The sequence below is a fragment of the Ruegeria sp. AH12 genome, assembly GCF_056541465.1.
The window spans coordinates 110,768-164,859 of the sequence record NZ_JBQFYL010000007.1 but is presented as its reverse complement, the minus strand read 5'-3'; the positions used below and the strand labels follow the sequence as shown (position 1 = coordinate 164,859).

Below are 54,092 nucleotides of genomic sequence, written 5' to 3'. Positions count from 1 at the left end.
CAACCTTCGATGGCGACTACGGTGTAGTTGCTGAGCTCAAAGCAACCTTCCGGTTTTGAACTCATCGGCGCCCGCACAGAAGGGCGCCGAACTAGTAGTTTTGAAAGTTGGGCGCGACCCTAACAGGGCTTTGTCTATTTAGGGTCGCAATGCAAATTTGAGAACTGCTTTATATTAAGCCCACAAGTTGCCTCAGCTGGCTAGACTGCAGTGGGCATAGCTGGAATCCTCGGCACCACCTGCGCAATCGATGTTTTCGGAGCTTGATTTTCATTTGAGCAGATAAAGAGGATTGATTTTGAGAAACAGGTTAATCTTGCTGACAGGCTGCTCCTGCGGGGGGAAATCCACGCTTCTGGATGCCCTCGGTGAACGTGGATTTGAAGTTGTCCCAGAACCGGGTCGGCGCATCGTCGAGGAAGAAATCACTAGTGGTGGCAAAGCCTTGCCCTGGATTAATATGAACGCATTCGCAATACGCGCCGTCGAAATCGCTCGTTCGGACTTAGATACGGCTCAGGCCCGTAATGGACCTGTGGTTTTTGATAGAGGTCTAATCGACGCGGCGGTTGCGTTGGAATACTCGGGCGGGCCGTCGCTGGGTGAAACGCTTGGTGATGAACGTATTTACGCCGAACCAGTATTTTTGTTTCCACCTTGGGAAGAACTGTTCGCAAGCGACGCTGTACGAAGACACGATTTCGATGCTGCAGTTCAAGAGTATCATCGCATCAGGCGCGCATTGAATGACCTTGGCTACAGTGTTTTGGTTTTGCCAAGAGTATCAGTGCGCGAGCGCGTTGAATTCGTACTGAATGAGCACGGATTGTAGCAGCTTGTCTCACTACAACGCACGTGAGATCGAATCTACTGATCGCCTACCGATAGATCTCTGATTTATCAACACCGCGAATTTGTGAAGATGGGATCTTTGTTGGTTTTGAATAGTTGCTTTGGTGCGACTAGAGCGACTCTTGTTGACCGCAACAATCAAACAAAGGTTTGATCATGATCTCCTACAAAAGCGTACACAGCCCGTGCCATCATATCCTAGTCGCAATGCTCTTCTGTATTCGTCAGGCACTATTCTAATGCGCTTGCAGAAGTGACCAGCTATCATCAGTTCCACTCGGTTGCGGGGTTAAGTTTGAGGTTGCTTTCAATCCCTGGGTTCGGTTTGGAAACGTCAATCGTGGAACGGGCGCGGTTCCGCTACTACCCCAATTCTGCATACCCGTTGATGGGGCCGGGTGTTGGATTTGGTTTAATTAGTAGGGCAGATCAGGAATTGTAGGGTTTTAGTAGGGCGGCAGAGTGCAATCGCTGGCCACTATATCAAAGACCGTGCTACGAATCGGTGAGTGAAAGTCCTTTATTGCTAAGCTCTTATGAGACTGAGAGCGACATGTTCAAGCTCCATCCAACTGCCTAGCACGAACTCGGAAAACAATTCGTAATGATGGGGTCGGGGGTTCGAGTCCCTTCAGCGGCACCAAAACTGGCTTTAAAGCACTTACCGAAGCGATCGAACGAATGTGACGCAACGTCCAAATCTAATACCGCTTGGTCAGAAAGTTGACGTAAACGTAAGCTTGCCAACGAAAATTTTGACTGACCGGTCAATAAACGCAAAAACTGGCGGAATTCCATACCTTTCACGGTCAAGTAAAACTCGTAAATGCGCCGTGTCGCTGCGGGTTCCGCTCACTCACAAAATTTCCTTGAGCCAGTTCCCCCTCACGGTTCGGAAACGGCCCGCAGCGACCTCATTGATTGAGAAATACACGCGCTGGAGTTTAACAATGTCGATTAAGTCGCTTCTAAACCAATGGTTGGAAAACAAAACAGTCCGTATTTCCATACCGGGAAATCTTGCTCCTGACTCATCTGATGACGAGCGTTTCGATGGGGGCCTAGACCAATCGGAAACCAAAGCTCTTTTTCATAGCGTGCTCCATGAGAAGCAAAACGATGGCATTGGCGGTCGCAGATAAGCCTGCGAGCGTTGCACCCAAGCTCAGCTTAGCGCTTACGCGCGCTTTTCTCCGATCGATGCGACGCCCAGAACATCCAGGACTTTCGCCTCGATATGTTCGGCATTCATACCTGCCACGGCATACATATCTGCCGGGCTGGCCTGATCGACAAAGATGTCGGGCAAAACCATTGACCGGTATTTCAGGCCCCGATCAAACACCCCTTCATCCGCCAACAATTGCGCGACGTGGCTGCCGAACCCGCCCACAGCGCCTTCTTCAATAGTGATCAGCGCCTCGTGCGTTTCCGCCAGACCCAGAATCAGATCGCGATCCAGTGGCTTAGCGAAACGGGCATCTGCGATGGTGGGCGTGATTCCCCGTGCGGCCAGCGACTCGGCGGCTTTCTGCACCTCGGCGAGGCGTGTGCCAAAGGAGAGCAATGCCACGCGCGCGCCTTCCTGGATCATGCGGCCCTTGCCGATCTCCAGCACCTCTCCGCGTTCGGGCAGGTCAACGCCCACACCTTCGCCACGTGGATAGCGAAACGCGATGGGGCCTTCGTCATGTGCGACTGCGGTGGCCACCATATGCATCAGTTCCGCCTCATCTGCGGCGGCCATGACAACCATACCTGGCAGGTTTGACAGGTAGGCAATGTCAAAGGACCCTGCATGGGTCGCGCCATCGGCACCGACCAGCCCGGCGCGGTCGATAGCAAAGCGGACAGGTAGGCGCTGGATCGCCACATCATGCACCACCTGATCGTATCCGCGCTGTAAGAAAGTCGAATAGATCGCGCAGAAGGGTTTCATCCCGCCTGCCGCCAGCGCGGCCGAGAAGGTCACCCCGTGCTGTTCCGCAATCGCCACATCAAAACAGCGCGACGGGTAGCGTTCCGCAAACAGGTTCAGCCCGGTCCCATCCGGCATTGCCGCCGTGACAGCCACGATCTTGTCATCGCGCGCGGCCTCTTCCACCAGCGTCTTGCCAAAGACCGACGTATAAGATGGTGCGTTCGATGGCGCCTTTTTCTGCTCGCCCGTCACCACATCGAACTTGGCGGTGGCGTGGCCCTTGTCGCGGGCTTGCTCGGCGGGGGCGTAGCCTTTGCCCTTCTTGGTCAGAACGTGAATCAGGATCGGACCCGTCGCACGCGCTTTGACCGTGCGGAGCACCGGCAGCAATTGGTCAAGATCATGCCCGTCGATTGGACCGAGATAGGAAAAGCCAAGCTCTTCAAACAAAGTGCCGCCAACGGCCATGCCTTTCAGCATCTCCTTGGCGCGCTTGGCCCCCTCGCGGAACGGCTCAGGCAGCAGCGACACCGCACCCTTAGCAGCGGCTTTCAGATCGTGAAACGGTTCCTCGGCATAGATGCGCGATAGGTAATTGGACAGCGCACCCACCGGAGGGGCAATGCTCATCTCATTGTCGTTCAGAATCACGATCAGGCGCTTTTTGAGGTGGCCCGCATTGTTCATCGCCTCAAAGGCCATACCCGCCGACATCGACCCATCGCCGATCACCGCAATCGCGTCACCCAGCCCCTCAGGCGTCACGCCACCCAGATCGCGCGCAACCGCAAAGCCGAGCGCTGCGCTAATAGACGTACTTGAATGGGCCGCGCCAAACGGATCATAGGGGCTTTCGCTGCGTTTGGTGAAGCCGCTGAGGCCATCTTTCATCCGCAGGGTGCGGATACGATCCCGACGTTCTGTCAGGATCTTATGCGGATAGCACTGGTGCCCTACATCCCAGACAATCTTGTCGCGCGGCGTGTCGAAGACTGCGTGCAGCGCCGTCGTCAGTTCCACAACGCCCAGTCCCGCACCCAGATGGCCGCCGGTGACGGACACGGCGGAAATCGTCTCGGTCCGCAACTCCAGCGCCACCTGATGCAACTGCGCGTCCGAAAACTGCTTGAGGTCAGCAGGACGATTCACAAGGTCCAGCAGAGGCGTGTTCGGACGATCAGACATTTAGCGCGTTCCTGACTTAGCTGTCCCGGGCAATAACGAAGCGGGCGGCATCCTTCAAGGTTTCGGCCCTCGGTCCATATCCATCCAGCGCGGCGCAAGCCTGATCCACCAGTTCTGCCGCACGGGTTTTGGCCGGTCCCAACCCCAGCAGCGACACAAACGTGGCTTTGCCCGCATCCGCATCTTTCTGCAGCCGTTTCCCGGCGCGCTCCGCATCACCTTCTACATCCAAGATGTCATCTGCAATTTGAAAAGCAAGGCCAAGGGCTTGGGCATATTGGCGCAAGGCGGACGGATCAGCTTGTGCCAGACGCGCGCCGGCGCAGGCAGACCATTCGATCAAAGCACCAGTTTTGCCTGCTTGCAAATGGGTGATCTCCTCAAGCGACAAAGGCTTGGCCGCCGATTCAGCAGCGATGTCCAGAGCCTGACCCATAACCATGCCCTGCGCACCGCTGGCTTTGGCCAGCGACAAGGCCAGATCCGCGCGAATTTCGGCATTGCCCACCTCTGGGCGTGTGCACAGCTCAAAGGCCAGGGTCTGCAGCGCGTCCCCGGCCAGAACCGCCGTTCCCTCATCCCATTTTACATGGGTCGTGGGGCGCCCGCGCCGCAGGTCATCATCATCCATGCAGGGCAGATCGTCGTGGACCAAAGAGTAGGCATGCAATGCCTCAATCGCTGTGGCGGGCCAAATGGCGTGGGCCTCGTCCACGTCATGCAGGCGGGCGCTTTCCAGCACCAAAAACCCACGCAACCGCTTGCCGCCCCGGGTGGCATAGCCCATGGCCCGCGTCACGTCGAAATCATCGAAGCCCTTCAGCACATGGTCAAACTGCGCCTGAATCTGCGCGGCGTCCTGTGCCAGCCTTCCCCGAAACATTTACTGACCGTCGACAGGTGTCGTCCCGGTTGGCTGGCCGCCCGCGTCCAAAGTGATCGCGGCAACCTTCTCTTCGGCCCGCTTCAACTCATCTTCACAGCGTTTCTTCAAGGCAGCCCCGCGTTCATAAAGCGCAATTGACTGATCCAGAGCCACGTCGCCGCGTTCCAACTGGCCGACCACAGCTTCAAGCTCTTTCATCGCCTGTTCAAACGTCATCTGTTCAACGGGAGTATCAGTCATTGTGCTGCCTTCATCAGTTCTTCCACATGGGCGCGTGTCGCCTCGGCCAGTGCGTTCAGATCATACCCGCCTTCCAGAGTCGAGACGATACGGCCCTCACAAACCTCACCCGCGATCTTGCACAGCTCAGCCGTGACCCATGCAAAATCGCCCATCGACCAGTTCAAATTGGCCAGCGGATCGTCCTGATGGGCGTCAAACCCGGCTGAGATGATGATCAACTCAGGTTTGAACGCCCGCAGACGCGAAAACGCCTGCGCCTCATAAGCTGCCCGCATCTCAGACCCACCCGTGCCGGGGGCCAGGGGAATGTTCACAATGGTTTCATATGCGCCGGTCTCATCCGGTCGTCCCGATCCGGGCCACAAGGGCATCTGCTGGCTGGTTATTACCAGCGCGCGCTTCTCGTCCCACAGCAGCTCCTGCGTGCCATTGCCGTGGTGCACATCGAAATCGACGACCGCGACGCGGCTTAGCCCGTGATGATCCAGCGCATTTTTCGCTGCCAGCGCCGCATTGCCGAACAGGCAAAACCCCATGGCCTTGTCGGTTTCCGCATGATGGCCCGGTGGCCGGATCGCGCAAAAAGCGTTCGAAACCTCTCCCCCAAGTACAAGATCGACCGCCCGCACGACGGCGCCCGCCGCGCGATAGGCCGCATCGACCGAGCCCGGAGACATAAAAGTATCCCCATCAATTTGCGTATAGCCGTCAGCTGGACGCGCTGCGCGAATATCCCGGATGTAGTTCTCCGGATGAATCCGCAACAAATCATCATCCGCCGCCATCGGCGCTGTTCTGCGATCCAGATCCAAAGGCTCCAGCGCATGAAGAATATGCTCCAAGCGCGCCACCCGCTCAGGATGTCCATCCGGCGTCACATGTCCCAGACAATCGGCATGGGTCAGCAAGGCAGTCTTCATCGGGATCCCCTGTTCATATGGCTAAAAATATCCTCGCCGAAGGCATAAAATCGCCGCGCAGCGGCCAAATCAATCCGGGGCCAGCATGTATCCGGCCCCCCGGACCGTCTGCAGGTACCGAGGCTGCTTCGGATCCTGCTCGATCTTCCGACGTAGACGGGTGATCTGCACATCCACCGCGCGTTCCTGCGCCTGTCCTTTGTCGCGGCCCAGATCCTCAACCAGTTTCGCCCGACTGATCGGCTCACCCGGCTGTGCCGAGAATATCTTCATCAACTGGCTCTCGGTCGCGGTCAGGCGCACCGGGTCTTCACCCTGCCACATCTCGCCGCGTTCAATGTCATAGCGGATCGGCCCCAATGTCAGGATCTTAGCTGCTGCATCCTGCGCAGGCGTTTCGGGCATGCGTCTTAGAATGGCGTTGATGCGCAGCAGCAACTCTTTCGGCTCGAACGGTTTGGCCAGATAGTCATCGGCCCCGGCTTCCAATCCCGCAATCCGATGCTCGGTTTCCCCCCGGGCGGTCAACAAGAGGATCGGTGTGCTGTGCGTTTCGCGCAGTGATTTGGTTAGGCTTACGCCATCTTCGCCGGGCATCATCACATCCAGCACGATCATGTCGAAATCCAGCCCCGACAGCACCCGGCGCGCATGGGCTGCGTCGCGGGCTGCGGTCACCAGAAACCCATTCCGCATCAGAAACTTCTTCAGCAGATCGCGAATGCGCTCGTCATCGTCGACGATCAGCAGATGGGCGTCCATATCGCTCATGAGGTCGTATCCCGCAACTTCGTGTAAGCATGACGCATATCAGCATCCATCATCGCTTCAAGAACTTTACGAAATCCGGCGACGGCTTCGGGCCCGGCATCCTTGTAGGCGGCCCGCATCCGCGCGCGCTGAGCGTCGGACAGAGTTGCCTCGAGCGCGTGGCCTTTTTCCGTCAGGAACAGATGCCGTTCGCGCTTGTCCACGGTTCCAACCCGGCTTTCGACCATACCATCCTCAATCAATGTCCGTAGCACACGGTTCAGGGATTGCTTTGTCACACCCAGAATGGCCAGCAGGTTGTTGACCGTCGTACCCGGTGCGCGATTGACGAAATGGATCGCCCGATGGTGGGCGCGGCCATAAGACATCTCGGACAGGATGCGATCGGGATCAGCAGTAAAGCCGCGATAGGCAAAGAACATGGCCTCGATCCCCTGCCGCAACTGCTCATCAGTAAGAAACAACAGGCTTTCGCCCCCAAACTTTGGGGCGGGGCGGATTTCGGACATATCATGCCTCATGCGTTACACGGCTTCGAGTTTATGTCAGCGTTATTGACATTCCAAGGGCAGACAGGTATCGAATCGCAGTTTTTGCGCAAGATTGTGTCCGCATCGGACCTAAATAGCGCAACAATCGGAAATTCAACCCAAGGCTGGAGGTTTCGCATGGCGGGGTATGATGATCGTGATGGCACCATCTGGCTGGATGGCAAGCTGGTTCCATGGCGTGAGGCGAACGTACATATTCTAACCCACGCAATGCACTATGCGTCCTCTGTGTTCGAGGGTGAGCGTGCCTATAACGGCAAGATCTTCAAAAGCCGCGAACATTCCGAGCGTCTGATTGCCTCGGCTGAGGCTTTGGACATGCCGATGCCCTATTCGGTCGATGATATCGAAACCGCCAAGGAAGAAACCCTGAAAGCCAGCGGTCTGACGGACGCTTATGTGCGGGCGCTCGTCTGGCGCGGATCGGGTCAGGATATGGGTGTCGCCTCGGCCAAGAACCCGGTGCGTATGGCCATCGCGGTCTGGCCTTGGGGTGCCTATTATGGCGATGCCAAGATGCAGGGTGCCAAGCTGGATATCGCAGAATGGAAGCGCCCCAGCCCTGAAACCATCCCGGTGCACGCCAAAGCGGCAGGCCTGTACATGATCTGCACGATCTCAAAGCACAAGGCCGAAGCCAAGGGGTGTTCCGACGCGCTGTTCATGGACTGGCGCGGCTATGTGGCCGAAGCAACCGGTGCGAACGTGTTCTTCGTCAAGGACGGAGAGGTGCACACCCCGCTGGCCGATTGCTTCTTGAATGGCATTACACGTCAGACCGTGATTCAGATGCTGAAAGACAAGGGCCTCACGGTCCATGAACGCCGCATCAAGCCCGAAGAAATGGCGGATTTCGAACAGTGTTGGCTGACCGGCACAGCGGCCGAGGTCACGCCTGTAGGCCAAATCGGTGACTACACGTTTGAGGTGGGCGACATCACGCGTGAGATCGCCGAAGACTATGAGAAACTGGTGCGCACCTAAGCGACGTTGACGCATCAGCCCTGAACCCTCGCGTAAGGCGGGGGTTTTTCTTTGCGCATCGTTCAAGTTCTTGTGCAGATCGCTCAGACAGCTGGACGAATGTATGGGCCGCTGTAGGTTACACCCATGCTAGACCTGCTGAGCGATATCCTGACACGTCTGTCCCTAAGGGGAACGTTCTACTTCCGAACCTCTTTCACGCCACCCTTCGGTGTCCAGGTGCCGTCCTATCAGAATGTGGCGCGCTTCCACTTTGTGCAACGGGGTGAGTTGAAAATATTTGTCTCTAACACGGGCGAAACTGTGCGTCTTAAGCAAGGCGACCTAATCCTGATCCCCCACGGTTCTGCCCATGCACTGTTGTGCAACGAGGTCCAGCCGGTGGATGCGTTGCCGCTTGAACAGGTGCTGGAGGAGTCGGGTTATCAGGGGGATGGTGTGCTGGTTTATGGCGGTGAAGAGACCGGGCGTGACACTCAGCTGATCTGTGGTCACTTCTCATTCACGGGTCCGCCGGGGCGCCAAGGTACCGGCCATATGCTGATCGACCGCCTGCCACCTTACATCCTGATCGAGAACTATGGCGAAGAGGCCGGGGCCTGGATCGAAGCCACCCTTCGCATGATCGGGTCTGAGGTTAGCGGTGCGCGGATTGGCGGTGACTTGATCGCACTGAAACTCTCGGAAGTGCTGTTTGCGCAGGCAATCCGCGCCCATCTTGAACATCAAAGCCCTACCGATTCGGCCCTTGCGGGGTTTGCTGACCCTCGTATCTCGCGCGCTTTGACTGCATTTCATCAAGCGCCCGCGCAGGAGTGGAGCGTTGAGTCTCTGGCGCGTGAGGCGGGGATGTCACGCACTGCCTTCGCACAGCTTTTTGCTGAGAAGATGGCAACCACGCCAATGCAATATCTGACCGATTGGCGCATGCAAATCGCCTGCCATGGCCTGACCGAGGCGCGCTGGAATGTGGCTGATGCGGCGGCAGAGGTTGGATATGCTTCCGAAGCCGCCTTTTCCCGAGTGTTCAAGAAACAGATCGGCCTATCCCCGGCAGCCTATCGATCGATGCACTGATCGATCAGGTTTCTGAACGATCTGCACCATTTCGCGTACGATCCGGAATTCTGCGACCAACTACCTGCACCTAACTTGGGGCCATACCAACCCAGGAAAGGAAATCGCAATGTCTGTTCGCTTTGTCACTCGCTCCGTCCACGCGTATCTGGACTATCCTGTCGCTATCGCCCTGATGGTGCTGCCCTTCGTGCTTGGACTGGGTCAATCAAATCCGCTGGCTTTGTGGCTGTCTGTCGTCACCGGGGCGGCAGCCTTCGTGCTGACTGTCCTGACGGATCACCACCTCGGCATCTGGCGCGTGTTGCCCTACAAATTTCATCTGGCTGTCGATCTGCTGGTCGGCATTACATTCCTGTTTGCACCCAGCATGTTTGGGTTTTCGGGTCTGGACGCAGCATTCTACTGGCTGAACGGGGCTGCAGTCGTCGCGGTTATCTCGCTCAGCGCACCCGAGCAACGCGTAGCTGCCTGAGCAGTTATCCACAGGGCTTCATAATATCATCGTGATAGTTTCAAGAAACTGAGCCGTCCGTTTTACAAATGGGCGGTTCACTGCGGCTTACCAATCGCGCGCCTTCGAACAGGTGTCCAGACAGGAGAGCCCCCATGACCAAATTCCTTCGCCCCAACCGCCGCATGTTTCTGGCTGGCAGCACCGCTGCCGCAGCCTCGCTGTCGATGCCAGCGATCAGCCGCGCCGCTTCGCGCCCGGTGTTTACCCACGGCGTTCAGTCGGGCGATGTGGACACAAGCTCTGGCATGATCTGGACCCGTACAGATCGCCCGGCGCGCGTGATGATGGAGGTTTCGACCACCGAGAGCTTTGCCGATGCCCGCAAATTACCGCCAATGGATGCCATCCCAAACAGCGATTTTGCGGTTAAGCGTCTTATCGATGGGCTGCCCTCGGATCAGGATATCTTCTATCGTTTTGTGGCCGCTGATCTGAGCGATATCAACACCATATCAGAGCCTATTATTGGCCAATTCCGCACCGCGCCGACCGCACGTCGCAATATTCGGTTTGCTTGGTCAGGGGATACCGCCGGTCAGGGCTGGGGCATCGACGACGATGGAATGCGCACCTATGCGACCATGAGCCAGCACCGGCCCGATTTCTTCATCCATTCTGGCGATACGGTCTACGCCGATGGCCCGATGCAGGACGAGGTTGAAAAAGATGGGCAGGTGATCTGGAGGAACGCCACCTTGATTGACGAGAAACGCAAGGTTGCGGAAACACTGGATGAATTCCGCGCCCAGTGGAAATACAACATGATGGACGAACATGTGCGGGCGATGAATGCGGTCTGCCCGACCTTTTTCCAGTGGGATGACCATGAGGTGGTGAACAACTGGTCGGATGCCAAAGACCTGATTTCCGATGACCGGTATTCAGAGAAATCGGTGCATGTTCTGCAAGCCCGCGCGGGTCGTGCCTTTCATGAGATGACGCCGCTGCGGATCACACCGGCTGAACCCGGTCGGGTTTATCGAAAGATATCATACGGTCCTATGCTGGACGTGTTCTTCCTGGATCTTCGGAGCTATCGCGGCCCGAACGGTCCGGCGATGGAAGATGAGATCACGGACCAGTCCCGCATTCTGGGTGCGGCACAGTTGGATTGGCTAAAGCGCGAGCTTGCAGCATCACAAGCGACCTGGAAAGTCATCGCCTCGGACATGCCGATTGGCTTGATTGTCTGGGACAACTGGAAGGAACAGGCCGGGGCAGAGGCGATCTCGAACGGTGATAGTGGACCAGCCAAGGGGCGCGAGTTAGAGATTGCCGATCTGCTGCGGTTCATCAAAACTGCAGGCGTCACCAACACTGTCTGGTTCACCGCGGACGTGCACTATACCGCGGCGCACTACTATGACCCTAACAAAGCTCAATTCCAAGATTTTGAACCGTTTTGGGAGTTTGTGTCTGGTCCTCTCCACGCGGGAACCTTTGGCCCGAATGCGCTGGATAGCACGTTCGGTCCCGAGGTAAAATTTGTCAAAGCCCCCGCCGAAGGGCAGGGCGTCAACCTTCCCCCAAGCGCTGGTTTGCAGTTCTTTGGTCTGGTCGACATTGATGGCGGCACACAACAGATGACGGTGCGCCTGATGGATCGTGCCGATACCGAGCTTTGGTCGGTGACTTTGGATCCGCAAGGTCAGTCCATCTGAGACTTGTTTCCCTGTGACTTGCGCCCTCGTTGTTTTTCGAGGGCGTTTTTTCCTTGAAATAATCGACAAAAACAGTCAGATAAAAACCAACGCCGGATTGTACCTCGTCCGGCCATAGGTTTCGGGGTGGTTTGCAGGCTTAGCGCGCAACTTGGTGATGGCGTGCCGCCGCTCCGAAAACGACCGCGTAGGGTTCTGGTATGGGCGATCCGCTTGAAGAGATCATTGCACGGCATGACGCTGCAACCGCTTGTGGCTGCAGCTGCTGCGACACTGACTTTGCCGCCTATTTCGACTGCACGAAACGCGAGAGCGCGATTTCTGAACGGCCCGAAGACGTAACATTGTCTGAAAGCGCCACCAGTCGCACGGATTCGATACGCTATATCTTTGAAAATGTACTTCTAAGGCGCTTTGAATAAGGCAGGTGTGGCCCTTGCATCCTGCCCGCTACAAAACCCCTTAGTAATCAACGCCACGCTGTGCCTTGATGCCCGATTGGAAAGGGTGTTTTTCTTCGGTCATTTCAGTGACCAGATCGGCATAGTCACGCAGTGCTTGCGGCGCGTCGCGGCCCGTCAGGAAAACGCTAGTCTTATCCGACCGCGCCTTGAGACCGTCTAGTACACCTTCGACCGACAGGTATTCATACCGCAGCGCGATATTAATCTCGTCCAGCACGACCAGATCATAATCCCCGCCAGCCATCAGATCGCATGCCTTGTCAAAGGCGGCGGTAGCGGCGGCAATATCGCGTTCGCGATCTTGTGTGTCCCAGGTAAAACCTTCGCCCATCGTGTGCCACGTCACCAGATCGCGGTCTTGAAAGAACCGGCGCTCGCCCGTTTTCCATTTGCCTTTGATGAACTGAACAACGGCAACCTTTTGCCCCCAGCCCAGCGCACGGATCACAACACCAAAGGCTGCCGAGGACTTCCCCTTGCCCTTGCCAGTATTGATCAGAACCAGGCCGCGCCCCGGATCGACCGCCTCGGACACTTTCTTGCGGTGCTTGGCCTGCACCTTCTGCATTTTTTCCTTGTGATCCTGCGCGTCGCTCATGGGGCACCCTTATTGATTGTTCCGCCCAACCTAGGCGAAGTTTGCGAAAGGTAAAGATCAGGCTTTGGGGTCCGTGACCGAACGGGCCTTGCCGCGTTCCAGCCCAAGCTGATGCTCGCGCCAGATCACGACCACATTGCCCGCGATCACGAGAGTAGCCCCCAGCAGAATGGCCAGTGTTGGCAGTTCATCAAACCAGACATAGCCAATGAAGATGGCAAAAAGCATTGTGGTGTAGTCATACGGCGCCAGCATTGAGGCTTGCCCGAACCGATAGGATGAGGTCACCAGAATTTGCGCCACCCCGCCGACAAGGCCCATTGCAATCAGTATTAGAGCCTGATTCAGGGTCGGCATCGTCCATCCCCAGAACGCAGTCAACGAGGAGAGTAGCGTCGCGGTCATCGAAAAATAGAACACGATGGCGGCGGGATGATCGACCTTAACCAGTTGGCGGATATGGATTTGAACAAAGGCGCGGGCCAGCGTTGCGCCTAGGACGCATAGCGCGCCTATGGTTGCGGCCATTTCCATTTGGGTGCTGCCCAGCCGGGGCCAGATCATGATCAAAACCCCCAACAACCCCAGTGCCACAGCGCCGATGCGGATCATGCGAATACGCTCGCCCAGCATGACGGCGGCCAGAATCAGGGTGAAGATCGGGGTGGCATAGCCGATAGCGGTGACCTCGGGCAGCGGCAGCAGGCTGAGGCCGGTAAAGGTCAGGCCCATGGCGCTGGTGCCCAGCACGCCGCGCCAGAAATGACCCATGGGTTTTTTGACCACAAAGCCTTGCGCCAATTCCCCTCGCCAGATCAGCCAGGCAATGATCACCGGAACGGCAAAGAGCGAGCGGAAAAAGACCAGCTCACCGGGAGGGAAATCCTCGGACAGGGCTTTGACCAATGCCGACATCGAGGTGAACAGCATCAGCGCGGCCAGTTTCAGACCCACGGCAAGCATGGGTCGATGCGATGTTAAGGATTGTGCCATGTGCCGCGAACCTGCGCCTTTGGTGCGGAAAGATCAACGACGGGATTGTACCAATTATGCAGATTTCCAATGATCGGGAACAGGGTGGCCGATTTCCTCTGCCAGGGCCTCAAGATATCGCAGCATCACTGACACACGCGCGGTCGCCAGATCCCGCCCGCTCTGTGTAAGCATACCGGACGGTAGGTCGAGCAGTTTGATCTTCCAATGGTCGATCGCGAATGTCAGATCGTCCAGATTGCGGTTTTCTGCAAATGGGTCATCAAGATCGTAAAGCGTCCGGTCCAGAGCACCGGCCACAGTGAAACACCGGGCAATCCCAATTGCCCCAAGCGCATCGAGGCGATCCGCATCGCGCAGGATGCGGGCCTCGGACGAGCGAGGCGGGATATTGGCCGAGTAGCTATGAGCTTCGATGGCATGTTGCGTGGCATGGATCGAGGGGTCGTCAAAGCCCAAATCGTCCAATATAGACCCTGATATTTGTGCCGATTTACGAGATGCGAGATGCCGGTTCGGATCGTTTTTCGGCAGGTTGACCAGATCGTGCAGATAGCACGCGGCCATGAGAACCTGCATATTGGCCTGATCATCTGCGATAGCCTGTGCGTTGCGCCAGACGCGGTCCAGATGCGCCAGATCATGGGCCGGATCAGCCTGCATGCGCTGCGCGACGATGCCGCGCAGCCGGGTGCGGAGATTAGCCAATGTGGCCACGGTTCTCGCCGATCTGACCGCGATGCAGCAGCAGGTGATCCAGGATCACACAGGCCATCATCGCCTCGCCTACCGGCACGGCTCGGATTCCGACACATGGGTCGTGGCGGCCTTTGGTGATGATCTCGGTTTCCTCGCCAGATTTTGTAATCGTCTTGCGCGTGGTCAGGATCGATGAGGTCGGTTTGACCGCAAAGCGCACCACGATGTCCTGTCCGGTCGAGATGCCGCCCAGAATGCCGCCCGCATGGTTCGAGCTGTATTGGGGGCCGTTCTGGCCCATGAAAATCTCATCTGCATTGGCCTCGCCGGTCAGTTCAGCGGCGGCCATGCCTTCTCCAATTTCAACGCCTTTGACCGCATTGATCGACATCATCGCCGCGGCCAGATCAGTGTCTAACTTGGCGTATATTGGCGCGCCCAATCCGGCGGGGACGCCGCGCGCGACGACTTCGACAATCGCGCCGACCGAGTTGCCGGACTTGCGCAGGTCGTCCAGATAGGCGGCCCAGTCCTCGGCGGCTTGGGCGTCAGGTGTCCAGAAGGGGTTCTGTTCTATCTGCGACCAGTCGAAATTGGCGCGGTCGATCCTGTGTGGGCCGATCTGGGTCATGTAGCCGGTGATCTGCACATTGGGCGCGATCTGTTTGATCGCTTCACGCGCCAGCCCTCCGGCCGCGACGCGCGAGGCGGTTTCGCGCGCCGAACTGCGCCCGCCGCCGCGATAGTCGCGGATGCCGTATTTTTGCCAGTAGGTGATATCGGCGTGACCCGGGCGGAACTTGTCCATGATATCGCCGTAGTCCTTCGAGCGCTGGTCCGTGTTCTCGATCATCAGCTGAACTGGCGTGCCGGTGGTCCGACCTTCGAAAACGCCGGACAGGATTTTCACCTGATCGGGCTCGCGCCGCTGGGTGGTGAATTTGTTCTGCCCCGGTTTGCGCTTGTCCAGCCACTGTTGGATCGTCGTCGCGTCGATTGTCACACCCGGAGGGCAGCCATCAACGGTGGCACCTAATGCGGGCCCATGGCTTTCACCCCAGGTGGTGACGCGGAAGAGGTGTCCAAAGCTGTTCATCGACATGGGGCATGCTCCTTTGAGGGATGTGATTAGCGGGCACAGGGCTTGGCCTCAAGCGGATTTCGGATAAGGGGGAGGGGGCCAGCCCCCTCTTGAGCCGCTGGCTCAATTCACCCCCGGGATATTTTTGGCCAGATGAAGTGGATCAGGCTTGCGCTTTCAAGGACTGGCGGGCTTTGGAGATCGCAAGCGCAGCGTGTGCAGCCTCGCGGCCTTTTTGCACGAAGTGGTCGCGATAGATGGCATTGTGGTGGTCGGTTTCCTGATACTGATGTGGGGTCAGTGAGACCGACAGGACGGGGATGCCGCTGTCCAGGCCGGCCCGCATTAGCCCATCAACTACGGCTTGGGCCACAAAATCGTGCCGGTAGATCCCGCCATCCACCACAAACGCCGCGCAGGCGATTGCGGCGTAGCGTCCGGTTTGGGCCAGATCACGGGCCAGTAGGGGCATTTCGAACGCGCCGGGGGCGTCGAAGACATCAACCTGATCGCTGGGGATGAGTTGCAGAAATCCATCGAGTGCACGGTCGACAATATCGGAGTGCCAGTTGGCTTTGATGAAGGCATAGCGGGTGTGTGTCATTCGGACCTCCTGAGTTACAGACACGTCACCCAAGGCGATCACGAGCAGGCGCGCCGCTGGGCGGCACGATGCACGTTCTCTTCCATCCGGACTGTAACCGTCGGCTCTGGCTTCTCACCAGATCTGCTGACACCCCGTTAACCGCGGCCGCTCGCGGGCTTACGGATCATTGCCCGCATACCGCCGGTGGGGAATTTCGCCCCGCCCTGAGAACAGGCAGGACCTTGCATAGAACTCACCTGATCTGCAAGAGATTTGACAGGAGGATTTTCATGCACCCCAATCCCGCATTTCGCGCCGAAGAGCGCGCCCGGCATATAACCTTTGCCCGTGACCGTGGCTTTGGCGTTTTGGCTGTGTCAGGCGATGCCGCGCCGATCATGAGTCACGTCCCGTTTTTGCTGGACGAGACGGGTGAGCTGGCCGAGTTGCATCTGGTAAGGTCAAACCCGATTGTCAGGCTGCTCAAGGAACCGCGCACTGTGCGGATCGCGGTGACGGGGCCGGATGCGTATATCTCGCCCGACTGGTACGACGTGGATGATCAAGTGCCGACCTGGAACTATGTTGCGGTTCATCTGATCGGCCGTCTTGAGCTGCGCCCGCAGGAGGAATTGTTGGATCTGCTGAACCGGCAATCTGCTTTTTATGAACAGAAACTGCTGCCGAAACCCCCTTGGGTCACAGGTAAGATGTCAGAGGATGCTCTGACCCGGATGATGCGGATGATCGTGCCGTGTAGAATGCAGGTTGAGGATATTCAGGGCACCTGGAAACTGGGTCAGAACAAGCCCGATGAGGTGCGACGCGCTGCAGCGGATCAGGTGGAGACCGGGTTTGGCGCTGAAATCAATGAACTCGCCGGATTGATGCGGGAGGTGAAATAGCCCTTATTTAGAGCCTATTTCTTCTCAAAGAACAGGATTACCTCGCCGATGCGGACCCCAAAACGCGAGACATAGGCGCGGTTCAGCAGGCGGTCATCCTCCAGCAGCCACATCCAGTCATCGAACTTCACACGCATGGTGCCATCTTTGATCGGCAGGTCGATCTTGTATTTCCAGTTGAACGTATCGCCCCGCTCGATCCCTTCGGCAGTGCCAAGCACACCGGGGGCAGTGCCGGTCCAGGTGTCCTCACCTGTTTTGGTCAGGGTCCAGATACGCTGTTCGGTTGCGCCGTCGTCATAGACGAAATCCTCGACCAAAGTCAGCGTTTCTCCGTCCCAAGTTCCATCGATATCCACGGTGAAACGACGCGGGACGTTGCCGAGGATGTCCTGAAACTGACCATACGCGACGGTTTTGCCTTCGAAAAACTCCTCAAGGTTCAGCTCGCGATCTGACAGGAAGGTCTTTGGCACCCGGGGCTTGGCTGAGCAGGCAGCCAGAACCAAAACGCAAGCTATGGCGGCAAAGGTGATGACAAAGCGGGCGCGGATCATTGCAGGGTCCTGGTCTTTGCCTCGGAATCATAGCCATTTGCACCGTTCAGATGCGCGGTCTTGACCTCGGGTGCGGGGCGCATCGTGGCGACCAACTCGGCCACTTTGATGCCGAATTTGCGCATTTCCGAGCGGTTCATGATCGCGCCATTTTCCGTCAGGTACATCCAGTCGGTCACATCCAGCGTGTGCCCGCCTGCATCTTCGGGCAGGATGATCCTGTAGGTCAGTTTGACGGTCGAGCCTGAGATTTCGCCTTTGCCTTCGCCGACAATGTCATCCGCCGTGGCGATGAACGTGTTGCCGGTGCCCAGCGTCAGGTACCATTTGCGGGTCATCTGTTTGCCGTTGGAATAGGTGAACCATTCCGCCAGTGTACCCGAATTGCCATTCCATTCGCCGACCATGCGGGCGACAAAGCTGTTCGACATCTTACCATTCGGGCCATAAATCAGGCCTTCGGACAGGATTTCGCCATTCAAGTGCTCTTTCAGCGAGAAGTTGGGGCCCGTGCCCGCATAATCGGCTGGCGATTGTGAGCGAAAGCTGAGGAATCGCCCCTTGGCCGCCAGAACAGCGAGGATGGCGAGTAGAAACACGATAAGTGTATTCATTTGGCTGTAACCTCCGTGGGCAGTGTCAAAACCATCCCGAATGCGCCAAGCTTGAGGATGCAGGGCAGGACGGCATAGGCGAGGTTGAGTGTTTTCAAAGCCTCGGCACTATTGGTTTGACCGGGTGTAAAGCCGCTGCGCTCTAGCAGTGGCAGAGTGAAAAAGGCAGCGAGCGCGAGGCCCAGCTTGCCGGCAAACGACCAGATGCCAAACGCGGCCGAGGCGTTCAGCCCTGCGCGCGTCAGCACAACGGAAAACATAGCGGGCAGGACAACCATGTCCGCCCCAAGCGCCGCGCCAGATGCGATGCAGATGATGGCGAAGCCAACCAAGGCTCCGGCGTCCAGACTGGCTGCGCCGATGAAGCCCGCGATGGACAAGGGCATGGCAATAATCAGAGTCTTTTTCGGGCCGATCCGGTTGCTGAGCTTGGCCCAAAGCGGAACGCTTGCACCGGCGCTCAGGAAGAACAGGATCAGCAGCGGCCCAGCCTTGCCGGGCAGTTGCAGGCGATCTTCGACAAAGAACAGGAACAGGGTGGATGTGATGGCGACCGGCAGGCTATTGACCAGTGCCAATGCCAGCAGGCGCAGCGCTCCGGCCTGACCGAGGCCTGCGAAGGACAGGCCCTGACCGGTGATCGGGGTACGTCGCCAGATTGGGATCGTCACGATCAGGGTCAGCAACGCCAGCAAGCCCAGAAACAGGCCAAAGGCGGGGTATCCTTGTGCGGAAGCGCCCAAGGCCACGAACAAGGCCGGGGCGCTGGCGGCGATCACGACGCCTGTCAATTGCCCGCCTTCGCGGTAGGCGGCGAGTGTCATCAGCTCTTTGGCATGGGCCTTTTTCGCAAGCGTCGCGCTGCGACCATATAAAAGGATCGTACCGAGGCTGTAGGCCGAGAACAGCAGGATCAGGACCACGATCAGGGCCGTGACACTTGCGCCTTCCGGCAGGCCAAACAGCAAGGGAAAGCCGATGGCCAATCCCAACGCGGCCAAAGCTGCGAACAGAAGCTGCCCTCCCGGCCAGCGGTCGATGGCCCAGCCGATCAGCGGGTCCTGAACCAGATCGACCAGTCGGATCACCAGAAGGACCGTGCCAATCACCCCAAGACCAATGCCCAAGTTCACCGCCGCAAAGCGTGGCAGGTGAATGTAAAGCGGGATACCCGCCGCAGCGAGCATCAGCGCGTACAGGCTGACACGGGGGTACAGCATCACTGGCCCTTCAAGCTTTGCGTAAAGCTGGCCGAGCGGGTGTTGTCGCCCAAAAAGATCGACATGAAGGACTTCTTGATGTCGTTGCTCGCCAATGTGCAGGTCTGGGTACCATTCCGCCAGAAGCCGACCTTGTTTGGCCCTTCCGAGATCGCCAGATAGCTGTCGCCCTTGCTGACAGCCTGAAAGCACTTTTCAAGCTGTGCCTGCGTGGGCTGCGGATTGCCCTGACGGGCCATTTCTTCCAGCGTCGATTCTACCAGCGCCTTTTGTTTCAGGTTTTTGCGGTAAGTCAGTTTCAGGCCAAAATCTTCGCTCCAGTTGAACGCGGCCCCGCCTGGTGTGTAGAGTTTTGCGTCATACAGCGGCAGGCCGAGAAACCGAAAGGTCCCGCTGCCGATCTGTTTGGGGTCTTGCAATTCGCTCGACAGCGGATCAGCCGCCAGCCCACCGGGGGCCAGCAGCGTCAAGGACAGAAGCCCCGCGCGCCACAGGCGCTTATTCAGCCGCGACAGCAGGGATGGCCGGGTCTTGTTCCAAAGTGCCATGGTCAGCTCCGATCGTTTGCGAGGTGCCCTTGATGCGATCCACAACGTGCATCGCACTGGCAATCCCGTCTTCGTGAAACCCGTGCCGGTTATACGCTCCGGCAAACCAGGTCCGGTTCTGTCCCTGCATCTCGCGGATTTGCCCTTGCGCTTTCAGGGCGGCCTTGTCGAACACCGGATGGGCGAACTCGACCTGATCATAGATTTTATCCGCGGGAATTTCCGACGACGCGTTCAGCGTCACGAACAGCGGATCACTGTCCGGTATATTTTGCAGCCGGTTCATCCAATAGGTGACACCAACGTTTCCGGCTTGTGAGCGATAGGTCCAGCTGGACCAGCAGGCACGACGCTTGGGCATTTGGCTGGGATCGCAATGTAGAATGGCGCTGTTGGGCTGATAGCGGATCGCTTCCAATGCTGCAGCTTCGGCGGTCGTGGCATTGTCGCCCAGAATGGCGCGAGACTGGTCGGAATGAGTGGCTAGAATGATCTCATCAAACTGGTCGGTGTGGCCCTGACTGGTCACCGAAACGCCCATGTCGTCGCGCTGAACGTGATCGACCGGGGCAGCCAGTCGAATATCGCAGCCCCGTTCGCGCAGGGCGGCGTCGATGCGGCGAACATACTCGATGCTGCCGCCTTTGACCGTATACCACTGATGCTGATTGGCCCGGCCACTGGCCAGCAACGCATGATTGCGGAAGAATTGTACCAGCGAGCGCGCCGGGAACTGATCCACGAACTCCACCGGGGTTGACCAGATCGCGCCGCACATCGGCATCAGATAGTTGTGACGGAACCAATGGCCCAGACGCATCTGATCCACCAACTCTCCGATTGTAGTGTCATCATCTTTGGCGGCCTCGGGCGCTTCTTTGCTGAACCGCAGGATGTCGGCGATCATCTTGTAGTAGGACGGCCGCGCCAGATTGCGTTTCTGCGCGGTCAAGGTGCGCAGGTTGTTCAGCCCATACTCGATCCGACCGTTGTCGATGGTTGCGCCAAAGCTCATCTCGGATTTGATGACCGGCACGTTCAACTCGTCAAACAGCTTGGTCAGATAGGGGTAGGTCGCATAGTTGAAGACGATAAACCCGGTATCGACAGGTTGATCGCCATTCTTGCCGGCCATGACGGTACGTGCATGTCCCCCCAACCGAGGTTCGGCCTCGTAAATAGTGATGTCGTGATCTTCTGACAGATAATAGGCTGCGGATAGACCGGAAATGCCTGCACCTACGATTGCGATTTTCTTGCGTTCGCCTCGCGTTTCGTCGAACATGTGATCCCCTTAGTACGACATTTTACAAGGGGATACGCAGCAGGTTTGATGTCGGATCAATGAGACTTCGATTATTTTCCATGCTGCTCTATGTTGTGAGGTCTGCGCTGAATTTCCTGTATGGCGGCGTGATCCAGCATCCGTGCCCATCCGTAAAATAAGCATCAGAACACAATACGGCCCAGACATGAGCAGCTTTGATGGAAAAACCTATTGGATCGTTGGCGCCAGCGAGGGCCTGGGCCGCGCTTTGGCCGAGGGGCTCAGCCGCAGGGGGGCAAATCTGATCCTGTCGGCGCGCAATGCGGATCGGCTGGCCGATATCTGCGCGAGCCTGCCGAATGCCCGCGCGGTTCCTTTTGACGTCACCGATCTGGATGCCGTGCGCCGTGCTGTGGCAGATGCCGGTGCGGTCGACGGGCTGGTTTACAATGCCGGGGCCTACGAGCCGATGCGCAGCGCCGATTGGGATACCGAGGCGGTACTGGCCATGACGGATGTGAATTACACCGGAGCATTGCGGGTACTGGGTGAAACGGTTCCGTCTTTCGTGCGCGCCGGTCACGGCGATATCACCCTGATCGGGTCTCTGTCTGGCTATCATGGTTTGCCCGCGGCTGTGGGCTATGCGGCCAGCAAGGCGGCTTTGGTGTCGCTGGCGGAAACCATGCGCTTTGATCTTGCGGGTACCGGGGTCACGGTGCGCATCGTCAACCCGGGCTTCATCAAGACCCGCCTGACCGAGAAGAACAATTTCAAGATGCCTATGTTGATGACGGCTGAGGATGCGGCAGATCGTGTGATCAAAGCGATGTCGCGCCGTCGTTTCCGTACCGATTTCCCGGCCCCGTTTTCATGGGTCATCCGGTTGCTGGACTACCTTCCGGATTGGCTGATCTATCGCGGGAAATAGAGTTGATCCAGGATCAGCCGCAGGTCAGGCGTTGGATCACGCCGGTATCATCCACAAACACATTCAGTCGGTCGATCCGATAATCCTGGGTTGCAATGTCGTTTGGTCCCAGCACGCGACTGCGTTCGGGCAAATCAGCCTGAATGGTTGAAACCGGCTGGCCAATGGTCTCGGCAAATGGATCGCCCTGACAAAAGGCCAGATCGACCGGCGCGGCCTCTGGCTCAATCGGAATATCTTCGGGTGGGGGTGGTTCGGAACAGGCCGCCAGAAGGACCAGGATCGGAAAAAATCGTTGCATTGGCGTTCCTCATGCGGGCAATGTCGCTTCTTCAATATCAATTGTTTAGCCAGTCTGTCATGAATGCATAGTTGAAAGAACCCCGTTTTTGACGCAGGGTTTGGACAAACAAGACTGGGAGACAAGCACTATGCGCACCCGTGCAGCCGTCGCCGTTCAGGCTGGCAAGCCTTTGGAAATTATGGATGTGAACCTCGAAGGCCCTCAAGCGGGCGAGGTTCTGGTTGAGATCAAGGCCACCGGCATTTGCCACACAGATGAGTTCACCTTGTCGGGGGCAGACCCTGAAGGCCTGTTCCCCGCTATTCTGGGCCATGAAGGCGCAGGTGTGGTGGTCGAGGTCGGGCCGGGCGTGACCAGCCTGAAACCCGGCGATCATGTAATCCCGCTATATACCCCCGAATGTCGTGAGTGCGAATACTGCCTGCATCCTAAAACGAACCTGTGTCAGGCGATCCGTGAGACCCAAGGCAAGGGCCTGATGCCCGATGGCACGTCGCGGTTCTCGACTTTGGATGGCGATCCAATCCTGCACTACATGGGCTGCTCGACCTTTTCGAACCACACGGTTCTGCCGGAAATCGCGCTGGCCAAAGTGCGCCCGGACGCGCCGTTTGACAAGATTTGCTATATCGGTTGCGGCGTCACCACCGGCATCGGTGCGGTGATCAACACCGCAAAGGTGGAAATCGGCAGTCGTGCCATCGTGTTCGGCCTGGGCGGTATCGGCCTGAACGTTATTCAAGGCCTGCGTCTGGCCGGGGCTGATCAGATCGTTGGCGTCGACTTGAACCCCTCGAAGGTCGAGATGGCTACCAAGTTCGGCATGACCGATTTCGTGAACCCCAAAGAGGTCGAAGGCGATCTGGTTCCCTATCTGGTCAACTTGACCAAGGGCGGAGCGGATTACACGTTCGATGCCACCGGCAATGTCGGCGTGATGCGCGACGCGCTGGAATCGGCGCATAAGGGCTGGGGTGAATCTATCATCATCGGCGTGGCCCCTGCGGGTGCCGAGATTTCGACGCGCCCGTTCCAGCTGGTCACCGGCCGCTCGTGGCGCGGCACGGCCTTTGGCGGCGCGCGGGGCCGCACAGATGTGCCCAAGATCGTTGACTGGTACATGGACGGCAAGATCGAGATCGATCCGATGATCACCCACACCATGGGTCTGGACGACATCAACCACGGCTTCGACCTGATGCATAAGGGTGAAAGCATCCGGTCAGTGGTGGTTTACTGACAAGATAAAAATACTTTCCAAGGGCGGGCTTTTGCTCGCCCTTTTTGCTCCTTACATTCCTCACCATGAATTAAATTTAAGGTTGAGGAATTCAGGTGACGACAGGACGAACAGACCGCCTTGCGGTTCTGATTGATGCGGACAATGTCTCTGCAAAACATGCAGCAGAAATTTTTGAAGAAATCGCTACGTTGGGAGAGGCTGGCCTACGACGGATATACGGCGACTTCTCCAATGGGCCGCCGCAGGGATGGGAGGCCAAGTCTCTGGCCGAATACGCTATCGTTCCCCATCAACAGTTTGCCAATACGTCCAAAAAGAACTCCAGCGATATTGCCTTGGTCATTGATGCCATGGATATCCTGCATTCCGGCAGGTTCAGCGGGTTTGTTCTAGTGTCCTCAGACAGCGATTTCACACGTCTCGCCAGCCGCATTCGCGAACAGGGGCTGGACGTCTATGGTATCGGAGAGCGCAAGGCACCCAAGGCGTTTGTGGCGGCGTGCAATCGGTTTATTTATATCGAGAATATTGAGAAACAGCCCGAGGACACCCCGCAGGCAAAGAAAACCGAAAGCGCAAAGCCAAGGCAAGAATTGAACCATGCCTATCAGCTTATTCGCAATGTTGTTCAAAACGCTGATGAGCCAGATGGGTGGGTTAAGCTAGGGCAAGTAGGAAGTCAGCTAAGCAAGATCTACCCGGATTTTGATGCTCGTTCCTACGGATACGCGAAGCTGAGCGATTTGGTGCGCGCGACGGGAAAATTCGAAGAAGACGGAATAAATGGCGGTTACAGGATTAGACTCAAAGCCAGCTGACCACGTAAATTTGTCGTTCTGATGAATTCCACTTTTTGTCTTAAGCTACTCCCCTGGCCGTGTCGCCCCGGTATCCGCGCGTGGCGACCGTACCCGCAAAACCGGAGTGTTCACGGATGTGGTGTTCGACCGGCTCTCGCGCCAGACCACAAAAACACCAGACGCGATGATGATACTTGCCCCGACGGCGACCCAGCCATCTGGGCGCTCGCCAAAGAAGATCATGCCGAACAAAGTGGCCCAGATGATCTGACTGTATTGGCTGGGCGCGACGACCCCGGCGGGCGCGGCGCGGTAGGCGAGTATGATCAGATGTTGCGCGATGACCGAAAACACACCAACCAGCGCCATCATTGCCAGATGCAGCAGCGAGGGTGGCTGATAGACGGCGGGTTGCATCAGGCTCATGACCAGAATGGCCAACAGCATGGGGTACAGGATCAGAACGGCGGACCGCTCCTCGTTCCCGATCTTGCGCACCAGAACCGACCCAAACGCGCTGCAGAACGCGGCGGTCAGGGCGGCCAGGTGGCCTAGTGTGATGTCAGTTGAGCCGGGTCTTAGAACGATCAAAACACCGATCAAGCCAACGCCGACCGCGGCCCAGCGCTGGGCCCTCACTACCTCTCCTAGTATCGGGATCGACAGGACGGTGACGATCAAAGGGAAGGAAAACAGCAGCGAGTAGACCTCGGCCAGTGGCAGCACCGAAAACGCGTAGAAGGCGCAGACCATGGATGTGACCATCAGGGCTGAGCGCAGCAGCACCAGCCAGGGATGGTGCGGCAGAAAGTTGCCCGTTGTCCGGTCTGTCAGGATTGTCACTGCCATGGGTACAAAGGAAAACAGGGTGGCGAAAAAGATGATCTGCATCACCGAATAAGTCCCGCCCAGCACTTTGATCAATGCGTCATGGCTGGCAAAAACCGCGAATCCAAGAAACGCGTAACCAAGTCCCCGAAGGGTGGTGTTCTGAGTGCTCATCGCTGTGGCCTCGGGTGATGTCGGTGTGGTGGCACAATGCCGCTCAGCGCAAAAAGGGCTGTCTTGGCCCTGAGTAAACCCAATTGACCAGCCCGCATAGCCCCTATTTTACCGCTAACAGTGCAAAGCTGCCATGTCTTGAGATCAACGCAGGATCGGTGGCGCGTCCTTGGGCTGACGCGCCGATTGCACGCCAGCCTTCATCCCCACCCCGATGCGTCGCGCCAGGGCGGCCCAGGGCGTCGCGGTTTCGGCTGGCAGCGTCTGGGCTGCTACCTCTTCGAACAGGTCCAGCCAACGGGCGAACATGTCGGGCTGAACTGAAGGCCGTTCAATATGAACCCGCTGCGGATTGCCGTCATACCCGCGCTCATACAGGATCGCATTGCGCCAGAATGAGGCGATCTTTTCCTCATGCGCGGGCCAGTCATCGACATGTTGCGCAAAAACGGGCCCCAGTACCGGGTCGGTCCGGACACGGGCGTAAAAGGCGCACACTTGCGCATTGATCTGATCAGACGTGGCCGGAAATCGCGGCGGCAGGACGGGTCGGGTCATAGTGTTTTGGTCCTAACCAGAATCCTGGCGGTTCTACAGGCGTGGTTTTGTCGCGCTTATCCTAGGGCGAACGGTGACGGGCGATTTGCGCAGGAATCGGGTCGCGCGACGTGGTCACGATTGGGCATGGTCCGGATAACCGGAGGATTGATATGTTCAAAATCACTGCATTGCCCACTGAAGAAGTCCGCACCCTGCAACAGGGTGGTCCGGATGACTATGGAGCCACGCCAGAGCACGCTGTTTCAACCGGCGCAGGCAATCCCTGCCGTCATTGTCTGCAAAACATACCCGAAGGGGCGCCGATGCTGGTTCTGGCGCACAGGCCCTTTGCCGCAACGCATCCTTATGCGGAAACCGGGCCGATATTTTTGTGTGCCGAACCTTGCGAGCGCTATGAAGGGGATAAATTGCCTGAGATTCTGACCAGCTCTCCTGACTATTTAATCAAGGGATACGGGCAGGATGATCGGATCGTTTATGGCACCGGAGCGATCACCCCCACGGATCAGATTGGTGCAAAGGTCAAAGATATCTTTGACCGCCCCGATGTGGCCTATATCCACGTCCGATCTGCGCGCAACAACTGCTATCAAGCGCGGATCGACCGAGGCTAAGGCTGGTTCTAAGCAGCGCTTACGACGCCCGAGCTTGAGACGAGGTCAGCGCAAGGAACACATCCTCAAGATCTGCTTCCTCGGTGCGCACATCGCGGATGCGGATACCCGCAGCGCGAACGGATTCCAGTACCTGCTCGGCGCTGGTCTGGGCGCTGCGATATTGCAGTAGCAGGCTGCCATCGTCGCGCAATGCGGCCTCGACCCCGTCAGCCGAGGGAAGGTTTGCAACCGGGCTATCTGGCATGATCACCATGGTGCGCCGGTCCATGCGGCCCAGCAAATTGGCGGTGCTGTCCTGAGTGATCTTCTCACCGTGGTTGATGATTGCGATTTGATCACACATTTCCTGCGCTTCTTCCAGGTAATGCGTGGTCAGGATGATCGTCATACCCTGTTCGTTCAGTTTGCGTACATTGGTCCAGAGCATCTGGCGCAACTCGATATCGACACCCGCAGTCGGTTCATCCAGAACCAAAATCCTGGGGTGATGCACCAACGCCTTGGCCAACAACAACCGCCGCCGCATCCCGCCTGATAGCGTACGAGCATAGGCCTCGGCCTTATCGCTAAGCCCGACGAGTTCCAGAATCTCATCGCTGCGGCGCTGGGCCTTGGGCACGCCATATAGGCCAGCCTGAACCTCCAGCGCGCCACGGGGCGTAAAGAACGGGTCCAGGTTCAGCTCTTGTGGCATTACTCCAATGGCCGCGCGCGACTGGCGTGGGTTCTGATCCTGATCGAAGCCCCAGATCGATACCTTTCCGGACGTTTTGATCACCAGCCCGGCAAGAATGTTGATCAGGGTCGATTTACCCGCGCCGTTCGGCCCCAAAAGCCCAAAAACCGAGCCGCTGGGAATGGTCAGGTCAATCCCTTTCAGTGCGTGCTTCTCGGGTTGACCCTTGCTTGCCCGATAGGTCTTGCGCAGACCTTCGATCCTGATTGCCGCATCGCTCATGTGGCTCTTGCCCCCGGATTGCTCATCGCTCATAAACGCACCTAATGCATGCCCGCGAGGCCGACAACCAGTGAAGGATCGCCAGCCGTGACCATCGAAGCGCCGGAAACCAAGATCGTCGAAACCACCCGCGTCGCTTGTGACGGCGGCGAAGGTGCGCTGGGCCATCCGCGCGTCTGGCTGCAAATCCCTGAAGATACGGGCTGGGTCGAGTGCCCTTATTGCGACTGCAAATATGTTCTGAAAGGCACAGAGCAGGGCTGATTGCCCGTCCAATCGGGTTTCGCCCAAATCTCGCCGTGTTTTTTATGCTATTTCAGTGGTGCATACAGCGTAGGCGAACATGATGACCGACATTGCACCCAATGACTCTGCCAACCCGATTTTTGGTTGGATCGGCTTTTGCATTGCCTCTTTGACGCTGTTTGCTGCCTTGTTCGTCTTTTGGGCTGGACCCTTCGCGCCTCAACAATCCGCAGGCGTGTCGCTGGGTGAGCTGGCGGCTGAAATCGGTAAATCCACCCTGCGATCTGCGGCAGGGCTGGAGCAGCCCGAGCCTGTTGCGCGTGCGCGCGATCTGGATGATTTTCTGCAGATTGGCGTGGCCATGCTGGGTGCGCTGGCAGTTGTTCTGTCGGTTGTCGGTCTCCTGCGTCACGAAAGGCGCCGCCCTGCCATTGCCGGGATTGCGGTTGGGATTGGCGCAATCCTGTTCCAGTTCTTTGCCTTCGCGTTTTTTGCCTTCCTTGGCGTGTTGGTCATTATGGCTTTGCTCAACAGCTTTTCGGACGTTTTCAGCGGCCTCTTCGGCGGTTAGCCGAAGTTCAAGACTGGTCACCCGAGCGACCCTGTGGCAGAACCATCTCTGACCGACAGGGAGCGTGCGCATGAGCAATTTCGGAAAAGGGTGTCACCTGCATCTGATCGATGGATCGGCCTTTATTTTCAGGGCCTATCACGCGCTGCCGCCGCTGACTCGGAAATCGGATGGTCTGCCGATCGGGGCAGTTTCGGGCTTTTGCAACATGCTGCAAAAATATGTCGAGGGGAATGATGGCCCGGATGCACCGACCCATGTAGCGGTGATCTTCGACAAGGGCTCGCACACGTTCCGCAATGATCTCTATGACCTGTACAAGGCCAACCGCGAGGCGATGCCCGAAGACCTGCGCCCGCAAATGCCGCTGACCCGTGAAGCGACCAAAGCGTTCAATATCGCCTGTAAAGAGTTGGAAGGGTATGAGGCCGATGACATAATCGCGACCCTGGCTGTTCAGGCGCGCGAGGCCGGCGGGCGCGTGACCATCGTCAGTTCTGACAAGGACCTGATGCAACTGGTCGGTGGCGGTGTGGAAATGCTGGACGCGATGAAGAACAAGCGCATCGACCGGGACGGGGTGATCGAGAAATTCGGCGTTGGCCCGGAGCGCGTGGTTGATGTGCAGGCGCTGGCCGGGGATAGCGTTGATAACGTGCCGGGGGCTCCGGGAATCGGCGTCAAAACGGCAGCCTTGCTGATCAACGAATATGGTGATCTCGAAACCCTGCTGGACCGTGCGGGAGAGATCAAGCAGCCCAAGCGCCGCCAGACCCTGATCGAAAAGCGCGATCAGATCGAGCTGTCGAAAAAACTGGTGCAGTTGGATGAGAACACGCCGCTGGATTTCAACCTCGAAGACCTCGAAGTACAGGACCCTGACCCCGAAACCCTGCTGGGCTTTTTGGCGGAAATGGAGTTCCGCACCCTCACCAAGCGGATTGCCGACAAGCTGGGGGCCGAGGCCCCGGTCATCGCCGATGCGCCCGCGCCAGCCGCGGAAGAGATTGTGACTGAGGCGATCCCGTTTGACGCGTCGAAATACGAGTGCGTGCGGGACGCGGCCGCTTTGCAGAAGTGGATTGATCAGGCCTATGAGCGTGGTTGGGTTGCCGTAGATACCGAGACCACCGGGCTGAACGAAATGATCGCCGATCTGGTCGGTATTTCGCTGTGTATCGAGGCGGGAGAGGCCTGTTACATCCCGTTGACCCACCGCGCCAGCGCGACTGATGATTTGTTTGGCTCAGATGACCTGGCCGAGGAGCAGATGGCGCTGGAGGACGCGCTGGCGCTGCTGAAGCCGATGTTCGAGGACCCCTCGATCCTCAAGATCGGGCAGAACATGAAATATGACGCAAAGATATTTGCGCGCTATGGCGTCAACGTGGTCTCGATCGATGACACGATGCTGATGTCCTACGTCATGCATGGTGGAGAGCATGGGCACGGCATGGACACGCTGTCCGAGCGCTACCTGAGTCATACTCCAATCCCGATCAAACCGTTGCTGGGGTCTGGCAAGTCGGCGATCACCTTCGACAAGGTCGCAATTGATGAGGCCACGGCTTATGCCGCCGAGGATGCGGATATCACGCTGCGACTGTGGCAGCTGTTCAAGCCGCAACTGCATCAGGTTCAGGTGACGACGGTTTATGAAACGCTGGAACGCCCGCTGGTGCCGGTTCTCAAAGAAATGGAGATGCACGGTATCAAGGTGGACCGCGATGTTCTTAGCCGGATGTCGAATGCCTTTGCGCAGAAAATGGCTGGATTAGAGGCTGAAATCCACGAATTGGCGGGTGAGAGCTTCAATGTCGGCTCGCCTGCGCAGTTGGGTGAGATTCTGTTCGACAAGATGGGTCTCGAAGGCGGCAAGAAGGGGAAAACCGGGAAATACTCAACCGGGGCGGATATTCTTGAGGACCTGGCGACCGAGCATGAATTGCCGCGCCGGGTACTGGACTGGCGGCAGCTGTCGAAGTTGAAGTCGACATACACAGACGCATTGCAGACCCATATCAACCCCGATACGGGACGGGTGCATACGTCCTATTCGATCACTGGGGCGAACACGGGTCGTCTGGCTTCGACCGATCCGAACCTGCAGAATATCCCGGTGCGCACCGAGGAAGGGCGGCGCATTCGTGAGGCGTTTATTGCTGAACCGGGCAATGTGCTGGTCAGTCTCGACTATAGCCAGATCGAGCTGCGCATTCTGGCACATATCGCCGGGATTGACGCATTGAAACAAGCGTTTGCTGACGGGCTGGACATTCACGCGATGACCGCATCCGAGATGTTCGATGTGCCACTGGATGAGATGGCGCCGGACATCCGTCGTCAGGCCAAGGCGATCAACTTTGGTGTGATCTACGGCATCTCGGGCTTTGGTCTGGCGCGCAACCTGCGCATTCCAAGGGCCGAGGCACAGGGATTCATCGACCGCTATTTCGAACGCTTCCCCGGTATTCGCGCCTATATGGACGACACGATCACCTTTGCGAAAGAGCACGGCTATGTGCAGACCCTGTTTGGGCGCAAAATACACACGCCTGAGATCAATGCCAAGGGGCCGCATGCGGGGTTCTCGCGCCGGGCTGCGATCAACGCGCCGATTCAGGGCACGGCCGCGGATGTGATCCGGCGCGCGATGGTGCGGATGCCGGACGCGATTCAAGGGTTGCCCGCCAAGATGCTGTTGCAGGTGCATGACGAATTGCTGTTCGAAGTGTCTGAGGACGGGGTGGATCAGCTGATTGATGTGGCGCGCGATGTGATGGAGGGTGCTTCGGATCCGGCGGTGAAGTTGGATGTGAAGCTGGATGTCGATGCCGGGCGTGGCGCTAACTGGGCCGAAGCGCACTAGGGCGCGCCGCTCATCAGGCCCGATGGGCCCTCTTCGCGACGGGTCAGGCTTTGGGCCTGACCAGACGGTCGACCAGCCGTTTGACGCTCGGTCCAAGGATCACGATGACGGTGAAGGCGATGGGCCAGCAAAAGGCCCAGGCCGCCATCCAATCCCCAAAGGTGCCCGGCCCAAATCCTATGGCCTTGATCGTGGCAATCCCGGTCACGATGCAGGACATCAGCCCTGACATGATCAGGCAGAACATAATATGTGACAGTCGGGCGTGGGTCATCGGTATCATCCGTTCATTCACCGCGCCAAGCTGTGCGATATTTTCGCAGCAAATACCAGTAACGGGCGCGTTAGAATGTCATCCAGCGCAGCGAGTCTACGGTGCGGGGCGTCGTTGGATTGTATTCGGCACTGGCCCATCCGTCGTATCCGCTGTTGTCGATGGCGTTGAACAGGGCGGGAAAGTCGATCGAGCCATCGCCTGGCTCGGACCGGTCTGGGGCGGCCCCGATCTGGGCATGGGTCACGCGGTCCTGATATTTCTGCCATATGGCAAGCGCATCCCCATGGATCATCTGCGCGTGGAAGCTGTCAAATTGCAGGCCAATATTGGGACGGTCCACCTGATCCAGCACCTCAGCCGCGAGCGCGTAGTCATTCAGGAAGTAGTCACGCTGCGATACGGGGTTTAGCGGTTCGATGGTGAACTGCTGGTTTGGCGCAACATCTGCCGCCCATTGCAAGTTTCGCACAAAACACGTCATCGCGTGCGAACCAGAGGCGTAGCCGGACATGATATGTATTGTTTGCGGGCGGAGGAGTTCGGCGTAGCGCAGGACGCGCCGGATGTCGGATTGGAACCGCGCCTCACCCTCTGGCACGGCCGCATAGCCTGGCTGTCCGCCCGTGTAGTTGGGCGGAGGGGCATTGATCAGAACCAGCTCCAGCCCGTTGGCCAGCAAGGCGCGGCGGGTTTCCTTGGCCGCCAGATCATAGGGAAACAGAATTTCGACGGCCTTGAAGCCGGCCTGTGCGGCGGCCTCGAAACGTTCGAGATACGGCAGCTCTGTAAAGAGCAGCGAAAGATTGGCGGCAAATCTGGGCATGAGTGGTCCCGGGGTTTGGTTCGCAAACTCTAACGGGCGGGTGGTTTTCAGGAAAGAGACTGAAAACGACAGATTGTCGAAAATCGACCAGAACGCGCCAAGCAAATCATCGAATTTCTAGGCGACACGGCGAATCATTTAGCTCGCCGTTTTTTATGAAGGTCCGATCCAATGGCGATGAGCCCAGACCCCGTGCGCGGGACAACTTTACCTGTGTCTGGTGGGCGCAGCTCGGCCTTGTCAGGCAATGGGCTGGCGGTTGCGTCTATGTTGACATGGGCCGCCGGATTTCCCGCGGCCGAGGTCTTGTTACAAACTTGGCCACCAGTTGCGTTGCTCGTTGCACGATTGGCGCTTGCTGTGGCTGTCATGTTGCCAATTTGGATTCTGATCGACGGCCAATCGCGCGTCATGCGTGCCCGATGGGGTCATGCAATGTTTGTTGGGGGGATGCTTGGCACCGGCATGTTCCTGATCATTTTGGCGCAAAAGCTGACAGATCCGGTAACAGTGGCCATCATCGCCTCGTGCGCACCGTTGTTTGCCACATTGATCGAGTTGGCGACTGGAACACGGCGGTTACGCTGGAATTTTGCGTTGGGTATGGTGGTGTCCATCATAGGCGGTCTGATCGCCACCAGTGCGGTGGCCCCAGCGCAGCTGGGGTTGGGCGCTGTTTGTGCCGTCGCCTCGACCGGGCTGTTCTGTTGGGCGACAATGGCAACTGCGAGAGATTTCCCTGACCTTAGCCAGACTGGCCGCAGTACCATCACATTTCTTGGCGGATTGATTGTTGCTGTGTTGCTGTTCTTCGTCGCGCGACAATTGGGTGTGGACGTCATGCCGACAGCGAAGATCGATGTTCAACAGATCGGAATGCTCGGAATTTATGCGTTGGTTGCAATGGGCCTCAGCCAGGTCTTGTTTGTAGGATCCGTTGGAAAGCTGGGCGTTGCATTGGCCTCATTCCACATCAACATAGCGCCTTTCTACGTGATGCTGATCATGCTGATGTTGGGGGATGACTGGAACTGGACCCGTGCGCTGGGCGCAGGGATCGTGGCCGTGGCTGTGGTGCTGGCGCAGGACCGCAAGGTCGCGCGTATCGCTTAGCCCGGTAAATCTGACGCTGAGATTAGCGGAAAGAACTGCCCACCCGACCAGACGCCAAACCAGCCATCATGCTTGGTACCAATATCCACGAGTCGGTAGAAGCTTTTGCGGTCAATGCGTGCTTCAAGGTTGTTTCGGATCAATACGTAGGGTGTGGGTTCCTCTGTTTCCGCATCGATGACAATGCGGATCGGGTGATCCGGCCCGGCGATGGCCGTATCGCCCACATGGGTGGTAAATGTCAGGTCTTGCGACAGGCCATCCCCCGTCTGGTCGAAGTCGACCGCAAGAAACGGCGCATCCTCGACAGTGATTCCCACCTTCTCGACCGGCGTGACGAGGTAGTATTTGCCGTCTTCTTTCTTAAGAATTGAGGAAAAAAGCTTCACAAGCTCGAACCGGTTGATGGGCGACCCTAAGTAACTCCAAGAACCATCTTTGGCGATCTTGATGTCCAGATCGCCGCAAAACGGAGGATTCCACAGGTGAACGGGCGGTAGACCCTTGGTTTTGGCCGCTTTGACTGATGCAGCCAAACCATCCGGCGAAGGTTTCACGGGTTTTTGTCCGCTCATTGCTTTTGCCATTTCCTCTTAGCGCGATACACTTCATCTATAATAGTCCACGGAAGGGAAAGTCATGACCGAACCTGCCGACCTCGTATCCGAGATCGAAGCGCTGGAAACCAAGTTGCAAGAGGCCAAGGCCTCGATCACCCGCCGCTTCATCGGGCAGGAGAGGGTCGTGGACCTGACCCTGACGGCGCTGTTGTGCGGTGGACATGCCCTGCTGATCGGTTTGCCGGGTCTTGGTAAAACGCGACTGGTCGAAACTCTGTCGACTGTCATGGGTCTGCACGGCAATCGCATTCAATTCACGCCCGACCTGATGCCTGCTGATATTCTGGGGTCGGAGGTTTTGGACACTGCCGACGATGGCAGCCGTCATTTCCGCTTCATCTCCGGGCCGATCTTCTGCCAGTTGCTGATGGCGGATGAGATCAACCGCGCCAGCCCGCGCACCCAATCGGCCCTGCTGCAGGCGATGCAAGAGCGGACTGTGACCGTGGCGGGTGAGGATCGATCGCTGGGTGTGCCCTTCCACGTGCTGGCCACGCAGAACCCGATCGAACAGGAGGGTACCTATCCGCTGCCCGAGGCGCAGCTGGACCGTTTTCTTGTTCAGGTCGACGTCGAATACCCAGATCGTCAGACCGAACGGGACATTCTGCTGGCCACTACAGGCGTCGAAGAAGATGACGCGCATCAGATTTTCACCAAAGAGGAACTGCTGGCCGCGCAAGTCCTGTTGCGACGGATGCCGGTGGGGGATTCAGTTGTCGAATTGATCCTCGACCTGGTCCGCGCCTTCCGCCCGGATGAAGCGGGCGTGTCCGAGCGGGTCAAGGAAACCGTTGCTTGGGGGCCCGGCCCCCGTGCGGCGCAGGCGCTGATGATGACAGTTCGAGCGCGGGCTATGCTTCAAGGGCGTTTAGCGCCGAATGCCGAAGATGTATTGGATATGGCCCGCCCGGTGCTGAGCCACCGGATGGCGCTGAACTTTGCGGCGCGGGCGCGGGGCGACAGCTTGTCAGACCTCATCGAATCTACCGCTGCCGGTTTGATCCGAACCGAGGCTGCGGCGTGAATGCTGCGCTGACCCTTCGAGAACGATCTGAGGTCGAGGCGTCCCGGCTGCCGCCCCTTTTGGCGCGCGCCGAACATCTGGCCGGAACCGTTTTGTTGGGAGACCATGGTCGGCGACGCTCGGGCATGGGGGATGATTTCTGGCAATATCGCCCGGCTCAGATCGGGGATAGCCGCCGGATGATCGACCACCGCCGATCAGCGCGAGGGGACCAGCAATTTGTGCGGGAACGCGAATGGCAGATTGCGCAATCGGTAATGCTGTGGGTCGATCAGGGCGCGTCGATGCGGTTTGCTTCTGACAAAAGCCTGCCCACCAAATCAGATCGGTCGCGTCTGTTGGGTCTGGCCACAGCCAGTCTACTGGTGCGCGGCGGTGAACGTGTTGGGCTGACGGGGACGACCTTGCCGCCCCGACGCGGCAATGCGCAGATCATCCGCTTGGCGCAAGCCTGGTCCGAGGATGATCAGGCAGACTATGCCCCGCCTGAGCACCGCGCCATGATCCCGCATGCGCGTGCTGTGTTCATATCCGATTTCCTCGGCCCGATGGACGAGGTTGAACTGGCGCTGACCAAAGCCGCTGACCGCGGTGTGCGCGGTGTGATCTTGCAGGTGTTGGACCCAAGTGAGGAGAGTTTTCCCTATCTTGGCCGCACCATTTTCGAAAGCGTTGGTGGAACAGCCCGCCATGAAACACTGAAAGCCGGAGACCTGCGCGATCGTTATCTGGACCGATTGGCGCAGCGCAAGGATGCGTTGACGCGGCTGTGCCGCGCGACAGGGTGGCAGCTGGGTCTGCATCACACCGACGATAGCGCGCAGGCGGCGCTGCTCTGGCTCTATCGGGCGTTGGACGGGGGCACGCGATGACGGTTCTGGCGGGCATCGGCTTTACCGCCCCTTGGGTGCTGTTGGGTTTGCTGACCCTGCCGATCCTGTGGTTGATTCTGCGCGCGGTTCCACCGGCGCCGATCCGGCGCTTGTTCCCGGCGGTGACATTGCTGCTGGGGTTGAAGGATGACGAGAGCGTCTCGGACCGCACCCCGTGGTGGCTGTTGCTACTGCGTATGCTGGCAGCGGCAGCGATCATCATTGGCTTGGCGGGTCCGGTCCTGAACCCTTCACGCGATGAAACGGGCACCGGGCCTTTGTTGCTGGTGCTGGATGCCAGCTGGGGTGGTGCCACACGGTGGTCCTCGACGCTGGACCAGATCGATGCGCAATTGACCGAGGCGGGCCGCTCAAGCCGCCCTGTCTCGATCCTGCGATTGACCGAACCGGAACCGCCCGTGTTTCAGGCGGCAGAGGCGTGGCGCAACCGCCTGCCCGGCCTGGTTCCGAACCCATGGCAGCCGACTGAGGCGCAGATCGAACAGGTCATAGCCGCGCTGGAACAGGTCGAAGGCGGATTTGACACGCATTGGTTCAGCGATCGGCTGGCCTATGGCGGCCATGAGGGTTTGGTGTCAGCGCTGCAATCGCGCGGTGAGGTCACAGTTTATCAATCCACATCGGATGCATTTGCCATCCTTCCGGCTGCCTATCAGGATGGTGTCATTCAGGTGACGGTGTTGCGGGCCGAACCCGACCCTGAGGAAACCGTGACTGTTCTGGCGCAGGGTCGTGACCCTGCGGGCACCGCACGCGTTCTACAATCTGCAGAACTGGCTTTTGAGGCAGGCGCGACTGAGGCGCAGATCGAACTTGCGCTGCCATCGGAACTGCGCGCCCGGATCACTCGGTTCGAGATTCAGGGCCAGAAATCAGCGGGGGCTGTAACGCTGACCGATGACAGCCTGCGCCGGCGCGAGGTCGCGCTGATCGCCGGAACGGTGAACCGCGAAGGGCTGGAGCTGCTGTCGCCGCTGCACTATCTGACTCAGGTTCTGATCCCCACGGCGGATTTCGTCGAAGGTGGGCTGCTTGAGGTTCTGCCTGCAAACCCGGATGTGATCGTTCTGTCCGACGTGGCGCAGATGTCCGCGCCAGAACAGGCGGGTCTGATCGAATGGGTCGAACAGGGTGGCCTGTTGCTGCGCTTTGCTGGCCCCCGCATGGCCGCCAGCGATCTGGGCCGGGACGAAGAGGACACGTTGCTGCCTGTGCGCCTGCGCAGCGGTGGGCGCACTGTCGGCGGCGCGATGAGTTGGGGCGAGGCCAAGACACTGGCCCCGTTCCCAGAAGCGTCGCCCTTTTATGGGCTTCAAATACCCGGTGACGTTGTCGTTTCGACCCAAGTCATGGCGCAACCTGACCCTAACCTGGCGGATCGGGTGATTGCGTCGTTGTCGGATGGCACGCCTCTGGTCACCCGCAAGGCACTGGGATTGGGGCAGGTGGTTCTGTTCCATGTGACCGCAGATGCGGAATGGTCTAGCCTGCCGCTCTCGGGTCTGTTTGTAGAAATGTTGGATCGTCTGGCCGTGGCCTCGGCTGCAAAGTCACGGCAGGTGGATCAGTTGCAAGGCACAACCTGGGAACCTGTGCAGATCATGGACGGCTTTGGTACATTGTCCGACGCCGGCACTCTGGCGGGCGTAGATGGCGTCGAACTGGTCTCCGGTCAAATTGGTCCCGATATCCGCCCCGGTCTTTATGAAAGCGGTAAGCAAAAGCTGGCCCGCAATGTATTGGCCGAAGAGGCAACGCTGCGCCCGGTTGTCTGGCCCGCTGGTGTTCCGATCAAAGGACAGGAAGTAACGACCGAGACGCCATTGGGTGGTTTGCTGCTCAGCCTCGCGCTGATCCTTCTGACCGTGGATGTGATTGCCTCGCTTGCCCTATCAGGCCGGTTGGGTCTGGCCAAAGCAACGGCTGTCGCATTGGGGGCCCTGCTTTTGGTGCCCGAGGCGCAGGCGCAAACGCCGGATGATACGGATTTCGCTCTCGCCGCCACACAAGAGTTGGTTCTGGCACATGTTCTAACCGGCGATGCGCGGGTGGACGACATCGCGCAGGCAGGCCTGCGGGGCTTGGGGCAGACGCTGTTCTTCCGCACATCTGTGGAGCCGGCAGAGCCGTTTGGCGTGGATCTGGAACGCGATGAGCTGGCCTTTTTCCCATTGCTTTATTGGCCGATCACCCCCGATCAGTCGCAGCCATCAGCGGAGGCTTATGCCAAGCTGAACGCTTATCTGCGGTCAGGCGGCATGATTCTGTTCGATACGCGCGATGCTGATATTGCTGGGTTCGGCGCTTCCAGCCCAAATGGGCGCAAGCTGCAACAGCTGGCCGCCCCGCTGAATATCCCGGCGCTAGAGCCTATTCCACGTGATCATGTCCTGACCCGGACCTTCTATCTGTTACAGGATTTCCCCGGTCGCTATTCGGGCACCGAGGTCTGGGTCGAGGCCGCGCCGCTGGATGCGGAACAGATCGAAGGGATGCCCTTCCGCAACCTCAATGACAACGTGACGCCAGTGGTGATTGGCGGCAACGACTGGGCCGGGGCCTGGGCGGTGGACCGCAACGGGCAGGCGTTGCTGCCGGTAGGACGCGGTTATGCGGGCGAGCGGCAGCGCGAGCTGGCCAACCGCTTTGGAGTCAATCTGGTAATGCATGTGCTGACAGGGAACTATAAATCCGATCAGGTCCACGTGCCTGCTCTGCTGGACAGGTTGGGACAATGACCGGAACCGTCATCTTTGATCCGCTGATCCCATGGCCCGTGCTGGCCGTTGTTGCTGCGATTGCGGTTTGCGGGATCGTTCTGGCCCTTTGGCGAGGTCTGTCCGGTTGGGCGCTGCGCGGCTTGGCCGCTCTGGTCGTGATCGCTGCTCTGGCCGGTCCGGTGTATCAGGTCGAAGATCGCGCGCCGCTGACCGATATCGTTCTGATGATCGAAGATGAAAGCGCCAGTCAGACACTCTCAGATCGTGCGGATCAGACCGCCGAGGCCGCCGAGGCGCTGGCTGCCGAGATCGACTCGCGCGACAATACCGAACTGCGCCGCATTCGCGTTGGCGACGGGGATGGGGATGAAGGCACGCAGGTGATGGCAGCCGTAAACGCTGCGCTGGCCGAAGAACCTCGTGCGCGGATTGCCGGTATCCTTGTGGTCTCGGATGGGATCGTGCACGACGTCGATCAGGCGCCCGACCTGCCTGCACCGATGCATCTGCTGCAAACCGGGCGCGAAAGCGATTGGGACCGCAGGCTGATCGTCCGCAACGCGCCCGCCTTTGCTATTATCGGCGAACCTGTAACACTGACTTTGCGGGTCGAAGACAGTGGCGCCGCACCGGTCGGCGCTGCAAATGCACCGCTTGAGATTTCCGTCGATGGCGGCGAGTCACAGCAGTTCACCATCCCAATTGGCATGGACGTAGAATTGCCCATCACGCTGCCTCATGGTGGGCGCAACGTCATCCAGTTCACGGTCCCAGAGGCCGAGGGTGAGCTGACGGATCGCAATAACACCGCGCTGATCCAGATGAATGGTGTCCGTGATCGGCTGCGCGTGCTGCTGGTGTCGGGTGAACCGCATCCGGGCGGTCGCACGTGGCGCAACCTTTTGAAATCAGACAGTTCCGTTGATCTGGTGCATTTTACCATTCTGCGCCCTCCGGAAAAGCAGGATGGTGTTCCGGTCGATGAACTGTCGCTGATCGCCTTCCCGACCCGAGAGCTGTTTCTGGAAAAGATCAACGATTTCGATCTGATCATCTTTGATCGTTACAAGCGGCGCGGCATCCTGCCTGCGATCTATCTGGACAACGTGACCGACTATATCAACGATGGCGGCGCAGTGCTGATTGCGGCGGGTCCTGATTTTGCCACGGCGGACAGCATCTTTCGCTCACCGCTCGCATCGATCTTGCCGGCGCAGCCAACCGCGCGTGTGATCGAAGAACGCTATGTGCCTATGGTCAGCGATCTGGGCCACCGGCATCCGGTGACCACCAATCTGGGCGATTCCGAGGATTGGGGCGCATGGCTGCGTCAGATCGACGTGAAGCATCGCGAGGGTCAGGTTTTGATGACGGGGGTCGAGGACCGTCCGCTGCTGGTTCTGAACCGGGTGGGTGAAGGGCGCGTTGCCATGCTGGCTTCGGATCACGCCTGGCTCTGGAGTCGGGGGTTCGAGGGCGGCGGGCCGCAGCTGGAACTGCTGCGCCGTCTGGCCCATTGGATGATGAAAGAGCCGGAGTTAGAGGAAGAGGCGCTTTGGGCCGAGGCCAACGGCCAGTCGATGCGCATCATCCGTCAGACCCTCGAAGAAGAGGTTGGCCCGGTGACGATCACCCGCCCTAATGGCGAAACGCTTGAGATGACACTTGATGAGGTCACGCCCGGTCGGTTCGAAGCGCAGTATTTTGGGCCTGAGATTGGTCTTTATCGCTTACAGGAGGGCGACCTGATGGCCGTGATCGGGCTGGGCCCCGCCGCACCAAAGGAGTTTGAGCAGACCATCGCTACGGGCGACGTTCTGGAACCGGTGATTGATCAGATGCGTGGCGGCGTCATCCGCTTGGAGGATGGTGTGCCTACGGTCCGCAACGTCCGGGCCGGGCGACCAGCGGTCGGGCGCGGCTGGATTGGTCTGACGCCGCGCGAGGCGTATGAAACGCGCGATGTTACCCAGGCCGGGCTGCTGCCCCCCTGGCTGGTGTTGCTGCTTGCGGGTGGGTTCCTGTTGGGCGGCTGGCTGCGTGAAGGCCGCCGTTAAGAGCCGCGCCTTAATCGACCTGGATCGAGACCTGATCAGACGCGCCGCGCGCATCCACCACCACCAAGTGTGAAAAACCGCGACCGGGATTTGGGATATCAAACTCTCGTTGCCGCTGACCTGTCAGCACTGGAACCCCATCAGCCAACAGGGAAAACGGACCAACCCCACCGCGCAGTTTGACGGTCAGGGGGGCTCCGTTCGTCTCAAATACGGCGTTGTTGGGCGGAAATACCAGATCAGGCGCGCTTGGGTCTTTCTTGAAGGCCGCGCTGCGTGGTTGAAACCTTTGCAGCGGCTGGGGCAATTCTGCCGCGCTCAGGATCAAAGTGGATGGCGGCGGTGGCCGCAAGGGCGTGGGCGCGGGTTTTAGGTGTCCGAAGGCTTCAAACAACAGCGGGGCCGCCAGCTCTCCTCCAAAGGCGCCGGGCACCGCGGTGCCATCAGCACGGCCTAACCAAACCCCGATGACATGCTGCCCGTCAAAGCCGACCGCCCAGGCGTCGCGGTGCCCATAAGACGTGCCGGTTTTATAGGCCAGCCCCTGCGCAGCGGCGCCCGAAGGTGGCGCCAGCCCGGACAGGATGTCGGCTACCTGCCACGCGGCCACATCTGATAGCGTGCGCGCTGTCTGTTCCCCGCCAGACAACGCGTCGTGATACAGAACTGGCCCCTGACCACCTGCTGCCAGCGTCGCGTAGAGCTGTACCAGATGCCGCAGGCTGAGCCCGACGCCGCCAAGCGAGATCGCCAGGCCAGGGGCTCCGCCACTTAGTTTCGGCTGCGTTCCGGCATCGCGCAGCGCGGCCATGACACGGGCTGGGCCGAGTTCATTCGTTAATCGCACGACGGGGATGTTCAGCGACAATTGCAGCGCGTCGCGCACCCGGACATCGCCACGAAACATACCGTCGAAATTGCGTGGGGCGTAGCGTCCGAACATCACCGGGCTGTCGCTGATCAGGGTTTCAGGATGGGCCAGTCCCTGATCGAATGCCATGCCATAGATCAAGGGCTTAAGCGTCGATCCGGGCGAACGCACCGCGCCGGTCATATCGACAAATCCCTGCCGCGCGTCCTGATAGCCCGCTGATCCGACCGAGGCGAGTATGTCACCGCTGCGATGATCTGCAACGATCAGCGCGCCCGAGATACGCGGACCCGCTTCGGAGGCCGCTTGGGCTACCAATCCCTCTAGCCGGGATTGAAGGTGCGCATCCAGGGTCAGATCATGGGTTTGGGCCTCGGGGCGCGTGCGTAGCGCGTGATCGGTCAGATGCGGCGCATGGCGTGGGAAAGGGCGCATCTGCGTGGGAACCGCTTCGATTAGCGCCGCCTGCATGTTGTCTGACGACAACACACCATGCCGCTGCATCCGGTGCAGGACGCGGTCGCGGGCTATTTCCGCATTCGCATTTGCCCGATCCGGGCGGCGGGTTTCTGGCGCTTGGGGCAGGGCCACCAGCAGCGCGGCCTGCGCAGCCGTCAATCGCGTCGGGTCTTTCCCGAACCACGCGCGCGCGCCTGCGCGGACACCTTCCAGATTGCCGCCATAAGGCGCGTGGATCAAATAGAGGTCCAATATCTGTTGCTTGGTCAGCCGTTGTTCCAGCGCCAATGCGACTCTAATCTGGCGGAGTTTGCCGCTCCACCGTCCGGTTGGGCCATCCTCGATCAGCCGCGCAACCTGCATGGTCAGGGTCGATCCGCCCGAGACTGCGCGGCCATTCCACAGCGCTTGACCCGCAGCGCGGATCATCGCAGCAGGATCGACGCCGGAATGAGACCAGAACCGCTTATCCTCATATCGGATCAACATGTCGACAAAGCGGGGATCAACCGGGCCGGGCTGCATCCGCCAGATGCCATCTTCGACCGGGAAGGCCCGCAGCAAAGCGCCGTTCCGGTCCCGCATCTCGACCGAGGTTTCTGCCAAAACTGGAGGCAGGATGGTTGCGTCCACCCAGTCCTCGACCCGGTCCCGTGCAAAGGCGCTCAGGTAGAGCATACCGGCCAGCGCCAGCAGTATCGAGCCGGTTCTAGGCATCAGGGCGCCTGGCATTTTGATATGGCGCTCTTTCGATCACTTAACTTCGACCCGACCCGTCTCGGTCCGTGCACGGTTTTGCGGGCGGTACATATCCTCGACCGAGGCCGCCGGATGGTGGAACGTGCCGGGCGTGACGGCACGGGCCACATAGGCCAGCGTCACAGTCTCGCTGCTGGACAGATCAACCGCAGCCAGGAACCGGTCCGAGCGGAACTCGGTATGTCTGGCCTCGGATAGGTCCAGCCAGTCCAGCGCGCGCACATCTCCCGAGCGCAGCAGGCTTGGGTTGTCGATCTCGATCCCGGCGGCCAGCGGATCATCCACCATCAACCGCGCCCCTCCGTTTTCAAAGGGCGTAACCGTCAGAACGGTGACGAACCGATCGCCCGTGGTAAAGGAGGTCGGGTCAAGCGGATCACCGTCCATCGAATAATAGGCCCGGTCAATCGCATAACCAGTGCCACCCGCCTCGGGTGGCGTGGTGGGGATGCCGGTGACGGTTAGGGTGATGTCGGTTGGGTTTGCGTCGGTGGCGGTGATGTTCAATTCATCCGCCAACCCGCTTTCCAGAACCTGAACAAAGGGGCCTGAGACCGGAGCGCCATTCACCATCAGTCCTGACCCGGACGGGTCCGAGACTAGCGCATGGGCGGCCAGCAAAGACCAAGAGGCCTCTTGCGTGGATAGGTACTGCCGACCTGCGCTGACCCGCTGGATCAGAGCGTCGCGGTCCACCGCCTGACTGCCCGCATTCACCGCAAGCGTCAGCAAACCGGCGGCATCCCGTAGAGTGGTGCCATAATCCGCGCGCCAGAGGGATTGCCCTTGTTCGGGTCGTTGCTCCAGCATTTGGGCCGCACGGGTGAACATAGCGTCGGCGCGGGTCTGATCTCCGTACGACGCCAGAGCCGCACCCAATTGCGCTGCGGCCAGCGGAGTGTCGAACGCGTCCCCCTTGGCGTCGGCGTAATACCGCAGGTCGCCCATCGAGGCGGCCCCTTCACGCGCCAGTACCATCAGCGCATAAGCAATGTCCTGACCACCCTTGTCGAAATCGGGCGCATAGTTGATCCGGTTGCGCAGGTTATCCATGGCCTGTGCAAAGGCCCGATCCGGTACTGCGTGACCTTGTACTCGGGCGCGCGACAGGAAGTCAGTGACATAGGCATCCAGCCAGAAATCGCCGCTGTTTGCTCGCCAGAGGCCGAAGGCACCGTTCGACGATTGCCGCGTCAGGATGCTGCGGATCGAGTCATTGATGCGCTGATCCACCAGCGGGCCATCACCCAGCCCGGTCGCCTGCGCGACCGACGACAGATAGAGCAGCGGCAGCGCCTTGCTGGTGATCTGCTCGGTGCATCCATAGGGGTAGCGGTTCAACTGATCCAACAGGCCGGGCGTGTCGAACTTCGCCAAAGCGCCTGCAGACAGGATCGCCTTGGCCGATCCCGGTTGGAAGCCGTCGAAGACATCCTGTGTGAATAGGAAGCTGTCACCTTCACCCAGCGAAAACCGCCGTGTTTGAGCCACAACTGGGTCGTTCGCACGGATCGGCATCCGCAGGGTCTGTTCCAGATCCTGTCCATCCGGCGTCGAGATTGCTACGCTGATCTCCGGGTCTCCGACCGCAAGAGCCTGGATGGGGATTTCGAATGTAGCCTTGCCGCCGTCCTCCAGCACAAAACTGGTGGGGGCATCGCCCAGCTCCAGCCCGGCGGAGGTTGTCAGCCCCAAAGCCATCTCGCCCGAGGGACCGTCGGCATGCACGATCTCCAGCAACATCCGGCTTTGGTCGCCGGGGGCCAGAAAGCGCGGCAGGCTGGCGGTGACAACAACCGGGTCGCGGACGATCATTTCTGCCTCGGCCTGACCCACGGCGGCGCTGGACCATGCCACAGCCATCAGGCGCACGGTGCCGTTGAAGGCTGGCAAGGGGATGTCGATCTCGATCTCGCCGTTTTCGTCAACCTGCACCGGTCCGCTGAACACAGCCATCAGGTCTTGTGTTGGCGGAGGGGATTGCCGCCGCATGCCCGAACTGTCGCCGCCAGAGCGAATGGTTCCCATCGCACCGTTCATGCCGTCGATCAAACGGCCATAGACGTCGCGCAGATCAACACCCAGGCGACGCTGGCCATAATAGTAACCCTGCGGGTCTGGGCTTTCGAACCCGGTGAGGTTCAAGATACCAACGTCCACGGCAGCCAAAGTGACCCAGACGGGATCATCCCTGTGTGCGTTTTCGACCCTAACAATAGCTTTTTGCGTTTGTCGGGGTGAGGTCACACTGGGCACGTCAATTGATACCTCCAGTGTACGGCCCACCGGTTCGACCGTTGCATGGGCCACGCCCATGGCGCGCGCAGGGTTCTGGCCAGCGGCGACATCCATCGGGCGGACTACGGTTGCGGTGACATAGGCGCCTGCACCCCAGTCCTTGGTCACCTCTAAGGGGATCACGGTTTCGCCCTCCGGCACCTCGACCATCTGGCGATGGATCACCTGGTTGGATAGAACCTCAATTTGCGCCACTCCGGCCATGCGAGCGACGATGCGTAGCTGTGCGGTATCACCGGGTTGATAGCTCTCGAAATCCAGCGACATGTCCAGCCGGTCAGGCGAGACCGAGGCATCGGCCGCCTGGTACCAGCCCGCAGAGAACTCGACCGCCGTTTCCGCGTAGGCACCATCCAGGCGCTGGACGACCAGCTCATACTGACCCCAATCGACAGGTTGCGACAGGTTTAGCGGCTCTGTTGTCGTTTCAATCTCGCCTGTGGCGATGCGCGTGCGGCGCGTGGTCGGTTCCCAATTCCAGTTGCCGTAAAGCTGATACCACTGATAGCGGGTCTCGACCTTGTTCAGCGTCCAGCGCAGGCGCATGGGGTCCGGTGTCAGATCGGGTGACAGACCGATGATCTGGAACGCGGCCTCGGTGCCTTGTTGAAGAACATCCTCAAAGAGCGGGCGCACCCCGATCATGGCCTGCGCTGGCTGCACAGGGGCAGTCAGGCGTCGTTCCACCGGACGGCCGGACCCATCGGCAAGACGGGTGATGAACACAGCCTCAAGCGGTGCACCATCTGTCTCCAACACAGGGATTTCTACTGCAATCGTGGCGCGCCCCGCTGCATCGGTGCGGGCGTCGCCGAAATAGGTGCTGCGGGTCGATGTCTCGGCATCGTAGCGGCCAAAGCGATAGGCCTCATATCCCGGCACCGTGTCCGTTGGGCGGGCGATGACCTGACCATCGATGTTTAGATCAGACCCGGGCGCGCCGAACAGGTACCGCGCGTCGATTTGCAATGGCGGCGTGTCACCGGGGCGCAAAGGCGCATCCGGCAGCGACAGGACAAAGTCGATGCGTTCCGGCAGAAAATCTTCGACCAACACGGTCTGGCGCGCCAGTGCATCGCCTTCGGGGTCAGATTTGACCTCGATTTTCCACGCCCCGCGCGGCACATCGGCTGCGACAGGCAGAGCAAAGACATGCCCACCGGCAACCCCGCCATCCGAGACCGCACGACGGTATTCAACCCCATCCGGGCGCGACAGGATCACGGTCAGCGGCAGGCCGTCAATCGCCTGCGCGGTGCTGTCCCGCGACAGGGCGGTGACATGAATTACCTCACCGGCGCGATAGGCGCCCCGGTCGGTCGTCAGGAACACATCGACGGGTCCGGCAGCTGCGCGCCCCTCGACCCCGCGATCCGACAGGTCAAAGGCCGGGTCGGTTAGGGACAGAAAGCTGAAATCCGCATCGCCATTGGATACCATAACCAGCGCAGGCGCGCTGCCGCCGTTACCGCGCGTGAGGCCCGGGTCAAACCGTATGTAGCCGTTGTCATCGGTCTGACCTTTGGAAATCACCGCATTGGCGTTTGAGATAAGTGAAACATCGATCCCCTCCTTCGGCATGGCGTCTGCCAACCCGCGTACGGTGACATGCAACCCATCGGTGCCCAATGCGGTGCTGATCCCCAGATCGGTCAGCACAAACCACTGGGTCGCGCCAGGATCGTCATAGGGATCAGCCCCAGGTACGCGCGCCGTCAGCGCATAGATACCGGCGGGTTGGTCGACAATCGCTTCGGCCATGGGCAGGCGGGCGGTCATCGTCTGGTTCAGCTGGTTCGCAACTTCGGCTGTGCCGGTCCAGATGTCCTCGGCCATTTCGTCTGCAAAGTTCCGCTCCTGCCATTCGCTGAGCGGACGGCCAAAGAAATCCTGCTGCACGGCGCGGATCAGGTTGCGGTCACTGACCCGGCGCAGGGTCAGGTCCAGCGTCGGCGTGTTGACTGTTTCAACCGGTAAAGCAGCATCTGCGGCCTTTGGCAGAACATAGCTGCGCCCCGGAAATCGAACCGATGGCGCGCGGTCGCGCACATAATGCGTCAGCTCAACCGTGCGGTTCAGAACCTCTCCGGATGCGGCGGGAAGCCCCTCACGCAGTGCAAGGCGATAGCGCTGACCATGCGCGACTCCATCGACGCACAGGGACTTGCCGTCCAGCTGAACCACCAGCCCCTCATCGCTGCGCTGCACATAGGGGTCATAATCGACCCCGGCCTTGACCAGAGGCTCCGAGAACTCAACGCAGATGCGAGGCGCGGCGGCGTTGCTTTCAACGGTACTGTCAATGACACGAAAGCCATACTTTCCGATGGCGTCGTCCAGGGCGGCCAGTACATCTTCGCGCGGTTGCACCTGTTCGGCCAGCCGCAGGGCCGAGACCATGTCGCGCCCGCGATCCACAGTCTCGAGCGCGTCGGCTAGTGCCATCAGGGCGGCAATCTGGGTGCCCGGTGCATCGGCCCGAAGATATCCGTTGATTGCGGCGGTTACAGCGCGCTGACGTAGTTCGTAACGGCCTTCGCTTCTCGTCGGTTGGGCGACCAGCAACAGTCGGGCATACTCCACCCATAGGTCCGGCGCATCGCTGAGCGAGACCGCTGCTCCGGCCCAAAGCATCGCAAGACGGCCGTCACCCGCGTTTCGCGCCGCATCCAGCAAAGATTGTAGATCCCGGCCTCCAGCATTGTGAACAAATCCAAGGTCCTGTGCCTGCTGAGCCGCGCGGTTTAGGTCTTTCTGAGCGAGGAAATCGAGCGCCTCGGCGCGAGCCTTCGCCAATGTTAGGGTCTGAGCAGGGGTCGGAACCTTTTGGGCTGATAAAGCGCCCTGATACTCCTCCTGCCGGTTGACGCCGCTTTTGGGGAAACAGGCATCCGACCGGGTGTTGTAAGTAAAGGCCGTACAGCGCTGATTGGCCGAGCAGGCCCGAATGCAAGACGCCAGATCTGTATCGAACAGCGCATCCAGATCCGAGCCAAAAAAATCAGCATCCCGCGTGGTGACATAGCGAAATTCAGGAATCGCGGTTTGGGCAAGGGACGCTATCGGCAGGATCAGGAACGAAATGATGTAAGCAATTGAAATCAAAACAAAGCGGTGCATGACGACCTCCTATTCCAACGTAGCCTCGCACGCGGCCTGCCAGTCACGCAACGGCTTAAACACTTTTTCACCGGTTGGCGGGATGCTGAGCGTGGAACGAACGGGATCGAACGCAATGAGTCTTGCACAGAAGCTGGCACAAGAACGACGCGCGCGCCTTGCGGCCGAGCGGATGCTGGAACTGAAACAGGCTGAATTATCCTCGGCCAATCGCAAGTTGGGTCGCCACGCCATGGCCTTGACCAAGCGTATTGGCGAAACCCAGGCCGAGGTTGAGACGGTTCGTGGCGAGAATGAAAAGGTCAAATCCGATCTCACCGTTGCCAATGCAAAGATCGAAGTGGCTGAACGCCGCTTATGGCATTCGATCCAGACCATTCAGGATGGGTTTGCCTTTTTTGACGGTGACAGTCGGCTGATCAGCGCCAACACCGCATATCTCAGCGTGTTCGAAGGGCTGGATGAGGTCGCGCCCGGTATCTCATACAGCCGCATACTGGAACTGCTGACCAGTGAAGGGATTGTAGACCTAGGTGCAGAAAACGCGTCCGAATGGTGCTGCCGAATGCAACGGCGATGGTCTCGTGCCAATCCTCCGCCAGAGGTGATTCAGCTGTGGAACGGCCAGTACATCCGCCTGATCGACCAGCGTGGCAGCGGGGGCGATGTGGTTAGCCTGGCGCTGAACATCACCGCCTCGGTCCGGCATGAGGCCGAGTTGCAGGCCGCCCGCGACAGGGCCGAAGCTGCGAACCGCGCCAAATCGGCTTTCCTTGCAAATATGAGCCATGAGATTCGCACGCCGATGAACGGTATCGTCGGCATGACCGAGCTGCTCTCCGAGTCGCCGATGGACGAAGAACAACGCCTTTACGTCAATACGATCCGCAACTCGGGTGAAGCTTTGCTGGTCATTATCAACGATGTTCTGGATTACTCGAAAATCGAAGCCGACAAGCTGATCCTGCATCCTGAACAGTTCGATCTGGAACGCTGTATTCTTGAGGTTGCGATGCTGTTGCAGCCTAGCGTGCGCGACAAGGGCCTGACCCTGCTAGTGGATTATGACCTGTTCCTGCCCACGCTTTTTGTCGGTGATCCGGGACGGGTGCGGCAGGTGCTGACCAATCTGGTGGGCAATGCGGTCAAATTCACCACCGAAGGGCATGTGCTGATCCGCGTCACCGGCGTGCCCCATCCAGATCAGCAGGACTGCGACATCCACATTGCGATCGAGGATACCGGGATCGGGATCGAAGCCGACAAAATCGGGCATATTTTTGGAGAGTTCAATCAGGTCGAAGACCAACGCAACCGCCAGTTTGAGGGCACAGGTCTGGGCTTGGCCATCACCAAACGTCTGATCACGATGATGAGCGGCACGGTCTGGGTAGAAAGTGAACTGGGGCAGGGCTCGTGCTTTGGGTTCCGTATCTCTCTGCCTACGGCGGAAGGTCCGCAACCCGTGCCGCCTGATCTGGACGGGCTTCTGAAGAACGTCATGGTGGTCGAAGATCTGGCCGTGAACCGGGCGATCCTTGAAAAACAACTCAGCCGGATGGGCGCTGAGGTCACGGTCTGCGCATCGGGCAGCGAAGCCCTGTCAAAACTGGATGCATCGATTGATCTGATCCTCTGCGATCACGATCTGCCCGATATGGATGGGCTGGAACTGGCAACAACGCTGAAAGATCGCGGCTGGGCCGATCTGCCTCTGGTGATCATGTCCGCCAACCCGGGTGTCATCCACGCCAATGTCGCGCGGCAGTTGATCGACGGTGTTCTGCAAAAACCCATACCACGGGCCGAGCTTTATAGTCGCCTGATTGCGCTCGGCAGCCCGGCGCTTAGCCCAGAACCCACCGCCGAGCCAGAGCACGAGGCCCGCGTTGAAGGCGGAAGGCCGATGCGTGTTCTGGCCGCCGAGGATAATCGTACCAATCAGTTGATCCTAAGAAAGATGGTGAAAGACCTGAACATCGAACTGCGCTTTGCCGGAAACGGGATTGAGGCGGTCGAGGCCTATCACGACTTTGCCCCCGATCTGATCTTTATGGATATTTCGATGCCGAAGATGGATGGCAAGCAGGCCACCGGCGAGATTCGCAGGCAAGAGGTCGAAACCGGGCATCATGTGCCGATCGTGGCGCTGACAGCCCATGCCATGGCGGGGGACGATCAGGGTATTCTGTCAGCGGGGTTGGATCACTACCTGACAAAACCGCTGCACAAGAAGCTGATCCATCAGATGATCCTGGATCACCGCCCCGACGGTACTGCTCCGATCACACCTGAAACGGATTGAAACGGCCTTGCCTTCTTCTGTTCAAAAATACTTCGGCACGCGCGAGGGGTTGGCCCCTCGCTCCAACCGCTTGTCCAACAAATCAAGCCTGATAAGGCCGTACAAAAACCGGTTTGTCAGCTTCTGACAAATCAGGGCGGTATGCATAGCCGCCGCTGTCAAATTCCAGCAACGCCTGCGGATCGGTCAGGCGGTGTTGAACAATGTATCGCGCCATCGCACCGCGGGCTTTCTTGGCAAAGAAACTCACGATTTTCGGGCTGCCTGCCTTGTCTTCCATAAAGACCGGGGTGATCACACGCAGTTTCAGGGCCTTCAGGTCCACCGCACCGAAATACTCCTGACTGGCGCAGTTTATTAGAACATCGCTGCCAACCTCGGCGGCCTGCGCATTCAGCGCTTTGCTCAGCTGGTCGCGCCAATATTCATACAGGTTTTTTCCCCGGCGGGTTTTCAGTTTGCTGCCCATCTCCAGCCGATAGGGCTGAATTGCATCCAGCGGGCGCAACACACCATAAAGGCCGGATAGAATGCGCAGATGATCCTGCGCCCAGGCCATCTCATCGGTATCCAGTGAGGCCGCTTCAAGCCCTTGATAGGTGTCGCCAGCAAAGGCCAGCGCGGCGGGGCGGGTGGCGTCAGGCTCTGGCGTGTCGGTAAAAGCGCGATAGCGGTCACGGTTCAGACGCGCCAGATCATCGCTGAGGTCCATCAGCTTTTTCAGATCGCCAAGGGTCAGGTTGCGGGCGGTTTTTGACAGTCGGATTGCGTCGTCCTGAAAATCGGGTGCCGTAGCCTCGACATCCCGCTCTGCCCAGTCCAGCCGCTTGGCCGGGGAAATGACTACTAGCATATCCGCCCTCTTTCCTTACCTGTCCTGCGGTATCTAGCCCGCATCCCGCAGGACGTCCAGAAAGGCCGCACCAAACCTTTCGTGACGGCGGTCGCCCAACACTTGTTCGATCCCGCGCGGATCATCCGGGCGAAGCTGCGCCACCTTCGCCAGTTGCGAGGCAGAGCAAGTCAGTGGTTTGTCGATTCCATCCGGACCACGTGACAACTGGGACTGTACCTCCAGCAAACGGTCATAAATCTCACCCTGATCGCGGCCCGCCAATTTGCGGCGCGCAGGGTGAACTGCAGCGGCCTCGCCCGCGATTACCTCAAGAAACGTGTCGCCATAGCGTTCCAGCTTCTTAGCACCGACCCCGCCAATCCGGGCCATATCATCCAGCGTCATCGGGCGCGTTTCGGCCATTTCGATCAGAGTCCGGTCCGGGAAAATGACATAGGCCGGAACACGGGCGGATTCCGCCAAGGCCCGACGCTTGGCCTTGAGCGCGCTCAGCAAGGGCGCGTCTTCCTCGGACACCATCTCTTTGACCGCAGGGCGGCGCGTGGCCTTGCGGATCGTATCTTTACGCAGATCAATCTGCGCCTCGCCCTTCAGGATTGGTTTCGCGGCCTCGGTCATACGCAGCGCGCCGTGGCGTTCAGGGTCGGGGCGCACCAGATCATGCCCCATCATCTGCCGAAAAATCGCCTGCCATTGCGGGCGGGACCATTCCTTGCCGATCCCCCAGGTGGACAACGTGTCATGGCGACGAGCGCGCGTTTTGTCCGTTTCATTGCCCAAAAGAATGCCGATCAGATGGCCTGAACCGAACCATTCCTCGGTGCGCAAGATCGCAGATAGGGCCATGCGCACCGGTGTGGTGCCATCGAACACCTCAGGCGGGGTATCGCACAGATCGCATTTGCCGCAGGGTTCAGCCTGTTCTCCGAAATAGCCCAGCAGGGTTTGGCGGCGACATTTCAAAGCTTCAGCCAACCCCAGCAGCGCATTCAACCGCGCGTGGTCAGCCATGCGCCTTTCAGGCGGGGCCAGCCCTTCATCGATCTGCGACCGGCGCAGGCGGATGTCGTCGGGGCCAAACAGGGTCAGGGTTTCAGCCGGACCCCCGTCGCGGCCCGCACGCCCGATCTCCTGATAATAGGCTTCGATGGATTTGGGCAGGTCTGCATGGGCGACCCAGCGGATGTCGGGCTTGTCGATCCCCATCCCAAAGGCCACGGTGGCCACCACGATCAAACCGTCCTCGCGGGCAAAGCGTGTTTCGACGATGCGACGGTCTTCAGGGTCCATGCCGCCATGATAGTGACAGGCGATGTGCCCTTCCACGCGCAGGGCTTGCGCCAGCACCTCTGTCTTGTTGCGGGTGCCACAATAGACGATGCCTGATTGGGCTTTGCGGGCGGCTGCAAAATCGAGGATTTGTTTGCGGGGCCCGTCCTTGGCGGCAAAGGCCAGATGGATATTAGGCCGATCGAAGCCACGCAGGAACTTGCGCGGCGCGGTCCCGTCGAACAGCTTTTCGACGATCTCATCCTGTGTCTCTGCATCTGCGGTGGCGGTGAAGGCAGCCAAAGGAACACCCAAGCTGCGCCGCAGCTCTCCGATCCGCAGATAGTCGGGCCGGAAATCGTGACCCCATTGGCTGACGCAATGCGCCTCATCCACGGCGATCAGGCTGACATTGATCCGCCGCAGCATCCCTAACGCGGACCCGGCCGCCAGACGTTCTGGGGCCATGTAGAGGAGTTTCAACCGCCCGGCCTCTAACGCCTCCCACACCGCATCGGTTTCTTCGGGGGTGTTGCCGGATGTCAGGGCGCCTGCCTCAACCCCTGCTTCCTGCAACCCGCGCACCTGATCGCGCATCAGGGCGATCAGAGGAGAGATCACCACCGTCACCCCGTCGCGCAGCAGGGCAGGCAGTTGGAAACATAAGGATTTGCCGCCCCCCGTCGGCATGATCGCCAGCACGTTTTCGCCAGCGGTCACGGCATCGACAATTTCCTCCTGCCCGGGGCGGAAGGCGTCGAATCCAAAGACATCTCGCAGCAAAGGCGCGGAGTCGAACATCTGCGGGGTGGCCCTGTTATAAGGTTTATCTGCTCTTAAGACAGGACAATCACATACTAAGATTCGGTGAACAAGAGGTCAGTAGAAGAACGCGGCATTGTTGGCCAGAATGATGCGCAAGGAAAAAACACCAAGCAGCACGATCAATGGCGCCAAATCCAACCCGCCCATCGGCGGCAGGAGGCGTCGAATGGGTGCGTAGATTGGCTCTAGCAAGCGGTTCAGCCCGTACCAGATCTGCGCCACAAGTTGTTGGTGAAGGTTAAGCACCTGAAAGTTGATCAGCCAGCTCATGATCACATGGGCGATCACAATGAACCAGACAACGCTCAGCAACATTTGCAAGATTTGGTATAGAGACTGCATCGGGCACTCCGTTCGTTCACCGGCTGAGACGTAAGCGCCCCAGCGTCAAAGAGCAAGTCTGCACCAACCTAAAGCTTGCGAAACGGGTCAAAGCCTCGTCTTATGACGTCAAAGAACAACAGGGGCAGAGATGGCAGAGATTTCCAGGCGGAAGCGCATTTGGGGTTGGTGGTTCTTTGACTGGGCCAGTCAGCCCTATCACACTTTGTTGGTGACCTTTGTTTTCGGTCCCTATTTCGCCGGGGTGGCGGCCGGC

General features: G+C 59.0%; 49 protein-coding genes and 1 riboswitch (1 of these 50 cut by a window edge). Of the genes, 21 read left to right on the top strand and 28 right to left on the bottom strand.

From position 1 onward, the window contains the following. Positions 1-292 precede the first annotated feature (292 nt). The gene (locus ACR0EL_RS13050; protein ID WP_480500327.1) at positions 293-832 is read left to right on the top strand and encodes an AAA family ATPase; all 540 of its coding nucleotides are present in this window, start codon (positions 293-295) and stop codon (positions 830-832) included. 1,197 nt (positions 833-2,029) lie between these two features. On the opposite strand, the gene dxs is transcribed toward ACR0EL_RS13050, so the two are convergent. From dxs to ACR0EL_RS13020, 6 genes are all read right to left on the bottom strand, one after another. Then, a complete protein-coding gene (gene dxs / locus ACR0EL_RS13045; RefSeq protein WP_480500326.1) occupies positions 2,030-3,958 on the bottom strand; it encodes a 1-deoxy-D-xylulose-5-phosphate synthase in 1,929 nt (642 codons plus the stop codon). 16 nt (positions 3,959-3,974) lie between these two features. After that, complete coding sequence (locus tag ACR0EL_RS13040; RefSeq protein WP_353008629.1) at positions 3,975-4,841, bottom strand: polyprenyl synthetase family protein; 867 nt, start codon at positions 4,839-4,841, stop codon at positions 3,975-3,977. Continuing rightward, positions 4,842-5,084 (bottom strand): exodeoxyribonuclease VII small subunit, encoded by a 243-nt coding sequence (locus ACR0EL_RS13035; RefSeq protein ID WP_170534025.1) that lies wholly within the window; start codon positions 5,082-5,084, stop codon positions 4,842-4,844. It lies immediately after the preceding gene. Continuing rightward, positions 5,081-6,007, bottom strand: coding sequence for a histone deacetylase family protein (locus tag ACR0EL_RS13030; RefSeq protein WP_480500325.1), 927 nt, complete (start codon positions 6,005-6,007; stop codon positions 5,081-5,083). Before ACR0EL_RS13030 ends, ACR0EL_RS13035 begins: the two co-directional genes overlap by 4 nt. A 69-nt stretch (positions 6,008-6,076) precedes the next feature. Beyond that, complete coding sequence (locus tag ACR0EL_RS13025) at positions 6,077-6,778, bottom strand: response regulator (RefSeq protein WP_480500324.1); 702 nt, start codon at positions 6,776-6,778, stop codon at positions 6,077-6,079. Further along, a complete protein-coding gene (locus ACR0EL_RS13020; protein ID WP_353008633.1) occupies positions 6,775-7,287 on the bottom strand; it encodes a MarR family winged helix-turn-helix transcriptional regulator in 513 nt (170 codons plus the stop codon). Before ACR0EL_RS13020 ends, ACR0EL_RS13025 begins: the two co-directional genes overlap by 4 nt. A gap of 159 nt (positions 7,288-7,446) precedes the next feature. Between ACR0EL_RS13020 and ACR0EL_RS13015 the strand changes: the two genes are divergently transcribed. The 5 genes from ACR0EL_RS13015 (at position 7,447) to ACR0EL_RS12995 (ending at position 11,990) form a co-directional block, all read left to right on the top strand. Next, the gene (locus tag ACR0EL_RS13015; protein ID WP_480500322.1) at positions 7,447-8,313 is read left to right on the top strand and encodes a branched-chain amino acid aminotransferase; all 867 of its coding nucleotides are present in this window, start codon (positions 7,447-7,449) and stop codon (positions 8,311-8,313) included. Positions 8,314-8,439: 126 nt separating this feature from the next. After that, positions 8,440-9,390, top strand: coding sequence for an AraC family transcriptional regulator (locus ACR0EL_RS13010; RefSeq protein ID WP_480500321.1), 951 nt, complete (start codon positions 8,440-8,442; stop codon positions 9,388-9,390). Positions 9,391-9,499: 109 nt separating this feature from the next. Further along, positions 9,500-9,865: an SPW repeat domain-containing protein gene (locus ACR0EL_RS13005; protein ID WP_353008637.1), complete on the top strand. Its 366-nt coding sequence runs from the start codon at positions 9,500-9,502 to the stop codon at positions 9,863-9,865. Between the two features lie 134 nt (positions 9,866-9,999). Then, entirely contained in the window at positions 10,000-11,568 is a 1,569-nt protein-coding gene (locus ACR0EL_RS13000) for an alkaline phosphatase D family protein (RefSeq protein ID WP_480500319.1), read from the top strand. Between the two features lie 200 nt (positions 11,569-11,768). Beyond that, positions 11,769-11,990, top strand: a complete 222-nt coding sequence (locus tag ACR0EL_RS12995; protein WP_480500318.1) for a hypothetical protein — start codon at positions 11,769-11,771, stop codon at positions 11,988-11,990. 40 nt (positions 11,991-12,030) lie between these two features. Here the strand turns inward: ACR0EL_RS12995 and cobO are convergent, their stop codons facing one another. The 5 genes from cobO to ACR0EL_RS12970 form a co-directional block, all read right to left on the bottom strand. Continuing rightward, a complete protein-coding gene (gene cobO / locus ACR0EL_RS12990; RefSeq protein ID WP_480500317.1) occupies positions 12,031-12,630 on the bottom strand; it encodes a cob(I)yrinic acid a,c-diamide adenosyltransferase in 600 nt (199 codons plus the stop codon). Between the two features lie 57 nt (positions 12,631-12,687). After that, positions 12,688-13,623 (bottom strand): DMT family transporter, encoded by a 936-nt coding sequence (locus tag ACR0EL_RS12985; protein WP_480500316.1) that lies wholly within the window; start codon positions 13,621-13,623, stop codon positions 12,688-12,690. 54 nt (positions 13,624-13,677) lie between these two features. Beyond that, positions 13,678-14,340 carry an HD domain-containing protein gene (locus tag ACR0EL_RS12980; RefSeq protein WP_480500315.1) on the bottom strand — a complete coding sequence of 221 codons (663 nt, stop codon included), beginning with the start codon at positions 14,338-14,340 and terminating at the stop codon, positions 13,678-13,680. Continuing rightward, positions 14,324-15,424, bottom strand: a complete 1,101-nt coding sequence (gene aroC / locus ACR0EL_RS12975; protein ID WP_480500314.1) for a chorismate synthase — start codon at positions 15,422-15,424, stop codon at positions 14,324-14,326. Before aroC ends, ACR0EL_RS12980 begins: the two co-directional genes overlap by 17 nt. 142 nt (positions 15,425-15,566) lie before the next feature. Further along, the gene (locus tag ACR0EL_RS12970; protein WP_480500313.1) at positions 15,567-16,007 is read right to left on the bottom strand and encodes a 6,7-dimethyl-8-ribityllumazine synthase; all 441 of its coding nucleotides are present in this window, start codon (positions 16,005-16,007) and stop codon (positions 15,567-15,569) included. 70 nt (positions 16,008-16,077) lie between these two features. Beyond that, a riboswitch (FMN riboswitch) is annotated at positions 16,078-16,225 on the bottom strand. 54 nt (positions 16,226-16,279) lie between these two features. Here ACR0EL_RS12970 and ACR0EL_RS12965 point away from each other — a divergent pair. Next, a complete protein-coding gene (locus tag ACR0EL_RS12965) occupies positions 16,280-16,894 on the top strand; it encodes an FMN-binding negative transcriptional regulator (protein ID WP_480500311.1) in 615 nt (204 codons plus the stop codon). Positions 16,895-16,908: 14 nt separating this feature from the next. Here the strand turns inward: ACR0EL_RS12965 and ACR0EL_RS12960 are convergent, their stop codons facing one another. The 5 genes from ACR0EL_RS12960 to ACR0EL_RS12940 are packed head-to-tail and all read right to left on the bottom strand — an operon-like array spanning position 16,909 to position 21,118. Beyond that, positions 16,909-17,451 (bottom strand): DUF3833 domain-containing protein, encoded by a 543-nt coding sequence (locus ACR0EL_RS12960; protein WP_480500310.1) that lies wholly within the window; start codon positions 17,449-17,451, stop codon positions 16,909-16,911. Next, complete coding sequence (locus ACR0EL_RS12955; protein ID WP_480500309.1) at positions 17,448-18,065, bottom strand: DUF3833 domain-containing protein; 618 nt, start codon at positions 18,063-18,065, stop codon at positions 17,448-17,450. Before ACR0EL_RS12955 ends, ACR0EL_RS12960 begins: the two co-directional genes overlap by 4 nt. Then, the gene (locus ACR0EL_RS12950) at positions 18,062-19,285 is read right to left on the bottom strand and encodes an MFS transporter (RefSeq protein ID WP_480500308.1); all 1,224 of its coding nucleotides are present in this window, start codon (positions 19,283-19,285) and stop codon (positions 18,062-18,064) included. The genes ACR0EL_RS12955 and ACR0EL_RS12950 overlap by 4 nt, the downstream gene beginning before the upstream one ends. Continuing rightward, entirely contained in the window at positions 19,285-19,833 is a 549-nt protein-coding gene (locus tag ACR0EL_RS12945) for a hypothetical protein (protein WP_480500307.1), read from the bottom strand. The genes ACR0EL_RS12950 and ACR0EL_RS12945 overlap by 1 nt, the downstream gene beginning before the upstream one ends. Beyond that, positions 19,784-21,118, bottom strand: a complete 1,335-nt coding sequence (locus ACR0EL_RS12940) for an NAD(P)/FAD-dependent oxidoreductase (protein ID WP_480500306.1) — start codon at positions 21,116-21,118, stop codon at positions 19,784-19,786. The genes ACR0EL_RS12945 and ACR0EL_RS12940 overlap by 50 nt, the downstream gene beginning before the upstream one ends. Before the next feature lie 187 nt (positions 21,119-21,305). Here ACR0EL_RS12940 and ACR0EL_RS12935 point away from each other — a divergent pair, with 187 nt between their 5' ends. Then, positions 21,306-22,031, top strand: coding sequence for an SDR family NAD(P)-dependent oxidoreductase (locus ACR0EL_RS12935; RefSeq protein WP_480500304.1), 726 nt, complete (start codon positions 21,306-21,308; stop codon positions 22,029-22,031). Between the two features lie 13 nt (positions 22,032-22,044). On the opposite strand, the gene ACR0EL_RS12930 is transcribed toward ACR0EL_RS12935, so the two are convergent. Next, entirely contained in the window at positions 22,045-22,332 is a 288-nt protein-coding gene (locus tag ACR0EL_RS12930) for an I78 family peptidase inhibitor (protein WP_480500303.1), read from the bottom strand. 130 nt (positions 22,333-22,462) lie between these two features. Between ACR0EL_RS12930 and ACR0EL_RS12925 the strand changes: the two genes are divergently transcribed. Beyond that, the gene (locus ACR0EL_RS12925; RefSeq protein ID WP_480500302.1) at positions 22,463-23,575 is read left to right on the top strand and encodes an S-(hydroxymethyl)glutathione dehydrogenase/class III alcohol dehydrogenase; all 1,113 of its coding nucleotides are present in this window, start codon (positions 22,463-22,465) and stop codon (positions 23,573-23,575) included. A gap of 95 nt (positions 23,576-23,670) precedes the next feature. Then, positions 23,671-24,396, top strand: a complete 726-nt coding sequence (locus ACR0EL_RS12920) for an NYN domain-containing protein (protein WP_480500301.1) — start codon at positions 23,671-23,673, stop codon at positions 24,394-24,396. Between the two features lie 45 nt (positions 24,397-24,441). Here the strand turns inward: ACR0EL_RS12920 and ACR0EL_RS12915 are convergent, their stop codons facing one another. Together ACR0EL_RS12915 and ACR0EL_RS12910 are read right to left on the bottom strand one after the other, a co-directional pair. Then, positions 24,442-25,380, bottom strand: coding sequence for a DMT family transporter (locus tag ACR0EL_RS12915; protein ID WP_480500300.1), 939 nt, complete (start codon positions 25,378-25,380; stop codon positions 24,442-24,444). Positions 25,381-25,524: 144 nt separating this feature from the next. Then, complete coding sequence (locus ACR0EL_RS12910) at positions 25,525-25,938, bottom strand: group III truncated hemoglobin (RefSeq protein WP_480500299.1); 414 nt, start codon at positions 25,936-25,938, stop codon at positions 25,525-25,527. A 152-nt stretch (positions 25,939-26,090) separates the two neighbouring features. Between ACR0EL_RS12910 and ACR0EL_RS12905 the strand changes: the two genes are divergently transcribed. Then, positions 26,091-26,555, top strand: coding sequence for a DUF1203 domain-containing protein (locus tag ACR0EL_RS12905; RefSeq protein WP_480500298.1), 465 nt, complete (start codon positions 26,091-26,093; stop codon positions 26,553-26,555). Between the two features lie 19 nt (positions 26,556-26,574). On the opposite strand, the gene ACR0EL_RS12900 is transcribed toward ACR0EL_RS12905, so the two are convergent. Beyond that, positions 26,575-27,516 (bottom strand): ABC transporter ATP-binding protein, encoded by a 942-nt coding sequence (locus ACR0EL_RS12900; protein WP_480500331.1) that lies wholly within the window; start codon positions 27,514-27,516, stop codon positions 26,575-26,577. 87 nt (positions 27,517-27,603) lie between these two features. Between ACR0EL_RS12900 and ACR0EL_RS12895 the strand changes: the two genes are divergently transcribed. The 3 genes from ACR0EL_RS12895 to polA all read left to right on the top strand — a co-directional run bounded on the left by ACR0EL_RS12895 (position 27,604) and on the right by polA (position 31,202). Next, positions 27,604-27,780, top strand: a complete 177-nt coding sequence (locus ACR0EL_RS12895) for a zinc-finger domain-containing protein (protein WP_170533977.1) — start codon at positions 27,604-27,606, stop codon at positions 27,778-27,780. A gap of 82 nt (positions 27,781-27,862) precedes the next feature. Further along, on the top strand, positions 27,863-28,333 hold the full coding sequence (locus ACR0EL_RS12890; RefSeq protein ID WP_480500297.1) for a hypothetical protein: 471 nt from the start codon (positions 27,863-27,865) through the stop codon (positions 28,331-28,333). Between the two features lie 70 nt (positions 28,334-28,403). Next, entirely contained in the window at positions 28,404-31,202 is a 2,799-nt protein-coding gene (gene polA, locus ACR0EL_RS12885) for a DNA polymerase I (RefSeq protein ID WP_480500295.1), read from the top strand. 43 nt (positions 31,203-31,245) lie between these two features. On the opposite strand, the gene ACR0EL_RS12880 is transcribed toward polA, so the two are convergent. Continuing rightward, the gene (locus ACR0EL_RS12880; RefSeq protein ID WP_480500294.1) at positions 31,246-31,476 is read right to left on the bottom strand and encodes a DUF2798 domain-containing protein; all 231 of its coding nucleotides are present in this window, start codon (positions 31,474-31,476) and stop codon (positions 31,246-31,248) included. 70 nt (positions 31,477-31,546) lie between these two features. Further along, entirely contained in the window at positions 31,547-32,302 is a 756-nt protein-coding gene (locus tag ACR0EL_RS12875; RefSeq protein WP_480500292.1) for a hydroxypyruvate isomerase family protein, read from the bottom strand. Positions 32,303-32,473: 171 nt separating this feature from the next. On the opposite strand from ACR0EL_RS12875, the gene ACR0EL_RS12870 reads away from it, so the two are divergent. Then, positions 32,474-33,415 (top strand): DMT family transporter, encoded by a 942-nt coding sequence (locus ACR0EL_RS12870; RefSeq protein WP_480500291.1) that lies wholly within the window; start codon positions 32,474-32,476, stop codon positions 33,413-33,415. Here ACR0EL_RS12870 and ACR0EL_RS12865 read toward each other — a convergent pair. Continuing rightward, the gene (locus ACR0EL_RS12865; RefSeq protein ID WP_480500290.1) at positions 33,412-33,990 is read right to left on the bottom strand and encodes a DUF1285 domain-containing protein; all 579 of its coding nucleotides are present in this window, start codon (positions 33,988-33,990) and stop codon (positions 33,412-33,414) included. The genes ACR0EL_RS12870 and ACR0EL_RS12865 overlap by 4 nt on opposite strands. Positions 33,991-34,054: 64 nt before the next feature. Between ACR0EL_RS12865 and ACR0EL_RS12860 the strand changes: the two genes are divergently transcribed. The 4 genes from ACR0EL_RS12860 to ACR0EL_RS12845 are packed head-to-tail and all read left to right on the top strand — an operon-like array spanning position 34,055 to position 40,732. Next, positions 34,055-35,062, top strand: coding sequence for an AAA family ATPase (locus ACR0EL_RS12860; RefSeq protein ID WP_480500289.1), 1,008 nt, complete (start codon positions 34,055-34,057; stop codon positions 35,060-35,062). After that, on the top strand, positions 35,059-35,934 hold the full coding sequence (locus ACR0EL_RS12855; protein WP_480500288.1) for a DUF58 domain-containing protein: 876 nt from the start codon (positions 35,059-35,061) through the stop codon (positions 35,932-35,934). The genes ACR0EL_RS12860 and ACR0EL_RS12855 overlap by 4 nt, the downstream gene beginning before the upstream one ends. Then, on the top strand, positions 35,931-38,693 hold the full coding sequence (locus tag ACR0EL_RS12850; protein WP_480500287.1) for a DUF4159 domain-containing protein: 2,763 nt from the start codon (positions 35,931-35,933) through the stop codon (positions 38,691-38,693). The genes ACR0EL_RS12855 and ACR0EL_RS12850 overlap by 4 nt, the downstream gene beginning before the upstream one ends. Continuing rightward, entirely contained in the window at positions 38,690-40,732 is a 2,043-nt protein-coding gene (locus ACR0EL_RS12845; protein ID WP_480500286.1) for a hypothetical protein, read from the top strand. Before ACR0EL_RS12850 ends, ACR0EL_RS12845 begins: the two co-directional genes overlap by 4 nt. A gap of 10 nt (positions 40,733-40,742) precedes the next feature. On the opposite strand, the gene pbpC is transcribed toward ACR0EL_RS12845, so the two are convergent. Continuing rightward, entirely contained in the window at positions 40,743-42,779 is a 2,037-nt protein-coding gene (gene pbpC / locus ACR0EL_RS12840; protein ID WP_480500285.1) for a penicillin-binding protein 1C, read from the bottom strand. A gap of 36 nt (positions 42,780-42,815) precedes the next feature. After that, positions 42,816-48,239, bottom strand: coding sequence for an alpha-2-macroglobulin family protein (locus ACR0EL_RS12835; protein WP_480500284.1), 5,424 nt, complete (start codon positions 48,237-48,239; stop codon positions 42,816-42,818). Positions 48,240-48,354: 115 nt separating this feature from the next. On the opposite strand from ACR0EL_RS12835, the gene ACR0EL_RS12830 reads away from it, so the two are divergent. Beyond that, entirely contained in the window at positions 48,355-50,544 is a 2,190-nt protein-coding gene (locus tag ACR0EL_RS12830; protein ID WP_480500283.1) for a response regulator, read from the top strand. Between the two features lie 82 nt (positions 50,545-50,626). Here the strand turns inward: ACR0EL_RS12830 and yaaA are convergent, their stop codons facing one another. From yaaA to ACR0EL_RS12815, 3 genes are all read right to left on the bottom strand, one after another. Next, a complete protein-coding gene (gene yaaA / locus ACR0EL_RS12825; RefSeq protein WP_480500282.1) occupies positions 50,627-51,397 on the bottom strand; it encodes a peroxide stress protein YaaA in 771 nt (256 codons plus the stop codon). Between the two features lie 33 nt (positions 51,398-51,430). Beyond that, complete coding sequence (gene recQ / locus ACR0EL_RS12820) at positions 51,431-53,470, bottom strand: DNA helicase RecQ (RefSeq protein WP_480500281.1); 2,040 nt, start codon at positions 53,468-53,470, stop codon at positions 51,431-51,433. Positions 53,471-53,548: 78 nt separating this feature from the next. Beyond that, positions 53,549-53,836 carry a YggT family protein gene (locus ACR0EL_RS12815; RefSeq protein WP_170533946.1) on the bottom strand — a complete coding sequence of 96 codons (288 nt, stop codon included), beginning with the start codon at positions 53,834-53,836 and terminating at the stop codon, positions 53,549-53,551. A 130-nt stretch (positions 53,837-53,966) separates the two neighbouring features. Here ACR0EL_RS12815 and ACR0EL_RS12810 point away from each other — a divergent pair, with 130 nt between their 5' ends. Beyond that, a protein-coding gene (locus ACR0EL_RS12810) for an MFS transporter (RefSeq protein WP_480500280.1) crosses the window boundary here: on the top strand, positions 53,967-54,092 show its start. It continues 1,242 nt past the right edge of the window; the window shows 126 of its 1,368 coding nt (coding positions 1-126); the start codon lies at positions 53,967-53,969; its stop codon lies beyond the right edge, outside the window.

Bases quoted from the DNA above. Each gene is read 5' to 3' on its own strand.
- pbpC (WP_480500285.1), bottom strand. From the start codon at position 42,779: ATGCCTAGAACCGGCTCGATACTGCTGGCGCTGGCCGGTATGCTCTAC.
- ACR0EL_RS12870 (WP_480500291.1), top strand. From the start codon at position 32,474: ATGGCGATGAGCCCAGACCCCGTGCGCGGGACAACTTTACCTGTGTCT.
- ACR0EL_RS12845 (WP_480500286.1), top strand. From the start codon at position 38,690: ATGACCGGAACCGTCATCTTTGATCCGCTGATCCCATGGCCCGTGCTG.
- ACR0EL_RS13040 (WP_353008629.1), bottom strand. From the start codon at position 4,841: ATGTTTCGGGGAAGGCTGGCACAGGACGCCGCGCAGATTCAGGCGCAG.
- ACR0EL_RS12900 (WP_480500331.1), bottom strand. From the start codon at position 27,516: ATGAGCGATGCGGCAATCAGGATCGAAGGTCTGCGCAAGACCTATCGG.
- ACR0EL_RS12890 (WP_480500297.1), top strand. From the start codon at position 27,863: ATGACCGACATTGCACCCAATGACTCTGCCAACCCGATTTTTGGTTGG.
- ACR0EL_RS12905 (WP_480500298.1), top strand. From the start codon at position 26,091: ATGTTCAAAATCACTGCATTGCCCACTGAAGAAGTCCGCACCCTGCAA.
- ACR0EL_RS12915 (WP_480500300.1), bottom strand. From the start codon at position 25,380: ATGAGCACTCAGAACACCACCCTTCGGGGACTTGGTTACGCGTTTCTT.
- ACR0EL_RS12995 (WP_480500318.1), top strand. From the start codon at position 11,769: ATGGGCGATCCGCTTGAAGAGATCATTGCACGGCATGACGCTGCAACC.
- ACR0EL_RS12965 (WP_480500311.1), top strand. From the start codon at position 16,280: ATGCACCCCAATCCCGCATTTCGCGCCGAAGAGCGCGCCCGGCATATA.
- ACR0EL_RS12955 (WP_480500309.1), bottom strand. From the start codon at position 18,065: ATGAATACACTTATCGTGTTTCTACTCGCCATCCTCGCTGTTCTGGCG.
- ACR0EL_RS13025 (WP_480500324.1), bottom strand. From the start codon at position 6,778: ATGAGCGATATGGACGCCCATCTGCTGATCGTCGACGATGACGAGCGC.
- ACR0EL_RS12835 (WP_480500284.1), bottom strand. From the start codon at position 48,239: ATGCACCGCTTTGTTTTGATTTCAATTGCTTACATCATTTCGTTCCTG.
- yaaA (WP_480500282.1), bottom strand. From the start codon at position 51,397: ATGCTAGTAGTCATTTCCCCGGCCAAGCGGCTGGACTGGGCAGAGCGG.
- ACR0EL_RS12970 (WP_480500313.1), bottom strand. From the start codon at position 16,007: ATGACACACACCCGCTATGCCTTCATCAAAGCCAACTGGCACTCCGAT.
- aroC (WP_480500314.1), bottom strand. From the start codon at position 15,424: ATGTCGATGAACAGCTTTGGACACCTCTTCCGCGTCACCACCTGGGGT.
- ACR0EL_RS13015 (WP_480500322.1), top strand. From the start codon at position 7,447: ATGGCGGGGTATGATGATCGTGATGGCACCATCTGGCTGGATGGCAAG.
- ACR0EL_RS12860 (WP_480500289.1), top strand. From the start codon at position 34,055: ATGACCGAACCTGCCGACCTCGTATCCGAGATCGAAGCGCTGGAAACC.
- dxs (WP_480500326.1), bottom strand. From the start codon at position 3,958: ATGTCTGATCGTCCGAACACGCCTCTGCTGGACCTTGTGAATCGTCCT.
- ACR0EL_RS13010 (WP_480500321.1), top strand. From the start codon at position 8,440: ATGCTAGACCTGCTGAGCGATATCCTGACACGTCTGTCCCTAAGGGGA.
- ACR0EL_RS12940 (WP_480500306.1), bottom strand. From the start codon at position 21,118: ATGTTCGACGAAACGCGAGGCGAACGCAAGAAAATCGCAATCGTAGGT.
- ACR0EL_RS12880 (WP_480500294.1), bottom strand. From the start codon at position 31,476: ATGACCCACGCCCGACTGTCACATATTATGTTCTGCCTGATCATGTCA.
- ACR0EL_RS12875 (WP_480500292.1), bottom strand. From the start codon at position 32,302: ATGCCCAGATTTGCCGCCAATCTTTCGCTGCTCTTTACAGAGCTGCCG.
- ACR0EL_RS12960 (WP_480500310.1), bottom strand. From the start codon at position 17,451: ATGATCCGCGCCCGCTTTGTCATCACCTTTGCCGCCATAGCTTGCGTT.
- ACR0EL_RS12985 (WP_480500316.1), bottom strand. From the start codon at position 13,623: ATGGCACAATCCTTAACATCGCATCGACCCATGCTTGCCGTGGGTCTG.
- cobO (WP_480500317.1), bottom strand. From the start codon at position 12,630: ATGAGCGACGCGCAGGATCACAAGGAAAAAATGCAGAAGGTGCAGGCC.
- polA (WP_480500295.1), top strand. From the start codon at position 28,404: ATGAGCAATTTCGGAAAAGGGTGTCACCTGCATCTGATCGATGGATCG.
- ACR0EL_RS13030 (WP_480500325.1), bottom strand. From the start codon at position 6,007: ATGAAGACTGCCTTGCTGACCCATGCCGATTGTCTGGGACATGTGACG.
- ACR0EL_RS12910 (WP_480500299.1), bottom strand. From the start codon at position 25,938: ATGACCCGACCCGTCCTGCCGCCGCGATTTCCGGCCACGTCTGATCAG.
- ACR0EL_RS12865 (WP_480500290.1), bottom strand. From the start codon at position 33,990: ATGAGCGGACAAAAACCCGTGAAACCTTCGCCGGATGGTTTGGCTGCA.
- ACR0EL_RS12930 (WP_480500303.1), bottom strand. From the start codon at position 22,332: ATGCAACGATTTTTTCCGATCCTGGTCCTTCTGGCGGCCTGTTCCGAA.
- ACR0EL_RS12925 (WP_480500302.1), top strand. From the start codon at position 22,463: ATGCGCACCCGTGCAGCCGTCGCCGTTCAGGCTGGCAAGCCTTTGGAA.
- ACR0EL_RS13020 (WP_353008633.1), bottom strand. From the start codon at position 7,287: ATGTCCGAAATCCGCCCCGCCCCAAAGTTTGGGGGCGAAAGCCTGTTG.
- ACR0EL_RS12850 (WP_480500287.1), top strand. From the start codon at position 35,931: ATGACGGTTCTGGCGGGCATCGGCTTTACCGCCCCTTGGGTGCTGTTG.
- recQ (WP_480500281.1), bottom strand. From the start codon at position 53,470: ATGTTCGACTCCGCGCCTTTGCTGCGAGATGTCTTTGGATTCGACGCC.
- ACR0EL_RS12830 (WP_480500283.1), top strand. From the start codon at position 48,355: ATGAGTCTTGCACAGAAGCTGGCACAAGAACGACGCGCGCGCCTTGCG.
- ACR0EL_RS12945 (WP_480500307.1), bottom strand. From the start codon at position 19,833: ATGGCACTTTGGAACAAGACCCGGCCATCCCTGCTGTCGCGGCTGAAT.
- ACR0EL_RS13005 (WP_353008637.1), top strand. From the start codon at position 9,500: ATGTCTGTTCGCTTTGTCACTCGCTCCGTCCACGCGTATCTGGACTAT.
- ACR0EL_RS12815 (WP_170533946.1), bottom strand. From the start codon at position 53,836: ATGCAGTCTCTATACCAAATCTTGCAAATGTTGCTGAGCGTTGTCTGG.
- ACR0EL_RS13000 (WP_480500319.1), top strand. From the start codon at position 10,000: ATGACCAAATTCCTTCGCCCCAACCGCCGCATGTTTCTGGCTGGCAGC.
- ACR0EL_RS12935 (WP_480500304.1), top strand. From the start codon at position 21,306: ATGAGCAGCTTTGATGGAAAAACCTATTGGATCGTTGGCGCCAGCGAG.
- ACR0EL_RS13035 (WP_170534025.1), bottom strand. From the start codon at position 5,084: ATGACTGATACTCCCGTTGAACAGATGACGTTTGAACAGGCGATGAAA.
- ACR0EL_RS12950 (WP_480500308.1), bottom strand. From the start codon at position 19,285: ATGCTGTACCCCCGTGTCAGCCTGTACGCGCTGATGCTCGCTGCGGCG.